The sequence below is a fragment of the Nonomuraea sp. NPDC005692 genome, from assembly GCF_040631115.1.
Taxonomy (GTDB): domain Bacteria; phylum Actinomycetota; class Actinomycetes; order Streptosporangiales; family Streptosporangiaceae; genus Nonomuraea.
In genome coordinates this window covers 1-56,813 of record NZ_JBEXYU010000009.1, presented here as the reverse complement: position 1 = coordinate 56,813, position 56,813 = coordinate 1, and the positions used below count along the sequence as shown (strand labels likewise).

The 56,813-nt window shown below is 73.1% G+C and carries 51 protein-coding genes; 29 read left to right on the top strand and 22 right to left on the bottom strand.

Annotated features, from left to right (window positions below; all coding sequences use genetic code 11):
• Positions 1–194: 194 nt before the first annotated feature.
• Entirely contained in the window at positions 195–689 is a 495-nt protein-coding gene (locus ABZ459_RS20655) for a hypothetical protein (RefSeq protein ID WP_357972210.1), read from the top strand.
• A 24-nt stretch (positions 690–713) separates the two neighbouring features.
• Here the strand turns inward: ABZ459_RS20655 and ABZ459_RS20650 are convergent, their stop codons facing one another.
• The 4 genes from ABZ459_RS20650 to ABZ459_RS20635 form a co-directional block, all read right to left on the bottom strand.
• The gene (locus ABZ459_RS20650; RefSeq protein ID WP_357972208.1) at positions 714–1,136 is read right to left on the bottom strand and encodes a hypothetical protein; all 423 of its coding nucleotides are present in this window, start codon (positions 1,134–1,136) and stop codon (positions 714–716) included.
• Between the two features lie 54 nt (positions 1,137–1,190).
• Entirely contained in the window at positions 1,191–2,456 is a 1,266-nt protein-coding gene (locus tag ABZ459_RS20645; RefSeq protein ID WP_357972206.1) for an alpha/beta hydrolase-fold protein, read from the bottom strand.
• Positions 2,457–2,575: 119 nt separating this feature from the next.
• Positions 2,576–4,141 carry a sulfatase gene (locus ABZ459_RS20640; protein WP_357972204.1) on the bottom strand — a complete coding sequence of 522 codons (1,566 nt, stop codon included), beginning with the start codon at positions 4,139–4,141 and terminating at the stop codon, positions 2,576–2,578.
• Between the two features lie 344 nt (positions 4,142–4,485).
• The gene (locus ABZ459_RS20635) at positions 4,486–5,058 is read right to left on the bottom strand and encodes a TetR/AcrR family transcriptional regulator (protein WP_357972202.1); all 573 of its coding nucleotides are present in this window, start codon (positions 5,056–5,058) and stop codon (positions 4,486–4,488) included.
• Positions 5,059–5,147: 89 nt separating this feature from the next.
• On the opposite strand from ABZ459_RS20635, the gene ABZ459_RS20630 reads away from it, so the two are divergent.
• From ABZ459_RS20630 to ABZ459_RS20580, 11 genes are all read left to right on the top strand, one after another.
• Positions 5,148–5,558, top strand: coding sequence for an organic hydroperoxide resistance protein (locus ABZ459_RS20630; protein ID WP_357972200.1), 411 nt, complete (start codon positions 5,148–5,150; stop codon positions 5,556–5,558).
• 70 nt (positions 5,559–5,628) lie between these two features.
• A complete protein-coding gene (locus ABZ459_RS20625; RefSeq protein WP_357972198.1) occupies positions 5,629–7,866 on the top strand; it encodes an immune inhibitor A domain-containing protein in 2,238 nt (745 codons plus the stop codon).
• 116 nt (positions 7,867–7,982) lie between these two features.
• Entirely contained in the window at positions 7,983–8,636 is a 654-nt protein-coding gene (locus ABZ459_RS20620; RefSeq protein WP_357972196.1) for a hypothetical protein, read from the top strand.
• A 66-nt stretch (positions 8,637–8,702) separates the two neighbouring features.
• Positions 8,703–9,233 (top strand): PadR family transcriptional regulator, encoded by a 531-nt coding sequence (locus tag ABZ459_RS20615; RefSeq protein WP_352355886.1) that lies wholly within the window; start codon positions 8,703–8,705, stop codon positions 9,231–9,233.
• A complete protein-coding gene (locus ABZ459_RS20610) occupies positions 9,230–9,910 on the top strand; it encodes an ABC transporter ATP-binding protein (protein ID WP_357972194.1) in 681 nt (226 codons plus the stop codon). The genes ABZ459_RS20615 and ABZ459_RS20610 overlap by 4 nt, the downstream gene beginning before the upstream one ends.
• Positions 9,907–12,126, top strand: coding sequence for an FtsX-like permease family protein (locus ABZ459_RS20605; protein WP_357972192.1), 2,220 nt, complete (start codon positions 9,907–9,909; stop codon positions 12,124–12,126). Before ABZ459_RS20610 ends, ABZ459_RS20605 begins: the two co-directional genes overlap by 4 nt.
• A 7-nt stretch (positions 12,127–12,133) precedes the next feature.
• On the top strand, positions 12,134–14,437 hold the full coding sequence (locus ABZ459_RS20600) for a penicillin acylase family protein (protein WP_357972190.1): 2,304 nt from the start codon (positions 12,134–12,136) through the stop codon (positions 14,435–14,437).
• Between the two features lie 54 nt (positions 14,438–14,491).
• Entirely contained in the window at positions 14,492–15,262 is a 771-nt protein-coding gene (locus tag ABZ459_RS20595; protein WP_357972188.1) for a hypothetical protein, read from the top strand.
• An 82-nt stretch (positions 15,263–15,344) separates the two neighbouring features.
• The gene (locus ABZ459_RS20590) at positions 15,345–16,682 is read left to right on the top strand and encodes a GAF domain-containing SpoIIE family protein phosphatase (protein ID WP_357972186.1); all 1,338 of its coding nucleotides are present in this window, start codon (positions 15,345–15,347) and stop codon (positions 16,680–16,682) included.
• An 81-nt stretch (positions 16,683–16,763) separates the two neighbouring features.
• Positions 16,764–17,747 (top strand): helix-turn-helix domain-containing protein, encoded by a 984-nt coding sequence (locus ABZ459_RS20585; protein ID WP_357972184.1) that lies wholly within the window; start codon positions 16,764–16,766, stop codon positions 17,745–17,747.
• Between the two features lie 69 nt (positions 17,748–17,816).
• A complete protein-coding gene (locus ABZ459_RS20580; protein ID WP_357972182.1) occupies positions 17,817–18,425 on the top strand; it encodes a cysteine hydrolase family protein in 609 nt (202 codons plus the stop codon).
• A gap of 54 nt (positions 18,426–18,479) precedes the next feature.
• Here the strand turns inward: ABZ459_RS20580 and ABZ459_RS20575 are convergent, their stop codons facing one another.
• A complete protein-coding gene (locus ABZ459_RS20575; RefSeq protein ID WP_357972180.1) occupies positions 18,480–18,917 on the bottom strand; it encodes a hypothetical protein in 438 nt (145 codons plus the stop codon).
• 235 nt (positions 18,918–19,152) lie between these two features.
• Between ABZ459_RS20575 and ABZ459_RS20570 the strand changes: the two genes are divergently transcribed.
• Entirely contained in the window at positions 19,153–19,539 is a 387-nt protein-coding gene (locus ABZ459_RS20570; RefSeq protein ID WP_357972178.1) for an STAS domain-containing protein, read from the top strand.
• A gap of 28 nt (positions 19,540–19,567) precedes the next feature.
• Here the strand turns inward: ABZ459_RS20570 and ABZ459_RS20565 are convergent, their stop codons facing one another.
• The 3 genes from ABZ459_RS20565 to ABZ459_RS20555 all read right to left on the bottom strand — a co-directional run bounded on the left by ABZ459_RS20565 (position 19,568) and on the right by ABZ459_RS20555 (position 24,921).
• Complete coding sequence (locus tag ABZ459_RS20565) at positions 19,568–19,930, bottom strand: cupin domain-containing protein (RefSeq protein WP_352360762.1); 363 nt, start codon at positions 19,928–19,930, stop codon at positions 19,568–19,570.
• A 126-nt stretch (positions 19,931–20,056) separates the two neighbouring features.
• Positions 20,057–21,595, bottom strand: coding sequence for an alpha/beta fold hydrolase (locus ABZ459_RS20560; protein WP_357972176.1), 1,539 nt, complete (start codon positions 21,593–21,595; stop codon positions 20,057–20,059).
• A gap of 188 nt (positions 21,596–21,783) precedes the next feature.
• Complete coding sequence (locus ABZ459_RS20555; RefSeq protein WP_357972174.1) at positions 21,784–24,921, bottom strand: S8 family serine peptidase; 3,138 nt, start codon at positions 24,919–24,921, stop codon at positions 21,784–21,786.
• Positions 24,922–25,016: 95 nt separating this feature from the next.
• On the opposite strand from ABZ459_RS20555, the gene ABZ459_RS20550 reads away from it, so the two are divergent.
• From ABZ459_RS20550 to ABZ459_RS20540, 3 genes are read left to right on the top strand one after another with little or no spacing between them, the layout of a single operon-like run.
• The gene (locus tag ABZ459_RS20550; RefSeq protein WP_357972172.1) at positions 25,017–25,601 is read left to right on the top strand and encodes an RNA polymerase sigma factor; all 585 of its coding nucleotides are present in this window, start codon (positions 25,017–25,019) and stop codon (positions 25,599–25,601) included.
• Complete coding sequence (locus ABZ459_RS20545) at positions 25,594–26,724, top strand: CU044_5270 family protein (RefSeq protein WP_357972170.1); 1,131 nt, start codon at positions 25,594–25,596, stop codon at positions 26,722–26,724. Before ABZ459_RS20550 ends, ABZ459_RS20545 begins: the two co-directional genes overlap by 8 nt.
• Positions 26,725–26,783: 59 nt before the next feature.
• On the top strand, positions 26,784–27,449 hold the full coding sequence (locus tag ABZ459_RS20540; protein WP_357972168.1) for a transglutaminase-like domain-containing protein: 666 nt from the start codon (positions 26,784–26,786) through the stop codon (positions 27,447–27,449).
• A gap of 28 nt (positions 27,450–27,477) precedes the next feature.
• On the opposite strand, the gene ABZ459_RS20535 is transcribed toward ABZ459_RS20540, so the two are convergent.
• The 3 genes from ABZ459_RS20535 to ABZ459_RS20525 form a co-directional block, all read right to left on the bottom strand.
• Positions 27,478–28,566, bottom strand: coding sequence for a serine hydrolase domain-containing protein (locus ABZ459_RS20535; protein WP_357972166.1), 1,089 nt, complete (start codon positions 28,564–28,566; stop codon positions 27,478–27,480).
• Positions 28,567–28,667: 101 nt separating this feature from the next.
• Positions 28,668–29,429, bottom strand: a complete 762-nt coding sequence (locus ABZ459_RS20530; protein WP_357972164.1) for a 3-keto-5-aminohexanoate cleavage protein — start codon at positions 29,427–29,429, stop codon at positions 28,668–28,670.
• A 65-nt stretch (positions 29,430–29,494) separates the two neighbouring features.
• Entirely contained in the window at positions 29,495–30,481 is a 987-nt protein-coding gene (locus ABZ459_RS20525; protein WP_357972162.1) for an aldo/keto reductase, read from the bottom strand.
• A gap of 132 nt (positions 30,482–30,613) precedes the next feature.
• Between ABZ459_RS20525 and ABZ459_RS20520 the strand changes: the two genes are divergently transcribed.
• The 6 genes from ABZ459_RS20520 to ABZ459_RS20495 all read left to right on the top strand — a co-directional run bounded on the left by ABZ459_RS20520 (position 30,614) and on the right by ABZ459_RS20495 (position 35,570).
• Complete coding sequence (locus ABZ459_RS20520; RefSeq protein ID WP_357972160.1) at positions 30,614–31,402, top strand: SDR family NAD(P)-dependent oxidoreductase; 789 nt, start codon at positions 30,614–30,616, stop codon at positions 31,400–31,402.
• Complete coding sequence (locus ABZ459_RS20515) at positions 31,399–31,977, top strand: TetR/AcrR family transcriptional regulator (RefSeq protein ID WP_357972158.1); 579 nt, start codon at positions 31,399–31,401, stop codon at positions 31,975–31,977. Before ABZ459_RS20520 ends, ABZ459_RS20515 begins: the two co-directional genes overlap by 4 nt.
• Before the next feature lie 202 nt (positions 31,978–32,179).
• Positions 32,180–32,821 (top strand): CrcB family protein, encoded by a 642-nt coding sequence (locus ABZ459_RS20510; protein ID WP_357972156.1) that lies wholly within the window; start codon positions 32,180–32,182, stop codon positions 32,819–32,821.
• Positions 32,818–33,183 carry a fluoride efflux transporter CrcB gene (crcB, locus tag ABZ459_RS20505; protein WP_357972154.1) on the top strand — a complete coding sequence of 122 codons (366 nt, stop codon included), beginning with the start codon at positions 32,818–32,820 and terminating at the stop codon, positions 33,181–33,183. Before ABZ459_RS20510 ends, crcB begins: the two co-directional genes overlap by 4 nt.
• Positions 33,184–33,289: 106 nt before the next feature.
• Entirely contained in the window at positions 33,290–33,745 is a 456-nt protein-coding gene (locus tag ABZ459_RS20500; protein WP_357972152.1) for an ATP-binding protein, read from the top strand.
• Between the two features lie 76 nt (positions 33,746–33,821).
• Positions 33,822–35,570: a SpoIIE family protein phosphatase gene (locus ABZ459_RS20495; protein WP_357972150.1), complete on the top strand. Its 1,749-nt coding sequence runs from the start codon at positions 33,822–33,824 to the stop codon at positions 35,568–35,570.
• Between the two features lie 19 nt (positions 35,571–35,589).
• Here the strand turns inward: ABZ459_RS20495 and ABZ459_RS20490 are convergent, their stop codons facing one another.
• The 7 genes from ABZ459_RS20490 to ABZ459_RS20460 form a co-directional block, all read right to left on the bottom strand.
• Positions 35,590–36,438: a phosphotransferase gene (locus tag ABZ459_RS20490; RefSeq protein ID WP_357972148.1), complete on the bottom strand. Its 849-nt coding sequence runs from the start codon at positions 36,436–36,438 to the stop codon at positions 35,590–35,592.
• A complete protein-coding gene (locus tag ABZ459_RS20485) occupies positions 36,435–38,327 on the bottom strand; it encodes an alpha/beta fold hydrolase (protein WP_357972146.1) in 1,893 nt (630 codons plus the stop codon). Before ABZ459_RS20485 ends, ABZ459_RS20490 begins: the two co-directional genes overlap by 4 nt.
• Before the next feature lie 56 nt (positions 38,328–38,383).
• Positions 38,384–38,959: a TetR/AcrR family transcriptional regulator gene (locus tag ABZ459_RS20480; RefSeq protein WP_357972144.1), complete on the bottom strand. Its 576-nt coding sequence runs from the start codon at positions 38,957–38,959 to the stop codon at positions 38,384–38,386.
• Positions 38,960–39,054: 95 nt separating this feature from the next.
• Positions 39,055–39,381 carry a TraR/DksA C4-type zinc finger protein gene (locus ABZ459_RS20475; protein WP_357972142.1) on the bottom strand — a complete coding sequence of 109 codons (327 nt, stop codon included), beginning with the start codon at positions 39,379–39,381 and terminating at the stop codon, positions 39,055–39,057.
• Positions 39,382–39,413: 32 nt separating this feature from the next.
• A complete protein-coding gene (locus tag ABZ459_RS20470; protein ID WP_357972140.1) occupies positions 39,414–40,220 on the bottom strand; it encodes a rod shape-determining protein in 807 nt (268 codons plus the stop codon).
• A gap of 237 nt (positions 40,221–40,457) precedes the next feature.
• Entirely contained in the window at positions 40,458–40,826 is a 369-nt protein-coding gene (locus ABZ459_RS20465; RefSeq protein WP_357972138.1) for a hypothetical protein, read from the bottom strand.
• 358 nt (positions 40,827–41,184) lie between these two features.
• A complete protein-coding gene (locus ABZ459_RS20460; RefSeq protein ID WP_357972136.1) occupies positions 41,185–41,607 on the bottom strand; it encodes a hypothetical protein in 423 nt (140 codons plus the stop codon).
• 360 nt (positions 41,608–41,967) lie between these two features.
• Here ABZ459_RS20460 and ABZ459_RS20455 point away from each other — a divergent pair, with 360 nt between their 5' ends.
• The 3 genes from ABZ459_RS20455 (at position 41,968) to ABZ459_RS20445 (ending at position 45,120) form a co-directional block, all read left to right on the top strand.
• Entirely contained in the window at positions 41,968–42,498 is a 531-nt protein-coding gene (locus ABZ459_RS20455) for a GNAT family N-acetyltransferase (RefSeq protein WP_357972134.1), read from the top strand.
• 281 nt (positions 42,499–42,779) lie between these two features.
• On the top strand, positions 42,780–43,205 hold the full coding sequence (locus ABZ459_RS20450) for a carboxymuconolactone decarboxylase family protein (RefSeq protein ID WP_357972132.1): 426 nt from the start codon (positions 42,780–42,782) through the stop codon (positions 43,203–43,205).
• A 151-nt stretch (positions 43,206–43,356) separates the two neighbouring features.
• A complete protein-coding gene (locus ABZ459_RS20445) occupies positions 43,357–45,120 on the top strand; it encodes a serine/threonine-protein kinase (RefSeq protein ID WP_357972130.1) in 1,764 nt (587 codons plus the stop codon).
• Positions 45,121–45,172: 52 nt separating this feature from the next.
• On the opposite strand, the gene ABZ459_RS20440 is transcribed toward ABZ459_RS20445, so the two are convergent.
• The 4 genes from ABZ459_RS20440 to ABZ459_RS20425 all read right to left on the bottom strand — a co-directional run bounded on the left by ABZ459_RS20440 (position 45,173) and on the right by ABZ459_RS20425 (position 50,161).
• Positions 45,173–46,051 carry a hypothetical protein gene (locus ABZ459_RS20440; RefSeq protein WP_357972128.1) on the bottom strand — a complete coding sequence of 293 codons (879 nt, stop codon included), beginning with the start codon at positions 46,049–46,051 and terminating at the stop codon, positions 45,173–45,175.
• A gap of 16 nt (positions 46,052–46,067) precedes the next feature.
• Positions 46,068–48,728 carry a hypothetical protein gene (locus tag ABZ459_RS20435; RefSeq protein ID WP_357972126.1) on the bottom strand — a complete coding sequence of 887 codons (2,661 nt, stop codon included), beginning with the start codon at positions 48,726–48,728 and terminating at the stop codon, positions 46,068–46,070.
• A 147-nt stretch (positions 48,729–48,875) separates the two neighbouring features.
• Complete coding sequence (locus tag ABZ459_RS20430; protein ID WP_357972124.1) at positions 48,876–49,592, bottom strand: hypothetical protein; 717 nt, start codon at positions 49,590–49,592, stop codon at positions 48,876–48,878.
• A 14-nt stretch (positions 49,593–49,606) separates the two neighbouring features.
• On the bottom strand, positions 49,607–50,161 hold the full coding sequence (locus ABZ459_RS20425; protein ID WP_357972122.1) for a papain-like cysteine protease family protein: 555 nt from the start codon (positions 50,159–50,161) through the stop codon (positions 49,607–49,609).
• Between the two features lie 161 nt (positions 50,162–50,322).
• Between ABZ459_RS20425 and ABZ459_RS20420 the strand changes: the two genes are divergently transcribed.
• From ABZ459_RS20420 to ABZ459_RS20405, 4 genes are all read left to right on the top strand, one after another.
• Positions 50,323–51,231 (top strand): hypothetical protein, encoded by a 909-nt coding sequence (locus tag ABZ459_RS20420; protein WP_357972120.1) that lies wholly within the window; start codon positions 50,323–50,325, stop codon positions 51,229–51,231.
• A gap of 78 nt (positions 51,232–51,309) precedes the next feature.
• Complete coding sequence (locus ABZ459_RS20415) at positions 51,310–52,218, top strand: NADP-dependent oxidoreductase (RefSeq protein ID WP_357972118.1); 909 nt, start codon at positions 51,310–51,312, stop codon at positions 52,216–52,218.
• A gap of 141 nt (positions 52,219–52,359) precedes the next feature.
• Entirely contained in the window at positions 52,360–52,512 is a 153-nt protein-coding gene (locus ABZ459_RS20410) for a hypothetical protein (protein WP_357972116.1), read from the top strand.
• A gap of 230 nt (positions 52,513–52,742) precedes the next feature.
• Positions 52,743–56,696: a metallophosphoesterase gene (locus ABZ459_RS20405; RefSeq protein ID WP_357972114.1), complete on the top strand. Its 3,954-nt coding sequence runs from the start codon at positions 52,743–52,745 to the stop codon at positions 56,694–56,696.
• Positions 56,697–56,813 lie beyond the last annotated feature (117 nt).

The following is a 56,813-nucleotide window of genomic DNA, read 5'->3' as shown; positions in this document are numbered from 1 at the left end:
ATTGACTCGGGGTGGTGCGGAATTCTAGAACGGTCATCGCCGGGAAGCGTTTCCGGCACGGCCGCTGATAACGCACGGTGGATGTGGATCGCGATATTACGCAGAAGCCGCGCGGGCAAATGGCTCGGCCGCGCGAAGAGGGCGTACGAGGAAGCACATGGCATTCCGGGCCCGCCGCTCACCGGTGGCGCGGCATGAGTGATCTCGTCGCCTCCGCCGCGGACGCCCTGCGCGCGCTCGACGAGGCGCTGCTCGGTCTGCTGAAGGCGCTCCCGCCCGAGGACCCCGGCGCGCGGACGGAGCTCCGGGCCGAACTCGAGCGGGCGGGCGTCACGGACGAGGTCGCCGGCCGCTGCCTGCGCATCCTGCGGACGGTGTTGTCCGGCGAGCACGCGCGCCCGAGCGACTGGATCGGGGTGACGGCGGTGTTCCAGTGCGGTTTCTGCGGCTCGGCGCCCGACCCCGCCGACCTCGTCGTCGGCAAGTCGGTCTCGATCTGCCTCGGGTGCGCGCTGCTGGCGACGGCCGGGGCCGTGCGGGGCGAGCGGGAGCCGGTGGAGCGGCCGTGCGCGTTCTGCGGCGCGCGGGCCGTCCCCGCCCACGTGGGAGCCGACGGGGACATGACGGTCTGCCGCGCCTGCGGCGAGCTGGTGCTCTACATCATCGCCAGCAAGAAGCGCGCCGATTGACGCCCGGGGACGGCGGGACGGGCGTCAGCCGCCCTGGGTGTAGATCGTCCGCCACCGCGAGCACCGGCCGACGGGCCGCGCGCCGTTGCCGCGGCACACCTGGGCCCGGATCTGCAGCGCGCCGCCGACGTTCTTGCGGAAGGAGCCGGTGCCCGGCAGGCAGTTGTAGACCCCGTGCGTGCGCCAGCGGCCGTTGCTCGCGCTCTGGTACCTGATCAGGACCCACGAGCAGCCCTTGCCGCGGTCGTCGTCGAGGGTGCCGGTCACGGCCAGGCCCGACTGGCCCGCCACGACCTTGCCCCGGGCGGTCGCCAGGCCGTCGGCCGAGTGCAGGGCGCCCCACCTCCAGCTCGCGGGGTCGGCGGCGGCCGCCGTGCTCAGCGCGATCAGCGTGAGGACGGCGGCGCCCAGGGCGGTCAGGACGCGGGTCGGAAGATGGTTCGTCACCGGTCCAGGACTACCGGCCGGTACTTGTGGCCGACTTGGAAGCGGGCTGAGGCGTCAGAGTGAGGGGCAGCGGGCGGGGGCGGTGCCGTAGGCGTACCGGAGGAAGTCGACCAGGTAGGCCGACCAGGCGTTCCAGTCGTGGCCGCCCCTGCTGTAGCAGTAGCGGTGGCCGACGCCGAGGCCGGTCAGCGTGGCGTCGAACTCGCTCGCGTACGCCCCGAGGATCGGCTCGCTGACGCCTGCGGCGTCGTCGCTCGCCCTGGTGTCGTAGCCGCACGCGGCGGGCGCGGGCCCGGTGCCGTCCGGGACGCGCGGGAGGCTCGCGCAGCCGCCGGCGTACAGGGCCAGCCGTCCGTCGTAGGCGGCGTACCTGCCCTGGGTGACCAGGTCGGCGGGGTTGGCGGCGGGCCAGTCGTCGACCGTGCGGCCGTGGAAGACCGTGGTGGTGTGCGGGCCGAACAGGGTGTCCAGGCGGTAGCGGCGCTGCACCTCCTGGTCGAGGACGGGCAGCGGGCCGCCGTTGTCGTACTTGTTGACGCGGAACTCGCCCAGGTCGGTCAGCTCGATCGCCGCGCCCGACTGCCACATGGAGTCGGAGATCGTGCGCTGGGCGGGCCTGGCGCGCAGGTCGATGCCGGGCGAGAAGGCGCCGATCACCGAGAAGACGCCGGGGTGCGCGGCCGCGTACCGCAGCGTGCCGTAGCCGCCCATGGACAGGCCCGCCAGGCCGCGTCCCGACCGGTCGGCGACGGTGTTGAAGTTGGCGTCGATCCACGGGATGAGCTGCTCGATGTGGTACGTCTCCCACTTCGGCGCGAAATATCCGTCCGTACGGCCGGCCCAGTCCGCGTACCAGCCGGTCATCCCGCCGGTCGGCATCACCACGATGCCGTCGAAGGAGCCCGCGGTCCGGACGAGGGAGACGAGGTCGGCCTTGGTGGTCCACGAGTCGTAGTCGTCGCCGCCGCCGTTGAGCAGGTAGAGCGCCCGGTAGGGGGTGGCGCGCGAGGGGTCGTAGTCCTTCGGCAGGTAGACGCGGACGGTGATCGGGCGCGACAGCGGGTCGATGACCGGGGTGCCGCCGGACGGCTGGAAGATCGCCGTCGAGGTCATCGTGACGTCCCGCAGCTCCGAGTCGTCGCTCTGCGGGCGACGTCGCACGTCGAGGCAGGTGATGCCGTGGCCGTCGGGCCGGGGCAGCACGGCCGCGCACCCGGCCGCTCCGGTGGCCGCCTGCGTGGGCGCCGCCTGGGCCACCCCCGTGCCTGCGAACGTGCCTGCGAACATCAGTAATCCGGCAAGGGCGGACGTGAACCGCATCGTTCTCCTTCGGTTCGGGCTCCCGACCGCCCCAACTTACGAGGGGACCGGCGGCCGGCGCGTCAACCGCCGGACCGAAGGAGGTCAACTTCTGCCGTACGCCTCAGCTGCCGTACGCCTCAGCGCAGATGCGCGGCCGTCCAGCAGTCGGGCGCGCCGGGCCTGCCGCACGCCGTCAGCCCGCGCAGGACCCCGGCCAGGTACGCCGTCCGGGCGTTGCCGGGGTCGTTGGACTCCTGGCGGGGGTCGGTGACGGTGTTGTAGTACTCGGGCTTCGGCTCGCCCTCGTACTCGGCGTACAGCTCTCCTGCGGTCCGTACGGCGTTGTAGGTGGGCGGCTGCGCGTTGCCCTGCTTCAGCCGGTCGGCGTCGGGGTCGGGCCTGCCGGGCGTCCGCGGGTCGGGCCTGACGTGCTCGACCAGCGCCGCCTGCCGCCAGTCGGCGACCTGCCGGCCCTGGATGAGGGGGAGCAGGCTGCGGCCGTCCCGGCTGTCGCGGATCGCCGGGGCGAGGCCGGCCATGTCGAGGAAGGTCGCGAACAGGTCCACGTTCTGGGCGATCGCGCCGGTCACCCGCCGGTCGTGCTCTCCGGTGACCGGCCGCCTGACCAGCAGCGGGACCCGTACGTCGTGGTCGTAGGGGGTGGACTTGCCGCGTACCAGGCGGTGCTGGCCGAGGTGGAAGCCGTTGTCGCTGGCGAACACGACGTAGGTGTTGCGGCGCTCCGGCTCGGTCAGCGTGGACAGCACCCGTCCCACCATGTCGTCGACCGACTGGACCATGCGGATCCGGTCACGGAAGTCCTCGCGCAGCTCCTCGGCGCGCTTCGCCTCGATCGGCGCCCGGCGGACCCAGGAGGGTTTGTCGGCGGTGTCCTCGTCGTAGGAGGGCAGGGTGGTCACGTCGATGCCGTCGCAGTCGGGGCCGCCGCAGTCGCCGTGCGGGAACTCGCCGGCCGGGAAGCGGTCCTTCGGGCGGTCGCGCGGCGCGGGCGGGAAGCGCGGTTCGGTGTCGCCGGGCTTGACGTCCACCCGGTTGTGCGGGGAGAAGGGCGAGACCTGGAGGAAGAACGGCCGGTCGGGGGCGTGCTCGCGGGAGCGCTCGATGAAGCCGGTCGCGCGCTGGGCCAGCTCGTCGACCAGGTAGTCGCCCCTGGAGGGGGCGATCGGGCGCCGGTCGCCCGACTCCTCCCTGACGTAGCGGGTGAGCTGGTACCTGAACTCGTTGTAGCCGCCGCCCGCGGAGACGTGCCACTCGTCCCAGCCGGTCGGCACCTGGTAGCCGGGGCGGGCGGGGTACTCGTTGATGTACTTGCCCAGGTAGCCCGTGCGGTAGCCGGCCTGGTGGAGGGAGGCGGCGTAGGTGCGGCTCTCGTGCCGGGCGAACGCCTCGTAGCCGCCGCGGTCGTAGCCCTGGTTGGTCCGTACGCCGGTGTTGTGCGGGAACTGGCCGGTGAACATCGAGGCCCGGGAGGGGCAGCAGAGCGAGTCGGACACGTAGTAGTCGGTGAACGTGGTGCCGCCCTCGGCGAGGCCGCGGACCGTGTCCATGTAGGGCAGCAGGTCGGCCGACAGGTCGTCGACGAGGAAGAAGATGATGTTGGGCCGGGCGGGGGTGTCGGCGGCCGCCGGAGGCGTGGGCGAGGCGATGAGCAGAGCGAGGACGACGGCCACCGCCGCAGCCACACTTCTCCTGATATTTCGGGACAACGACATGCCTGCCTCGTAAACGGTGCGAAAGGGAGCAACGGCGCTGCCCAGTAATACCAGACAAACTACCCACAAACCACCAAACCACCACCTCCCCCACTCCCATCCCCCCAGCTCAAGCGGCCTGCGGTGCGAAGGGCGAAGGGGGTGAAGGGCGCCAAAGGACGCGGAGGGCGCGCAGGGCCGGAATGGCGAGGGCACGCAGGGCGGAGGGTGCGAAGGGGGGAGGACGCGAAGGGCGGTGAGCGCGAAGGGCGTGGATGAGTGTGGAGGGCGGAGGGTGTGAGGCGCGCGGAGGTGTGTGGCGGGTGGGGGGTGGGTCAGGGGGTGAGGATGCGGGTCAGGGTTTCCTGGACCGTGGCGCGGACGGTGGCCGGGTCGTCCAGGTCGAAGCCCACTACCAGGCCGTCCCTGACCAGGAGGAGGATGTCGGCGGTGCGTTCGGCGTCGGTGTGGCCGTCGGCCGCCAGGAGGTCGCGGTACAGGTCGCGGTGCCAGCGCCGGTGCTCGGCGATGGCCTTCCGGACGGGATGCGCCGGATCCGGGTACTCGGCCGCCGTGTTGACGAACGGGCAGCCGCGGTAACCGGCGCCGGACCCGAACTCGCACATGAACGCGAAGACGGCCGCCAGCGTCTCCCGGGGTGAGCCCGCGCGCAGCGTGTCGACCAGGGCCCGCTGTGCCGCCCCCTGCTCGGCGATGTACGCCCGGACCAGCTCGTCCTTGCTCGGGAAGTGGTGGTAGAAGGTCGCCTTCGCGACGCCCGCCGCGGCGATGATCCGATCGATCCCCACCGAGTGCACGCCCTCGGCGTAGAACAGCCGCGCCGCCGTCTCCAGGACCCGGATGCGGGCCGGACTCGGGCGGGGGTCCTTCACCGTCTCTGCGCTCACCCCTTGACGCTACCAGACAGACCTGTCTAGTCTCAGGCCCAACGAACTAGACAGACAGGTCTGTCTAGCAAAACGAAGGGCAACCGGTCATGAGCATGTACACCGCCATCGCCACCTCGGCCGGCCGCGACGGGCGCGCGGTCACCTCCGACGGCAGGCTGGACGTCAAGCTGGCCCTGCAGAAGGAGCTGGGCGGCGACGGCGAGGGCACCAACCCCGAGCAGCTCTTCGCCGCCGGCTACGCCGCCTGTTTCGCCTCGGCCATGCGGCTGGTGGCCGGGCAGAAGCGGATCGACGTCTCCGACGCCTCCGTCACGGCGGAGATCGGCCTGTCGCCCAACGGCGCGGGCGGGTTCCAGCTCGACGCCACGCTCCGCGTCGAACTGCCCGACGACATCGCCCCCGAGGTCGCCCGCGAGCTGGTCGAGGCCACCCACCAGGTCTGCCCCTACTCCAACGCCACCCGCGGCAACATCCCGGTCAACCTGATCGTCGAGTGACGGGATCCGCCTCCCGGAAGATCGGCCGGAGGTAGAGACGAGAGACTTGAAGTGTGACATGTTACATGCCATGCGAATCACTCTCTCCGCGGCGGCCGCCCTGCTGGCGATCGCCGCGCTCGGCGTCCCTCCCGTCTCCGCCGCGGCGGCGGAAACCGCGGCGCCACCCGTGAAAAAGGTGAGCAGGGAGATCTCCCCGCTCAGCCCGCAGCAACGCGAGCAGGCGGCGCTGCACAGGCAGGCCGTCGAAGGGCTCTTATCCCCGGACGCGGCGGCGGCCAAGGCGCGGCCCGGCCGCTCGGTCAAGGTCGGCCACCGCTACGTCGAGCTCGCCCAGGAGCGCAAGGACCAGATCTTCGTCGTCCTGGCCGAGTTCGGCGACAAGGTGGACAACGAGACGAAGATCGACGGCCAGATCAAGTACGGCGGCCGGCCCGGCCCCCGCCACAACGCGATCCCCGACCCGCGCGGCACCGACGACAACCACACCCTCTGGCGCCCCGACTTCGACCGCGCCTCCTACGTGAAGTCCTACTTCGCGACCGGCGGCAACTCCCTGCGCGACTACTACCGCCTCCAGTCCTCCGGCCGCTACGACCTCGACGGCTACGTCAGCGACTGGGTACGCGTGCCGTACAACGAGGCCCGCTACGGCAGCGACCGGTGCGCCCCCGAGGAGGGCGGCATCTGCTGGAACAACTGGGACCTGGTACGCGACTCGGCCAACGCCTGGTACGAGGCCGAGAAGGCCAAGGGCAGGACGGTGGAGCAGATCCGCGCCGAACTGGCCGAGTACGACGTCTGGGACCGCTACGACTACGACAACGACGGCGACTTCGACGAGCCCGACGGCTACCTGGACCATTACCAGGTCGTGCACGCCGGCGTGGACGAGACCTGGGGCGGCGGCGCGCAGGGCGCGGACGCCGTCTGGGCCCACCGCTACTTCGCCTACTGGCCCGAGCGCGGCCAGGCCGGCCCCGAGGGCAACCGCAACGGCGGCACCCAGATCGGCGACACCGGCATCTGGGTCGGCGACTACCTGACGGCCGGGGAGAACAGCGGCGTCGGCCTGACCGCCCACGAGTTCGGCCACGACCTCGGCCTGCCGGACCTGTACGCGGGCGGCGGGGACAACTCGGTCAACTTCTGGTCGCTGATGTCGTCCGGCTCCTACCTGAGCTCGCGGACCGGCCCGCTCGGCGAGTACGCCGGCGACCTGGACGCCTGGAGCAAGCTCCAGCTCGGCTGGCTGGCCTACGACCGGGCGCGCGCGGCGACCCCCTCCACGCACACCCTCGGCGTCGGCTCCTACAACACCCGCGATCCGCAGGCGCTCGTGGTGGACCTGCCGGCGCGCGAGATCAGCACCCCGCTGGGCCGGCCGTACCAGGGGGAGTGGCAGTGGTGGAGCGGCAAGGGCGACAACCTTGAGCAGACGCTCACCCGGCAGATCGACCTCTCCCGGGCCACGGAGCCGACGCTCAAGGCGCACGCGGCGTACGCGATCGAGCAGGGCTACGACTACCTGTACGCCGAGGTCTCCCGCGACGGCGCGGCCTGGACGCCGGTCGGGCAGCCGCTCACCGGAAGCTCGGACTGGCGGGAGATCTCCTACGACCTGAGCCCGTACGCGGGCGGCAAGGTCTGGTTCCGCTTCCGCTACTCGACCGACTCCAACACCTCCGAGTCCGGCTTCCGGGTGGACGACATCCAGGTGCCCGGCGTGTTCGCCGACGACGTCGAGCAGGGCGAGGGCGAGTGGACGGCGGTGGGCTTCGCCCGCAGCGGCGAGGTGGGCGTGCAGCGCTTCTCCCGCGCCTACCTCGCCGAGAACCGGCGCTACACCGGCTACAACGCCTACCTGCGGACCGGGCCGTACAACTTCGGGTGGACCGGCAGCCAGCGGGTCGAGCACTACCCGTACCAGCAGGGCGTGCTCATCTGGCTCTGGGACGCCTGGTACGGCGACAACACCACCCGCGACCACCCCGGCGAGGGCATGATCCTGCCCGTCGACGCCCGGCCCGAGCCGCTGCGCTGGGCCAGTGGGGCGGCGGCCGGGGCGCGGCTCCAGGTGTTCGACGCGCCGTTCGGCAACGCGCGCACGGACCGGCTCCGGCTGCACTCGGCGGGCGTTCCCGCCGTGTTCCCGGCGCGTCCGGGCGTTCCCGTGTTCGACGACCACCGTGGCGTCTACTGGCACCCCGATCTGCCGCAGCTCGGGGTGAAGGTGCCCGACACCGGCACCCGGATCGCCGTCCTGCGTGACGGGGACCGCGCGCTGGTGCGCGTCTCGGCGTCCTAGCGGCTTCGGCGCGGCCCGCGTGCGGGGACGCGGGCCGCAGATTGATGGGCGTTTACGACCGTTTTAGGTGGTCAAGGGCAGGGTTGTGGTGATATATCCCGTAGAGAGGAAAGATCATGACCTCTGGGCCTGACGGATTCGGCAAGGCGGAGACCCTGGAGCACGAACCGCCCAGGCGCCGGTTCCCCCGCTCCGTGCTGCTCGCCGCGACCACCGCGGTCGTCCTGGCCACCGGCGCCGGCGTGGCCGCCGCCTCGGCGCTGTCGCCGGCGCCGTCGCCCACCGGCACGCCCCCGTCCGCGGGGAGCCCTTCGGCCGTCCCGTCGGGCTCGCCGTCCGACAAGGGGCGCGGCTGGGGGCGCGGGTTCGGCGGCCCGCCCGTCCACGGCGAGTTCGTCGTCCCCGACGGACAGGGCGCGTACGTGACGGTGGCCACCCAGTACGGCGAGGTCACCGCCGTCGGCCAGGACTCCGTCACGGTCAAGAGCGGGGACGGCTACACCAAGCAGTACGCCGTCAACGCCGACACCCGGGTCAACCGCGACCAGGGCATCGGCGCGATCAAGGCCGGCCAGAAGGTCATGGTCAGCGCCAAGGTCAGCGGCGGCACGGCCACCGCCGTCACCGTCCACGACGTGACCGCCCGCGACGGCCGCGGCCGGCACGGCGACGACCACTGGGGCGACAGGGGCGGCGAAAGGGACGGCGGCAAGGGCGGCCCCCGGCACGGCGACCACCAGCCCGCGCCGTCACCCAGCTCCACCTCCTGAGGCGACGCCGACCCATTTCTCGCGGTTATGCCCCCCGTATATACCCTCGGTATATAGTGCGGGGGCATGAGCGTTCCTCTTGCGCTGCTCGGCCTCCTTGAGCGGGAGCCGAGCCACGGCTACGACCTGAAGCGCGACTACGACACCTATTTCGGCCGCGGCAAGTCACTGCCCTTCGGCCAGGTGTACTCCACCCTCGGCCGGCTGGCCAGGGACGGCAAGGTCACCGCGGGGGAGAGCGAGCCGGGCGACGGCCCCGAGCGCAAGCGCTACGCGATCACCCCGATCGGCGCGCGCGAGGTCGAGGCGTGGCTGAGCGAGCCGGTCGCAGCCGAGCCGTACCTGCAGACCGTGCTGTTCACCAAGGTCGTGCTGGCGCTGATGCTGGGCCGCGACGCGGCGGCCTACCTCGACCTCCAGCGCGCCACGCACCTGCGGCGCATGCGCGAGTTCGCGCAGATCAAGCGGGGGGACTCGCTGGCCGACGCGCTGCTCGCCGACCACGGCATGTTCCACCTGGAAGCCGATCTGCGCTGGATCGACGTCACCCAGGCGCGGCTGGACGCGCTGGCCGAGCTGGTGCGGGGGTCGTCGTGATCCTGGAGGCCCGCGCGATCAGCCGCTCCTTCGGCCGCACGCCGGCGCTGCGGGAGGCCAGTCTGGAGGTGGCGGCCGGGGAGGTCGTGGCGGTCATGGGCCCCAGCGGCTCGGGCAAGTCGACGTTGCTGCACTGCCTGGCCGGGATCTTCACCCCCGACGGCGGCGAGGTGTGGTTCGACGGCCGCCGCCTGGACACCCTGAGCGACGACCGGCGCACCCGGCTGCGGCGCACCGCGTTCGGCTTCGTGTTCCAGTTCGGGCAGCTCGTGCCGGAGCTCACCGCGGCCGACAACGTCGCCCTGCCGCTGCTGCTCGCGCGTACCGGGCGCAAGGCGGCATATCGGCGGGCGGCGGGCTGGCTGGAGCGGCTGGAGCTGGCCGAGCTGGGCGAGCGGCGCATCGGCGAGCTGTCCGGCGGGCAGGCGCAGCGGGTGGCGATCGCCAGGGCGCTGGTGACCGGGCCGCGGGTGTTGTTCGCCGACGAGCCGACCGGCTCGCTCGACTCGCTGACCGGCGAGCACGTCATGGAACTGCTGGTCGGCCTGGCGCGAGAGGAGGGCACCACCGTGATCGTGGTGACCCACGACGCCCGCGTCGCCTCCTGCGCCGACCGGGAGGTCATCGTCCGCGACGGCCGGCTCACCGACCCCTTCGCCGGTCAGGTCGTACGGTGATCGCCCTCGGCCTGCGGCTGTCGCTGGCCGGAGGCAGGGAGGCGGCCGCCCGGCTCGCGCTGATCGTCGCGGGAGTGGCGGTCGGCGTGGCGGTGCTGCTCACCACGCTCTCCCTGTTCAACGCCTTCCAGACGGCCGGCGAGCGCACCTGCTGGGAGTGCACCCGCGGCACCGCCCCCAGCGGCTGGGCCCTCGACGCCACCGCCACCGGCGCCCTGTGGAACCACCACGAGGACTACTACGCCGGCCGCCCGATCAGGCGGCTCGACGCCGCCGCGCTCGGCGGCCAGGCTCCGGTCGTCCCCGGGCTGTCCCGCATGCCCGCGCCCGGCCAGTACTACGTCTCCCCGGCGCTGGCCCGGCTGCTGGACTCGGCGCCGCGCGCGCAGCTCGCCGACCGCTTCCCCGGCACGAGGGCCGGGACGATCGGCCGCGCCGCGCTCTCCGGCCCCGACGACCTGACCATCGTGATCGGCCGCACGCCCGAGCAGGTCGCCGCCCTGCTCGGCACCCGGCAGGTCGACACGACGGCCGACGAGCCCGCCGTCGACGCCAACGCCGACATCTACCACTTCGGGTTCGCGATCGCGGCCGTCGGGCTGCTGCTGCCGCTGCTCGTGCTGGTCAACACCGCCACCCGGCTGGCCGCCGCCCGCCGCGAGGCGCGCTTCGCCGCGATCCGGCTGGTGGGCGGCACGTCCCGGCAGGTCAACCTGTTCGCCGCGGTGGACTCGGCGCTCGGCGCGCTGACCGGCACGCTCGCCGGGATCGTGCTCTTCCTCCTGGTACGCCCGGCCATCGCCACCATCCGCGTCACCGGCTCCCGGTTCTTCCCCGACACGGTGACCCCGGCCGCCTGGCAGTACACGGCCGTGCTCGCCGGCGTCCCGCTGCTGGCCGGGGTGAGCGCGCTGTGGTCGCTGCGTCGCGTCCGGATCTCGCCGCTGGGCGCGCTCAGGAAGGGCGCCCCACGGCCGCCGCGCGCCTGGCGGGCGCTCCCGCTGCTGGCCGGGCTGGCGCTGTTCGCGGTGCCGATGTTCCAGACCGACGACCGCAAACCGAACGCCGGGACGGCCTCGGCGGGCCTGGCGCTGATCATGATCGGGCTGATCCTGGCCGGCCCCTGGCTGACGATGCTGGCCGCCCGCCTGGCCGCCCGGCTGACCGGCGGAGCGGCGACGCTGCTGGCCGCCCGGCGGCTGGCGGCCGACCCGAAGGCCGCCTTCAGGTCCGTGAGCGGGCTCGTCCTCGCGGTGTTCATCGGGACGGCGATCGCCGGGATCGTGCCCGCCGTGGTGGCCGGCCAGCGGGCGGTGGCCGGCGGGACGCTGTCCGGCGTGCTGCGCGCCCCGCTCGGCGACCTCGGCGGCGGCGGGTTGTCACCGCGGGCCGGGGCCGAGCTGGTGGCCCGGCTGCGCGCCTACCCGGGCGTCGGCGTGCTGCCGATCCACGCCGCGAAGGAGGAGGAGAACCGGGTGATCGACCCGGAGCGGCCGCCGCCGCCCCGGGCCGTCGTCGAGTGCGCCGACCTGGCCCGCTTCCCGGCGCTCGGGCAGTGCCCGCCGGGCGCGCGGGCGGTCGCCGGGCGGTTCGACCGGGTGGTGGAGGCCGACAACCCGCTCACCATCGACAAGCTGATCCCCCTCGCCGGGCCGGACAGCGAGCCCGTCTCCGCCGACGGGCTCAACCTGGCCTCCGTGCTGGTCACCATGGCCGACCCGGCGACCCTGGAGGAGATCCGCACCCTGCTGGCCGGGCAGAGCACCGGCCCGCCGATGACGTTCGACGAGGTCGCCCAGGTCCGGGCGGCGCTCTACACGCAGGCCGAGAACATCGCGCTGGCCATGGTCGCGCTGACCCTGCTCGCCGGCGGCTGCAGCCTGCTGGTGGCGGTCGGCGGCGGGCTGGTGGAGCGCCGGCAGCCGTTCACGCTGCTGCGGCTGGCCGGTACGCCCGGCCGCACCCTGGGCGCGGTCGTGCTGCTGGAGTCGGCGTTGCCGCTGGTCCTGGCGGCCGTCGTGGCGGCCGGGGCCGGGTTCGGGGTGGCGGCGCCGTTCATCGACGCCCTCGCCATGAAGGGGGCCTCCCTGGCGATGCCGGGGCCCGCCTACTTCGCCGGCGTCGGCGGCGGGCTGGTCGCCTCCCTGCTGGTGATCTCGACCGTCCTGCCGCTGCTGCGGCGCATGACCTCGCCCGACAACGCGCGTTTCGAATAGGAGCCACATGAAGCTGCGAACGTCCTGTGCGGCGATCGTGCTCGCTCTGGTCGCAGGCCTGCTCACGGGCCCGCCGTCCGCGGCCGCCGCCGGCCGCTGGTCGGCCGAGATCCGGCGCACCGAGTACGGCATCCCGCACGTGTCCGCCAAGAACCACGGCGGCCTGGGCTTCGGCTACGGGTACGCCTTCGCCCAGGACAACCTGTGCGTGCTGGCCTCGTGGGTGGTGACGTTGCGCGGCGAACGATCGCGCCACTTCGGCCCGCAGGCCCGGTCCGACGACCCGGTGCGCCCGGTCGCCAACCTCACCAGCGACCTCTACCACCGCAGCGTCGCCGACTCCGGCGTCGTCCGGCGGCTGCTGGCCAGGCCCGCCCCCATCGGCCCGAGCGCGGAGCTGCGCGAGCTGGTCGACGGGTACGTGGCCGGCTACAACCGCTACCTCGACGACACCGGCGTGGCCAACCTGCCCGACCCCACCTGCCGCGGCAAGTCCTGGGTCGGCCCGATCACCGCCGAGGACGTCTGGGCCAACCTCCTCGACCTGAGCCGCATGTCGGGCGGCTCGGCGCTCAAGGAGGCCATCGTCGGCGGCGGGGACGACGGGGACGAGGGCCCGCGCCGCGCCCCCGGCAGCAACGGCTGGGCGCTGGGCCGCGAGGCCACCCGCGACGGCCACGGCATGCTGCTGGCCGACCCGCACTTCCCGTGGAACGGCGTCCGCCGCTTCTACCAGGTGCAGCTCACCATCCCCGGCGTGCTGGACGTCGCCGGCGGCAGCCTGTACGGCACCCCCGTCGTGCAGATCGGCCACAACAAGACCGTCGCCTGGACCCACACCGTCTCCCACGCCCAGCGGTTCACCCTCTACCGGCTCGAACTGGCGCAGGGCGACCCCACCACCTACCTGGTCGACGGCCGGCCCGAGCCGATGGGCCGCCAGGAGGTCGTGGTGCCGCTCCAGGACGGCACCCTCGTCTCGCGCACCCTGTTCACCTCCCGCTACGGCCCGGTGCTGGCCGCCGGGCGCGGCGACGAGTACGCGTACGCGCTGGCCGACGTCAACGCCGCCAACCTGCGGGCGGCCGACGAGTGGCTGGCGATGGCCAAGGCCGGCGACCTGCGCGGACTGCGCGCCGCCCAGGACGCCCACCAGGGCCTGCCGTTCGTCTACACGCTGGCCACGGACGTCGGGGGGACGGCGTCCTTCGCCGACGCCTCCGTCGTCCCGCACGTCACCGACGCCCAGGCCGGCCGGTGCGCCAAGCCGTCGCCCGACCCGTCGATCGACGCCTTCGTCCTGGACGGCTCGACCTCGGCGTGCCTGTGGGGCAAGGACGCCGACGCGGTCGTGCCCGGCATCTTCGGCCCCGGCAACCGGCCCGGACTGACCCGCACCGACTACGTCGCCAACTCCAACAACAGCCCGTGGATGACGAACCCGGCCGCCCCGCTGACCGGCTATGACCAGGTCTGGGGCACCGTACGGACCGACGTGGAGCTGCGGCCCCGGGTGAGCCTGGACATGATCGACCGGCGGCTCAAGGGCACCGACGGGCTCGGCGCCCCCGGCTTCACCCTGGAGACGCTCCAGGCCACCGCGCGGAGCAAGCGCAACCACGGCTTCGAGCTCATGCGTCCGGACCTGGTGGCGTTGTGCCGGGGGCAGCGTGAGCTGCGGGCCTCCTCGGGGGAGCGGGTCGACGTACGGGACGCCTGCCGGACCCTGACCCGCTGGGACGGGCGCGCCACGCTGGACGGCGAGGGCGCCGTGCTGTGGCGGCGGTTCTTCGACGGGCTGCAGGTCCCCGTCAAGCCCGGGGAGCCGCCGCAGAGCTGGTGGCGGGTGCCGTTCGACCCCGCCCAGCCGCTCACCACGCCGCGCGGCCTGAAGCGGGACGACCCCGCCGTGCGGCGCGCCCTGGCCGACGCCGTGCTGTTCTTCCGGGACAACCGTCTGCCCCTGACCCTCACCACCGGCCAGGCCCAGCACTACGCGTCGGTCCCGATCCCCGGCTGCACCGAGGGGGAGGGCTGCTTCGACCGCGTCCGCAACTCAGGCCCGCTCGGCAAGGACGGGCGCTACCCCGACGTGAACACCGGCTCCAGCTTCATGATGGCCGTCGAGCTCACCCCGGACGGGCCGCGCACCCGCACCGTCCTCACCTACTCCCTGTCCGCCAACCCGAACTCGCCCCACCACACCGACCAGACCGCGCTGTTCTCCCGGGGAGGCTGGGTCACGGAACGGTTCACCGACGCCGAGATCCGCTCGGCCCCGCAACTGAACGTCACCGCTGTGAGCGGCTGACCGCCTTGTGGCGGCCGCGTTCTGGCCTTATTGTCACCCTTCGTGAAACCCCTCATGATCTTGACGATGGCGGGCGTGCTCACGGCCTCCCTGGCCGGCACGGCCGCCGCCGAGAGCGCGGCCTACCCGGTCAAGCATCCCAAGCTGATCGCCAACCCCCTCTACGAGGCGGGCCCGCTGCCCACGACCACCTGCGCCGAGCCGCGGGTCAAGCGCCACAACCTCAAGCAGGCCCGCGCCTACGTGGACGCGGTCGTCGCCTGTCTGGAGAGCACCTGGCAGCAGCACCTGACCGGGGCGGGGCTGCCGTACGAGCCGGTGAAGGTGCGGCACATGAACCGCATCCCCAAGAAGTACTGCGGCCTGGCCGTGAACGACGACGACTCGCAGACGTGGTACTGCGCGAAGACCCGCACGCTGGCCTTCCAGATCGGCAAGGACTGGACGGACGACCCGAGCGACCTGTGGCTGCTCCACACGACGGCCGGGATGTACGCATACCACGTGCAGAACCTCGTCGGGATCTCCGACGCCTACGACGTGATCCCGTACCCCACCAAGGCGGAAGGGCGTGAGCAGGACCGGCGTAAGAATCTCCAGACCGAGTGCCTGGGCGGCGCCTTCGTCAAGAGCGTCTGGCCCCTGGCGGGCAGGTCGAAGAAGGACTGGGACTATTTCCTCACCCTCCCCGTAGGGAACAAGCTGGGCAAGTACAGCTCGTACGGCAAGACCTCCACGCTTCGCTCGTGGATCAAGCGTGGCTTCGCCACCGGGGACCCGGGCTCCTGCAACACCTGGGCGGCCGCCTCCTCCAAGGTGCTCTGAGCCGCCTCCCGCGGTGCCCGCGACCAGGTGTCATGCCGGTGACCGGGGGCATGACCTGGGCAAGGGCATCTCGGGGGGTGGGGTGGGCGAACAGCGGCCGGAGGGCGGCACGTACGGCGGAGACCTGGGGCCGTTCGGCGCCGAGAAGCTCCGGCGGCTGCAGGCGAGCCTGACGCAGATCGAGGATCTGCACGGCCGGATGGCGCGCCTGCTGGAGGCGGTCCTCGCGATCAGTTCCGAGCTGGAGCTGAACGCCGCGCTGCGCACGATCGTGGAGGTCTCGGCCGACCTGGTGGACGCCCGGTACGGGGCCCTCGGCGTGCTCAACGACGAGGGCGAGTTCGCCGACCTGTTCACCTACGGGGTCTCCGAAGAGGTGTACGAGGCCATCGGCCGCCTGCCGACCAGCCACGGCCTGCTCCAGGAGCTGATGCTCCGGCCCAGGCCGCTGCGCGTGGACGACGTGCTCGCCCACCCCAGCTTCCGCGAATACCCCGCCGGCCATCCGGTGATGCGCACCCTGCTGGGCACGCCGATCCTGGTCCGCGGCACCGCGTACGGCAACCTGTACTTCGCCGACAAACGGTCGGGCCTGCCGTTCACCGGCGACGACGAGCGGATCGTCGCGGCGCTGGCCAGCGCGGCCGGCGTCGCCATCGAGAACGCCCGACTCTACGAGCGCATCCGCCGCAACACCGAGGAGTTCCAGCGCAGCCTGCTCCCGTCGCTGCCCGAGCTGAACGGCCTGTGGGCCTGCGCCCGCTACCTGCCCTCCAGCACGGTCCCGCGCATCGGCGGTGACTGGTACGACGCGATCGTCCTGCCCGACGGCGTGCCCTGCCTGATGGTCGGCGACGTGATGGGCCACGACCTGCGCTCGGCCACCGTCATGAGCCAGATCAGCAACATGCTGCGGGTGCTCGCCTACGAGCACTGCGAGCCGCCCTCCCACATCCTGCGCCGCCTCGACGAGATCCTGCACGCCCTGCACGGCGGCCCGATGGCGACGGTGCTGCTGGCCCGCCTGGAGGAGTACGGCGGCACCGACTGGCGGCTGAGGTGGGCCACCGCCGGGCACCTGCCCCCGCTGCTGCTCCCCGTCGACGGCCCCGCCCGCTACCTGCGGGCCGAGGGCGGCCACCCCCTCGGCGTCACCCCCGACCTGCCCCGGCCCGACCACGAGCAGGTCATCCCGGCCGGGTCCACGCTGCTGCTCTACACCGACGGGCTCGTCGAGGACCCCGCGCACGGCCTCGACCGGGGCATGGAGAGCCTGATCCGCACCGCCTCCCGGCTGCGCCACCTGCCCCTGGAGGAGATGTGCGAACTGCTGCTCGTCCACCGGGGCGACGGTTTCACCGACGACGTCGCCCTGCTGGCCCTGCGGCTCGGCGAACCGGCCGACCTGCACGCCGGCTGACCGGACCCGGCCCGCTCGATGGCCAGATGTGCCAGATAACTGTCGTTGCGGACATTCCGCCCGTTCAGTGAGAATCGGGGCATGCCCGCTGCTCACCGCGTCGTCATCGCGCTCTTCCCGGACGTCGACCTGCTCGACGTCACCGGCCCGGCCGAGGTGTTCGCCCTGGCCAACCGGGTCGCCGGTCGCGCCCTGTACGACGTGCGGCTGGCCGGGCCCCAGGGCGGCCAGGTCACCACGTCCGCCGGGGTGCGGCTGGTCGCCGATCTGACGTTCGACCAGGTCGGCGACCAGGTGGACACCCTGGTGGTGCCCGGCGCGGTGACCGTCACGCCCGACGGGCCACGCGCCCTGACGGACGCCGAGGTGGTCGCCTGGGTACGGCGGACCGCTCCGGACGCCCGCCGGGTGGCCTCGGTGTGCGTCGGCGCGCACATCCTGGCCGAGGCCGGCCTCCTGGACGGCCTGACCGCCACCACCCACTGGTCCACCGCCGGGCAACTGGCCGCCGACCACCCCCGGGTCACCGTCGATCCCGACCCGATCTTCCTGCGCTCCAGCGGCCGGATCTGGACGGGCGCGGGCATCAGCGCCTGCCTCGACCTGACCCTCGCGCTGGTGGCCGAGGACCACGGCGAGGAGACGGCCCTCGCGGTGGCCCGCGAACTGGTCGTCTACCTCAAGCGCCAGGGCGGCCAGAGCCAGTTCAGCGTCCCGCTGACCCGGGCCGCCTCGGGCCGCCGCGACATCGACGACCTGCGCCTGTGGATCGCCGAGCACCTGGCCGAGGAGCTGACCACGGTCGAGCTGGCGGCGCGGATGGGGCTGAGCCAGCGGCAGTTCACCCGGGTGTTCCGGCAGCAGACCGGCTTCACCCCGGCCGCGTACGTCGAGTCGGCGCGCGTGGAGGTGGCGCGCCGGCTGCTGGAGACCACCGACCTGCCGCTGCCCCGGGTGGCCGCCGACAGCGGGCTCGGCTCGGTGGAGACACTGCACCGCGCCTTCCGCCGCCGTCTGGGCACCGGCCCCGGCACCTACCGCCGCCGTTTCCGCACGGTGGCCTGATCCCCTCTCTCCCCGCGTACGCCGCCCGAGCCGGGTGGCGGCGCGAGCCTGCCCGAAAGGAACCCTGCCATGAGCAGCACCGTCTCGCCCACCCTGCGCCAGGTCGTCGGCCTGCCGGCCGAGCCCGCCCGGCTGGCCGACTCGACCCTCGTGCTGATCGACTACCAGAACACCTACAGCACCGGCGTCATGGCCCTGCCGGACGCCGAGCGGGCCCTCGCGGCCGGCGCCCGCCTGCTGGAGCGCGCCCGCGCCGCCGGGGCCCGCGTCGTGCACGTCGTCAACGACGGCGGCCCCGGCAGCCCGTACGACGTCCGCGCCGAGATCGGGGCGATCAGCGCGCCGGTCGCGCCGCGCGACGGGGAGCCGGTGGTGGTCAAGACGTTCCCCGACGCCTTCCACCAGACCGATCTCCAGGACGTCCTGGCGGGTATGGAGGCCGGGCCCGACCTGGTCCTGGCGGGGTTCATGACGCACATGTGCGTCACGTTCACCGCCCAGGGGGCCTTCCGGCTGGGGTACCGACCCACGGTCGTCGCCGACGCCTGCGCCACCCGTACGCCGGCCGGCCCCGGCGGCGCGCCGCTGCCCGCCGACGTGCTGCACGAGGCCGCTCTGACGACGATCGGCGACCTGTTCGGCCTGGTGGTGCCCACCACCGACGCGCTGCCCGCCTGATCCGTCCCGGGCCCGCGTGTCGGTGAGCTGAGCCCACCCGTCCGGGCCGCGGGGTCAGCCGGTGACCGGGCGGCGGCGGCCGGCGACCAGACGGTCGGCCGGCGTCCGGTGACGCGCGGCGGGGGCGGACTCGGGCTGCCGGTCGGCGGTGCGCCCGGTGGCCACGAGCCGGTCGGCGGGCTGGTTCGTCGTGGGGTGCCTGTCCTGGTCCGTGGCGGGCTGGTCGTCGGCCCGCTCGGCCAGCAGACGGCGCAGTTCGCGGCGGCGGGCCAGCCTGCGGCCCGTCCCGGCGGCGATCAGGAAGGCGCCGAAGATGAACGCGGCGGCGGTGGCCGCCCCCGCGGCGAACAACTCCAGGTCACCGACCCGGAAGGTGACGCCCATCAGTGTCAGTGCGGCGGTGGCGGTGGTCGTCGTCTGGGTGAACAGGACGACCACGGCGGCCGACCCGGCGACCATGAGCAGCAGGCCGAGCAGGACCATGGTTCTCACTCTCCTCGAACGTCGGCGATCACGTTCCATTGCCGCTGCCCAGCATTTCTTTACTTATGTATGGGCATGCGTCCGGCGTCGAAGAAATGGCCGCGCATTCGCACCGGGAATGGCGTCGCGGCGCACCGCTAATTGTCCTGCGAAAATATCCGCATTGAGCAGCGGCGCTGCGTCCGGCGGGCAGGTCGCGGGGTTTGTCGGCCGATGACCAGGGGAGAGCGGACCAAGGAGGGAAGTGATAGCAGTGAAAGTGGACACTTTCCGGCTCCTGGCGAACTCCGCGGGAGAAACGGTCGTGCTGCACCCGGCCGGGGACCTTGACCTGCACACCGCCGGCGCCATCGAGGATTGGGCGACCGGCTATCTCGACGGCACGCCGGCCGCCGTCACATTGATCGACCTGTCCGACGTCGGCTTCATGGATTCGGCCGGACTCGGCGCGCTGATCGGCGCGTGGAAACGCATCACCGCCACGGGACGGACGGTGATGGTCGCCGCGCCGACCCCGCAACCGGCCAGGCTGATGCGCATCACCGGTCTGGAAGGACGCCTCGGCGTACGCGCCACCGTCGCCGAGGCGCTGGAAGAGATCATTCCCAGACGGTCGCACGCGCCCGCCTAGGCGGCGTCCGTCCGGAGCGCGCGCGGCGTCAGCCGTTCCTCGCCTTGGCGTAGTCGGCGGCGCCGCCCGCGAAGTCGTACAGGACGACCTGTTCGTCCCCGACCACCCAGGCGTCGTGTCCCGGCGGGCAGACGAAGACCTCGCCCGGCCCCGCCTCGGCCTCGGTGCCGTCGTCCATGCGCAGGCGCATCCGGCCCGAGACCACGAAGCCGTTGTGGTGCACCTGGCAGGACGAGGTGCCGGCGATCGGCCTGACGGACTCCGACCAACGCCATCCCGGCTCGAACGTGGCGACCCCGAAGGTCAGGCCGCTCAGCTCGCAGATCTCCAGGTGGCCCTTCGGGAAGTCGCGCCGTTCGTCGGGCTTGTCGATGCTCTTGACCTCGATCATGGCTCATCCCCCCTCATCAGCTACCTTCTTACGCTGAATTGTCCATACCGAGGGGTTCGCCAGGGCAAATATCCCTTTGTGGGGATGGGTACGGCCCGCGATGGGGCCGTACCCATGACGTGCGGACTATCCGGCCCAGGGCAGCGAGTCGGACGGCCACGCCCGCTTCGTCTGCTTCTTGAGCGTCTCCTCAGGCGTGCCCACGGCGCAGCGGGTGCCCTGCGGCGGCACCTTCAGGCCGATGAGGTACTGGTCGATGATGTCGGTCTGGCACTTGTCCTTGCCGTAGATACGGTGACCCCAGCCCTCGTACGTGAGCAGCACGGCCTTCGGGCCGAGCTGGCGGGTGGCGTTGGCCGCCCAGATCCACGGCGTGGCCGGGTCGTGGATCGAGTTGCCGAGCAGCAGCGGGGCCTGGCCGGTGTAACGCAGCGAGTGCGGCGGGTTGACCGGGGCGCCCGAGTTGAGGCAGATGGGCAGGTCGTCGGTCGGGTACGGGTGGTACTTCGTGTCCGGCGCCAGGAGTCCGGCGGTACGCATGAGGTCGGCGTACTCGGCGTAGCTGTTCACCTTGAGGTTGTAGTCCTGGCAGAGGATCCGGGTCGGCAGTTCGGCGACGTCACCCTCCACCGGGCCCCGGCCGGGCAGCGGGGGCACCCATTCGGGGGCCGGGCCGCCGTTCAGCCAGTTGATCACTTCGCTCAGCGTGCGCCAGTCGGGCCCCTCGTTGCCCAGCGCGGCGTTGTAGATGACCTGCAGCTCGGTCATCCGCTGACCGGTGCTGGGGTAGACCAGCTCGCCGCGGCGGGCCTTGTCCAGCAGGCTCTTCCAGATCGCACGGATGTCGCGGCCGTTCAGCACGCAACTGGTGTCCTGCTCGCACCAGCCGACGAACTGGTCGAAGCCGTCCTCGACGGCCAGGGCCTCGGTGGCGAAGAAGCCCTTCACGCCGAGGCTGTGGTCCATGTTGCTGTCGAGGGCGAGCGCCCGGATGCGGCCGGGGAACAGCTCGGCGTACATCTGGCCGATCAGGGTGCCGTACGAGATGCCGTAGTAGGTGAGCTTCTCCTCGCCGAGGGCGGCGCGGAGGGCGTCCATGTCACGGGCCACGGAGACGGAGTCCACGTGGTCGTAGAGCGGGCCGGTACGGGCCCGGCAGTCCGGGTGCAGCTTCTTGGTGAAGGCGTTCCAGGCGTCGAAGTCGGCCTGGCTGCGCATGACGGTGGGCGGCATCTGGTTGTAGACCGACGCCGAGCAGATGACCGGGTGGCTGCGGCCCACGCCGCGCGGGTCGAAGCCGACGATGTCGAACCGCTGCTGCAGTTCCTCGGTGTAGGACCCGGGAGCGCCGTAGACGGCCTCCACGCCGGACCCGCCCGGACCGCCGGGGTTGATCACCAGCGAGCCGACCCTGGCGGCCGGGTCGGTGGCCTTGCGCCGGGCGACCGCGAGGTCGATCGACGGCCCGCTCGGCCTGGCCCAGTCGATGGGCACGGTCAGCTTGCCGCACTCGGCGCTGGGCTCCTCCTCGCAGGGCGCCCAGGTGATGGCGTTCGTCGTGGTGGTGGCGGGCTTCGCGGTCGTCGCCGCGTTCGCCGCCGGAACAGGGATCAACGCCGCCAGCGCCACGAAGGCGGTGGCGAACAGTGGGAGTCTTCTCCGCAAAATGGGGCTCCAATCAACGGTCGGTGCGCCCCCCGTGGGCATCCGGCCGAGCTTGATCATCGCGGTTTGTGGCTAGAAATGACGGCAAAATCGGAAATTTCCCTAAAGTCGCCCGTGCGGACGGGCCCCGCCCTCCGGCGACCGGCGCCACCGACGGCGGGCGTCGCGGCGTCACCGCCGGTCGGCGGTCACCCGATCCGGTAGGCGCGGATCACCGTCTGCTCCACGGTGGCGCCCCCGGTGTCGGCGGCGCGGGCGCGCAGGGAGACGAAGCCCGCCCCGGCCGGATGGCGCAGCCGTACGGCACCGCCCGCGACCTTCGCCGCCCGCCAGGTGCGGCCGTCGTCGTAGGAGACGTCCACGGCCAGCTCGCGCACCGCGCCCGCCTGCCCGCGCACGGACACCGGCACCGCGAACGCCCGCCCGGCGGGCGCGCCGCTCGCCGGGTCCATCGCGGGCGAGAAGGCGACGACCGGCAGCGGCAGCGCGCCGTCCCGGCCACCGGCCGAGCGGAACGTCCAGGCGACCGCCGTACGGGTGGAGAGCGGCTCCGGGCCGCGCTCGGCCGACATCTCCAGCCGGTAGGCCGCCTCCCCGGCCGGCACGCCGAACCGCGCCCCCGGACCGGGCTCCTCCGCGACCAGCTCGCCGTCCCGGTAGAGGGCGGTCCGCGCCCGGGACACGCTCGACGTCCCCGGATGGCCGGCCCCGTCGGCGTACAGCGAGGGGAACGCGGAGATCACGTCGGCCGTGCGGGAGAAGGCAGGCGTGTCCGCCACGGTGACCGGCGCGGGGCCGAAGACGCCGCGGTTCCAGGTCTCGTCGTAGGCGCGCCCCGCCTCGTACCTGAGGGCGGTCGAGGCCAGGTCGCCTCCCCAGGTCGGGCCGCTCTCCGTGTAGACGTTCTGCCAGCGGAGGCCGCCGCCGGTGTTGACGTACTCGGTGTGCGTGAAGGGAGGCCGGAAGTCGGTCACGAACATGATGCCGAAGAACCGTCCCTCCGCGGGCCAGGCGACGCTTGCGGCGCTCGCGTCCGTGCCGGCCGCCGGCGCGCCGTAGTCCCTGCGGACCGTGGCCAGGTCCGCGCGCCCGACCCGGCGGCTGAAGCCGGTCGGCACCTGGCCCTGGACGAACCACGCCAGCCGGTACGCCTGCGCGCTGCCCGCCAGGTCGCCGTCCGGGCCCGGCACCGCCCACTGGCCGGCGACCTTGGTCAGCAGGTCGTACCGGCCGGACCCGACCTGCGCGGTGCGGATGCCCGGCGCGGCGTCGAACATGGTGGCCTCGGCGCCCAGGTAGTAGGGGGAGCCGTCCCGGGTGCGGCCGCCGTAGGTCACCTCGGTCATCAGGTGCCTGGCCGCCGGGTCGGGCGGCGCGATGGACACCGGCCGCGCCTGAGCCGGGTCCAGCCGCAGGGACTGATCCCGGTCCAGGCGCAGGCCGGGATGGACGAGCATGGTCAGACCTTGGCCGTCGGTGGTCCGGCTGTCGACGACGTAGGTGCCCTTGGCCAGCCGCAGCGTGACCCTGCCGCCCGCCTGGACGGTGACCGGGTTCCAGTCCTTCCGGTCGACGTCGGTCCGGTAGAGGGTGGTCAGCGCGTCCGCGGCGCCCGGCCGGTCGAGGGTCAGGTCGTAGCTCTCGACCTCCTTGACCACGGCGAGCGGCGTGCTCACGGTCGTGCCGTCCTCGGCGGTGGCCTCCAGGTAGCCGCCGAGCGGCCCGTCGGCCACGTCGCCGCGGGTGTCGGCGGTGACGGTCGCCTCCGCCCGGCCGCCCGCGGGGACGGTCAGCGTGGCGGGCGACACCTCGAACACGTCCGCGCCGGCCCGCGCCGACAGGCGCAACGTCACCGGCTCCGGGCCGTCGTTGCGGTAGGCGAGCTTCCTGGTGACCGGCTCGTCGTCGTCGTGCGGCCAGGCGAGCACGCCGAAGCCGACCGACGCGGGGGAGGTGGTCACCCTCTGGCCGATCGCGCGGCCCACGTCGAGGCGGCCCGCGCCCTGGGCGTGGATCGCGGTGCCGGGCTGCGGCCGGGCGGTGGCCATGAGGGCGGCCTTGAGCTGCTCGGGCGTCCAGTCCGGGCGCAGCCCGGCCAGGATCGCGGCCGATCCGGCCACGTGCGGGGCCGCCATGGAGGTGCCCGACATCTCGACGTACGGGCCCTCGCCGGGGGAGTCCTTGCCGCGCGCGGCGCGGATGGCGACGCCGGGCGCGGTGATGTCGGGCTTCAATCCCGAGTCCCCCACGCGGGGACCGGTGCTGGAGAAGACGGCCAGGCGGTCGGCACGGTCCACCGCGCCGACCGACAGGGCCGCGTCCGCGGTGGAGGGCGAGGCGACGGTGCCCGGCTTGCCGTAGTTGCCGGCGGCCGCGACGAACAGCACGCCGTACCGCTCGGTCAGCGTCCGGACGGCCTCCTCCAGCGGGTCCAGGCCGGGGGCGTCCGGCGAGCCGAGGCTGAGGTTGGCCACCTTGGCCCCCTGCTCGGCGGCCCACTGCATGCCGGCCAGGATCGCCGACTCCGCGCACCAGCGGTCGGCGCACACCTTGGCGTCCAGGAGGGTGGCGCCCGGCGCGACGCCGCGGTAACGCTCGCCCGTCCCGGCGATGGTCGAGGCCACGTGGGTGCCGTGCCCGGTGAGGTCGGCCGCGGTGTCGGTGCCGGTGAAGTTCCGGCGGGCCGCCACCTTGCCGGCCAGGTCGGGGTGGGTGTCGTCGATGCCGGAGTCCAGGACGGCGACCTTCACCCCGGCGCCCGTGTAGCCCTTCTCCCAGGCGGCGGGGGCGCCGATCTGCTTGACGCTGGCGTCCAGCGACAGGGTCGCCCGGCCGTCGAGCCAGATCTTCCCGGTGCCGGTGGAGAGCGAGGCCCTGAGGCCGGGCCAGGAGCCGGCGGCGGTGTCGAAGCGTACGGCGGCGCCGTTCACGGCGGGCAGGGCGCGGGTCACCGCCATGCCGTGGGCGGCCAGGCCCGGCCGGCGGGCGGCGTCCGGGCCCGTGACGATGAGGGGCAGGGCGCCGGGGGCGTACTCCAGCAGGGTCGTCACGTCGAACAGGCGGGGGTCGAGCCGGCCGGCGGCCAGCAGGGGGACGGCGTCGCCGGGGACGACGCGGAGCCGGTCACCGATCTTCTCCGTGCTGAAGACGACGCCCGTACGGCCCTTGCCCGGCGCGACGCGCACGCCGTCGGCGACGAGGCTCACCCGGTCTCCCGTGATCAGCGTCACGGTACGGGCGGGGCCGCCCGGCGGGGCCGGCAGGCCGGACGGGACGGCTCCGAGGAGCGCGATGGTCAGCGAGACCGCTGTCGTTCTGAGGATCACATGTCTTCTTGGCGGAATGCCCGCCCCCTCTTCACGGGCTGAGAGGGCGTGAAGAAGGACGGGCGCTCCCACCAAGTAGGGGTGTGACACAATCCATGACGGTCGAGGACGAGCAGGCGATCGCCGAGTCCCTGCGCCGCCCCGAGAGGTTCGGGGTGCTCTACGACCGCTACTTTCCCGAGATCCACCGGTACGTCGCCGGCCGCCTCGGCACCCAGGCCGCCGACGACCTCACCGCGGAGATCTTCCTGGCCGCCTTCCACGGCCGGGCCGGCTTCGACTCCGGCCGCGGCGTGGTCCGCGGCTGGCTGTACGGCATCGCCACCAACGTCGTCGCCCAGCACCGCAGGAGCGAGCTGCGCCGGTTGCAGGCGATGCAACGGGCGCCGGAAGGGACGCTCACCGGCGAACAGGCCGAGGATGGGCACGAGGACCTGGTCGCCGGACGGCTGGCGGCGGCGGGCGTCAAAGACGACCTGGTGGCGGCGCTGCAGGCGATGCCGGACGCCGACCGCGACGTCCTGCTGCTCCTGGCCCTGGCCGACCTGAGCTACCAGGAGATCGGCCAGGCCCTCGACATCCCCTCAGGAACGGTCGGTTCCCGGCTGAACCGCATCAGAAGGAAGCTTCGCGCCGCCCTGGGCGGCGTCAACCCCTTGCTTGGAGACTCCCGTGGCTGACCTGAACCAGGACCTGACCCTGATCCGCGACCTTTACGCGGCCCCGCCGCCCACCCCCGAGGTGCTGGCCGACGGCCGCGCCCGCCTCGCCGACGCCTACGCCTCCCCCATGGACGCCGGCGTCCGCCGGGAGGAGCGGCGGCCGGCGCCGCGGGCGCTGCCGGACGGCGGAAGGAGCCGGCGGCGCCGGCCGCTCGTGGGGGCGAGCCTGGCCGGGGCGGCCGCCGTCACCGTGGCCGCCACCTTCCTCGCCGCACCCTCGTCGCCGTCGGCACCCTCGGCACCCTCGGCATCCGCGGCGCCCGCCCGGCTCTCGGCCGGTGAGATCCTGCTGGCCGCCGCCGACTCGGTCACCCCCGCCACGGGCGACGGCGCGTACTGGAGGCGCGACGGCGTCGTCGGCCGGTACGAACGCGCGCCCGGCGGCCACTACACCCTCAGGACCAGCCGCTCGGTCGAGCTCTGGCTCCCCAAGGCGGCCGGCCGCCCCACCTGGGTGATCCGCCAGGATCTCGGCGCCGAGCCGGCGACGCCCGAGGACGAGACGGCCTGGCGCGCCGCCGGCTCCCCCCGGACCTGGACCCTGAGCGGGGGGACGCCCCCGGTGAAGCTGCAGGCCGGCCCCGGCGAGCGCGACGCCGTACGCGACGACAGCGGCAAGACGCTCACCCTGCTGGGCACGCCCATGACGCCCGCCACCCTGAACGCCCTGCCGACCACTCCGGAAGGGCTGCGCGACACCCTCGAACGCGTCGTGTCCAAGGGGTACGGCAAGGAGCGGGTGGACATGAACGCCCAGCTCTTCGAGACCGGCGTGCGGCTCGTCATGAACTTCCCGACCTCGCCGGAGGTTCGGGCGGCGACGTACCGGATGCTGGCCGCGCTCCCGGGGGCGAGCGCGGAGAGCGAGGCCACCGACCCGCTCGGCCGCAAGGGCCAGGCGGTCAGCCGGCCGGGCGGGCCGGGTGAGCGGTACCGGTTCGTCGTGGACACCGCCACCGGCCTGCCGCTGGCCCTGGAGTCGACGGTCGGCCAGGACCGCTCGTACGAGGCGATCAGGACGGCCGCCTGGACCGACGAGGAGCCCCGGCTCCCGGCCCTGCGCCGCGACATGAACCGCTGACCCACCCCGCGACGGGGGCGGCGGCACGTCCCGGAAAGGGGCGGGTTACCGTGGCGGGCATGAGCGAAGGTGGATCATCAGGGCCCGGCACCGCCGCCACGGCCATCCTCGACTGGCGTCACCCCCGCGTCACCGCCCTGGCCGCCCGACTCCCCGGCGCGGCGACGCCGCCGCGCGCCCTGGTACGCGCCGCGCACACCCTGGTCAGTCAGACCATCCGCCCGGTGTACGCGATGAACGACGAGCAGCCGGTCTCCGTGACCGTCGCTCGCGGCCGGGGCTCGTGCAGCCAGCGCATGGCCGTGCTGGAGGCGCTGGCCCGCGGCCGGGGGATCGCCACCCGGGTCAGGGGCCGGGTGGTCGACGGCGCGTTCTGGCACTCGCGTTTCCCGCGGATGCGGCCGCTGGTGCCCGCCGACGTCATCCTGGCGTGGCCGGAGTTCCTGCTCGAAGAGGGCTGGGTGCCGATCTCCGAGCTGTTCGACGGCCTGTGCGCCACCTCCGGCTTCGGCAACGACGGCCCCGAGACCCTCTTCGACGCCGTCACCCGGACGGTCGTGGACTGGGACGGCACGTCCTCACCCAAGTGCGACCTGTCCGCCCGGGTCCGCGCGGACCTGGGGTACTTCGGCTCCAGGGACGAGCTGTTCCGGGAGCACGGCCAGACGTTGTGCCCGGTGGCCCGGCTGGTCGCCGACCCCGTGCTGAGCCGGCGGTCCGCCTAGCGGGCGCGCCGGGCCGCCGGAACCCCGGTCAGCGGGTGCACAGGGCGGTGTCGAAGGCGGCGATCAGGAGGTCGCGGGCCTTGCCGCCGTTGGCCGAGCCCGTGGTGTACACGGTGACCGTGCGGCCCGCGCGGTCGCGGCCGCTGAAGGTGGACACGCCCGGGACGTCGCCGCCGTGCCCCCACAACTTCCCGCCGCAGCTCAGCGGGATCTCCATGACGCCGTAGCCGTAACGGGCGCCCTTGGGCCAGCCGGGCCGGTCGACGTCGACGTACGAACCGGACCTGACGGACTGCGCCCGCCAGAACGTGTTCAGGTCGCGCGGCGTCGAGACCAGCCCGCCGCTGGCGCCGAACGCGTGGCCGGGCAGCCGGGTCAGGTCGACGACGCCGTCCTTGGGGCGCAGCGGGTGCACGCCGTAGGTGTGCGCGTGCGGGCCGCGGATGCCGGTCTCGCCCTTGGCCGGCCAGTACGTGTCCCGCATGCCCAGCGGCTTCAGCACCAGGTCGCGGCTGACCGCGCGGAAGTCGCGCCCGGTCACCGCCTGGGCGACCAGGCCGAGGACCATGTAGTTGGTGTTGGAGTAGGCGAACCGGCCGCGGGGCGTCGGTTCGAGGGAGAGGGCCAGCTCGAGCAGGTCCTGCTTGCCGATCTTCGACCAGTCGGCGGCGGGGGTGAAGTCCGGCAGGCCGCTGGTCTGCTGCAGGAGCATCTTCACGGTGATGTCGCGCCCGTCGATGCCCTTGCCGCGGATGACCCCCGGCAGGTACGTCTCGACCGGCTCGTCCAGGTTGACCTTGCCCTGGTCGGCCAGCTTCAGCACGGTGGCCGCGATGATCGACTTGCTCACGCTGGCGATCCTGAACCGGCCGTCGGCGCCGGGCATGGTCTGCTTCGTGCCGCGCCGCGCGGTGCCGGAGACGACCGTCGTGGTCCTGCCGTCCGGGTGGCGGATGTAGGCCACGGCGCCGGGCACGTCGGGGGAGGCGGTGAGGGCGTCCAGCCGCGACTGCAACGACGGCGCCCGGTCGGCGGCGAACGCCGGAGCCATCGGTGCGAGCGCCAGCGGGACGATCACGAGCAGGGCGAGTGCGCGCCGGGCGGCGGAGGAAGGCATCGGGACTCCTTGTTCGCGTCGATCAAGCTATGTCCCGACTCTGGCGAATTGACGGCTCTGCCACAGTCATGGCACCACCCACCCTCATGCGGGGGCTGTCCCTACCGCCCGGCGCGCGCCGTTCTCCATCCGCCGGGGCGGGCGATGGCCAGGGCGTGGCGGACGAGGGCGGCGTTGTCCTCGGCCGGGCCGCCGTCCGGATCGAGCAGCGTGTCCTCCAGGCCGATCCGGGTGGCCAGGCCCCGCCGTACGGCCTCCGCGACGAGCGGCCACGTCGCCGGCCCCTCACCGTGCAGCAGGCGGGGGGCCGGCGACCCGTCCAGGCGGTCGAGAACGGCCGCCGCCCGGGGGACCGCCTCCTCCGGCGGCGCGTCGATCACCTCGACGAGGATGCGCGTCATCCGTCCGGCCAGCCCCGAGGCGGTCAGCGTCGCGGCGTCGGCCGGCGTCCACACCCCCGCCTCGACCCCGATCCCGGCCGCCAGCAACATCCGCGCCAGCTCGCCGAACCCCGGCTCCGACAGGTTCACCGAGGCGAAGTCCGGACGGGCGCCGGCCGGCAGCTCCGCCCAGGCGGTCACCGCGTCCAGGCGGGCCGCGGCGTCGCCGCCCGTGATCCACAGGCCGGTGGACACGCCCACGGGCAGCCCCGGCGCCGCCGTCCTGACGGCCGACGTCGCCGCCCCGACGTCGGCGGCGGCCAGCGACTCGCGCCCCGCCGCGTCACGCGGATGGACGTGCACCGCCCCAGCCCCCGCCCGCCGCACGGCCACGGCGTCGGCGGCCAGCTCGGCGGGCGTCAGGGGCAGCCGGGGGTGCTCGCCCGCCGCCCGGCTTCCGTTCAGACACGCTTTGATGAACATGCGTCCCATCCTTACCCCCGCGAACCGGGCTCAGGCGCGGCGTCGCTTCCCGGCGGCGGGCGGTCTCAGTGGGCGGCGTCCAGACGGGCGCGCTGGTCGTCGGTCAGCTCCAGGTCCACGGCGGCCAGGCTCTCCTCCAGCTGGGCCACCGACGACGCCCCGACCAGCGGGATCACCGGGAACGCCGAGCCGATCTGCCAGGCCAGCACCACCTGGTTCAGGCTCGCCCCGCACTCCTTCGCGACCTCGCGCAGCACCGCCAGGCGGGCCGGGGTGCCGGGGTGGTCGTAGTCCGGCGGCACCTGCTTGTCCTGCCGGGTGTAGGCCCCGCCGAGCAGCGGCGAGTAGGCGACCAGGGTGAGGGCGGGCTCGGCGCGCAGGTAGCTCAGCAGCTCGGCCCCGGCGTGGCCGAGGCTGCCGTCCTGGAAGATCGACTCCGGCACGTCGAAGCGCGGGCGCAGCAGGCTGTGCTGGTACTGCAGCACCTCGTACCCGGCCACCCCGGCCGCGGCGGCCAGGGCGCGGGCCCGCTCCACCCGCCAGATCGCGTGGTTGCTCGCCCCGAGCAGGCCGACCGTGCCCTCGGCCACCAGGGCGCCGAAGCCCTCGACGGTCTCGGCCACCTCCACGGTGCGGTCCTCGATGTGGGCGTAGAGCAGGTCGATGCGGTCCACGCCGAGGCGTTCGCGGCTGCGCTCGGCCGACTCCCTGATGACCTTGGCGGACAGGCCCTCGGCGTTGTCGACGTAGCTGGTGCCCGGCGCGAGCGGCCGCGCGCCCAGCTTGGTGGCGATCACGATCTCGTCGCCGGCGCCGCTGCTGCGCCGCCAGCGGCCGAGCAGCTCCTCGCTCTGCCCGCCCTGGCCGCCGTCCACCCAGAAGGCGTAGTTGTCGGACGTGTCGATGAACGTCCCTCCGGCCTCGGCGTAGCGGTCGAGGATGGCGAACGACGTCTTCTCGTCGGTCACCGAGCCGAACAACATCGCCCCGAGGGCGAGTGCGCTCACCTCGCGGCGAGTGTCCGGGTTCGTGCCGATCGTCCGGTACTTCATGCTGTCTCCCCAGTTCGTCACGTTCTGTACGAGGCCCCGGAACGGGAGTCTGGGGGCTGGAGCGAACTCCAGGTCAAGCCGGACCGGCCATCTTCTTGAAATTAGATCATTTCTCTAGAAAAATGCTCTGACATGTCCATCATGGTGGTGACCGGCGGCAACCGGGGCATCGGATACGCGGTGTGCGAACGGCTGGCCGGCGAAGGGCACCAGGTGCTGCTGGTCGCGCGGGACGCGGAGCAGGGCCGGCAGGCCGCCGCGCGGATCGGCGGCGACGTCCAGGCCGTGACGGGCGACCTCACCACGGCCGAGTCGGTCCGGCGGCTGGCCGGCGACCTGCGGGACCGCTGCCCGCGCATCGACGTGCTCGTGCACAACGCCGGCCTGTGGCCCGCCCGCCGCGTCCTGACCGGGGACGGGCTGGAGGAGTCGTTCGCGGTCAACCACCTGGCGCCGTTCCTGCTCAACCACCTGCTGGAGGACCGGCTCGGACGCGTGGTGCAGGTCACCGCCGGCCTGTACGTCAAGGGCCGGGCCGAACCCGGACGCACGGCCATGGGCGCCGCCTTCTCGCCGATGCGCACGTACGCCGACACCAAGCTGTGCAACCTGCTCACCGTGCCCCTGTTCGCCGAACGCTGGCGGACGGCCGGGATCACGATCGACGCCGTGCACCCCGGCGTCATCCGCACCGGGCTCGGCGATCGCCGCGGCCCGCTCGGCTGGCTGCTCAAGGCCGCCAAGCGCAGCTGGGCCGCGCCCGAGGAAGGCGCGCGGCACGTCGTCTCCCTGGCCGGGGCTCCCGGCACCGGCCGGTACTTCGACCAGGACCGCCAGGTCCCGTTGCAGGGCCCGGCGCTGGACGCCGACCTGGCCAGGCACGTCTGGGACGAGGCCGAGGCGCTGGCCGCGGTGCGATGACCCGGCACCGGCGCAGCGAGGAGACCGTGCGCAGGCTCCTGGACACCGCCCTGGAGGTCTACCCGGCCGACTTCACCCTCCGGGCGGTGACCACGCGCAGCGGCGTCAGCATGGGCAGCGTCTACCACCACTTCGGCAGCCTGGAAGGGCTGGCCGCCGCGCTGTACGGCCGGTGCATGGACGAGCTGCTTGACACGCTGGTCGCCGTCACCGAGGAGACCGCCGACGCCCGTGACGGCGTGCGCCGCGCCGTGACGGCCTACCTCGGCTTCACCGCTTCGCACCCGGACAAGGCCCGCTTCATCCACGCGGCGCCGTACGCGCTGGACCTCGGCCCGTACGCCGAGCGCATCGCGGCGGCCAAGGCGTCCCGGCTGGCCAGGCTGAACGCCTGGATCGGCGCGCGCATGGCGGAGGGGGCGGTCGCGCGGCTGCCGGCGGCGCAGGTGGAGATGCTGCTGATCGGGCCGGTGGCCGAGGTGAGCAGGCGGTGGCTGGCGGGCGCGCCGGACATCGACCTGGACGAGGCGGCCCGCGTCCTGCCCGACCGCGTCTGGTTGTCGCTCAGCGGTTGACGACGGGGGCCGGTTCCCTGCGGGGGAGACTCCTCGGAGGTGGGTGTGGGGTGGTCGCCGGTATGATGGGGGCGGCTTCCCGTGCCGGGAGCCGCGGCGGTGGGGCCCGCCGCCTCCCGCCCGTCCGGGGGTAACCGCGGTGTCGCCGCCAACGGTCCCTGCCAGAGATGTGCCACGCTCATGTGCTGGTAGGAGATGCCTCATGACCCAAGCCCGTCCCCCTGAGCCTGAACCCGAGCTCGGTGGCGCGCACGTCGCCGGGGGTGCCGGCGGCATCGGGGGTGCGCAGGTCGATCCGCGGGCCGCGGTCGATCCCGACGTTGACCTGCATGTGCCCGCCCAGCGCGGCGAGCTGGCCCGTGCCCCGGTCGCCACGCTGGCCGTCATCGCGGCCGGCGGCGTGCTGGGCGCGCTCGCCCGCTACGCCGTCCTGACCGCCTTCCCGGTGCCGCCCGGCGGGTTCGCCTGGCCGACGCTGGCCGTCAACGTCACCGGCTGCCTGCTGATCGGGCTGCTGATGGTGGCCATCACCGAGGTCTGGCGGGCCCATCCGCTGACCCGGCCGTTCCTGGGGGTGGGGGTGCTGGGCGGGTTCACCACGTTCTCCACCTCCATCGCCGACGCCCACGGGGCGCTGGCCGCGGGCGAGCCACGCACGGCCCTCGCCTACCTGGCGGTCACGCTGGTCACGGCACTGGCCGCGGTCTTCCTGGGGCAGGTGCTCGGGCGCGGGCTGTTCGGCCGGTTCGCCACTGCCGCCGAGACCGTTCCCGCCGAGACCGCCCCCGACATGGGCGCCCCCGACCAGACCGCCCGGGCTCCGCGCGGTGGGAGGCGTCCGTGACGGCGCTGCTGCTGGTGGTGCTGGGCGCCGCCGTGGGGGCGCCCGCCCGCTACCTGATCGACCGCGCCGTCCAGGCCCGGCACGACAGCCTGTTCCCGTGGGGCACCTTCACCGTCAATGTGGCCGGGTCCGCGCTGCTCGGCTTCCTGCTGGCGCTGCCCGCCACCGGCGGGGCGCAGGCCCTCCTCGGCACGGGCCTGTGCGGGGCGCTGACCACGTACTCCACCTTCGGGTACGAGACCCTGCGACTGCTGCAGAACGGCGCCCGCACCTACGCCGCGCTCAACGCCGCGGCCAGCATCGCGGCCGGGCTCGGAGCGGCCTGGTGCGGCATGGCCCTCGCCCAGGCCGTCATCTCGTAGTGCTCGGATCCGGCCCGTGAGCGGTCGGCGCGTTTGACGATCGCTCGACGGGAAAGCTGGAAGGGGCCGGCGTACCCCTTCCCGACGTCCGATAGACGAGACGATCATGCTTGTGGAGTTCGAGCTGCGCTGTCCCATCAGCGCCGATCTGGCGTTCATCCGCGACCTGGTGCGCATCCACGGCCACCACAGCGGATTGTCCGGCGAGCGGCTGGAGGACCTGGTGCTCGCGGTGAACGAGGCCGTCACCAACGTCCTCGACCATGGCGGCTCGGCCGGCCTGGTCACCGCGACCCGGGACCCGATCGGCGTCTGCGTGGAGATCCTGGACACCGCGGGCCGCCTGACCCCCGACCACCTCGACGCCGCCGACGTCGACCCGACCGCGTCCCACGGATTCGGCCTGTGGGTGATCCAGCAACTGTGCGACTCGGTCGCGCTGGAGCAGACCGGCCTCGGCTCGCGGCTGCGGCTGCGCATGCTGGTGCCCTCGGAAGCCCCCGGCGCCGCCGATCGCCGCCTCATCAGCACCATGGCCGGCGGCGCCTTCCCCTGGTCCTAGCCCGGCTGGTCCCGGCCCGGCACGTTCCCGGGTACACGAAGTCGGCATGTCAGTAATCATCCGATAACGTAGTGTGATGATGGCTGATCGGGGTGACGCCGGACACCGGCCGGACGGCTCCGGTTCCGGCGCCCAGCCCGCGGAGTGGCTGCTGCGGGCGGCCTTCGACGGCACGGGCATGGGCATCTACCTCACCGATCTCGCCGGCCGCATCACGTGGGTCAACCCCGGGGCGGTCGCCCTGCTCGGCTTTCCCGCCGACGAGCTGCGCGGCGCCGACGCGCACCAGACGCTGCACCGCCGCCTCGACGGCAGCCTCCCGCCCCGCTCCGCCTGCGAGCTGGTCACGGTGTGCCGGCAGGACCGGCCCGTACGCAGCGAGTTCGCCACCTTCGCCACCGCCGGCGGCCGGCTGCTCCCGGTCGCCTGGCTGGCCTCGCCCATCCACCACGACGGCGAGCCGGCCGGCGTCGTCGTGATCTTCATCGACGTCGTCGAACGCCTTGACGCGGCCGGCCGGCAGGCCGAAGAGCTCGTCCGCGCCCAGAAGCTGACCGAGCAGTTCCGCCTGTTGACCGAGATCAGCACTGTCCTCACCCAGACGCTGGACGTGCGCGAGGCGATGACGCGGCTCGGCCGCCTGCTGGTGCCGCGCCTGGCCGACTGGGCGGCGGTGGACATGTTCCTCGGGCCGCGCGAGCTGCGCCGACTGGCCATGGCCTGCGCCGGGGCCGCGCCGGTGGACCCCTCGTGGTTCGCCGAGCTGCCGTCGTTGCCGAAGGGCCCCTCGCGGTCGGCGCTGGTCCGGGTGCTGCGCGGGGAGCAGGCGCTGCTGCTGGGGCCCGAGCAGATCGCCGCGCCGCCCGACGGGCCGCTGGCCGCCGCGCACGACTCCCTGTTCAACGTGCTGGGCGGCTCGTCGGCGATCGTGGCGCCGCTGCGTACGCCGCGCCGCGTGCTGGGCGCTCTGACGGTGGCGCGCACCGACCCGGCGCGGCCGTACACCGAGGCCGACGTGGAGCTGGTGGCCGACATCGCCCGCACCGCGGCCCTGGCCGCCGACAACGCCTGCCTGTTCGGCCAGCAGCGCGACATCGTCGACACCATGCAGCGCCACCTGCTGACCGCGCTGCCCCAGGTCGATCACCTGCAGCTCGCCGCCCGCTACCTGGCGGCCCCGGCCGGCTCCCAGGTGGGCGGCGACTGGTACGACGCGTTCGTGCTCCCCGACGGCGTCACCGCGCTGGCCATCGGCGACGTCGCCGGCCACGACCTGGAGGCCGCCGGGCAGATGGCCCAGCTCCGCAACATGCTGCGCGCCCTGGCCTGCGACCACAAGGAGTCGCCCAGCCTGATCCTCGACCGGCTCAACAAGGTCATGGCCGTCGCCAGCGACGCCCCCACGGCCTCGGCCATCCTGGCCCGGATCGAACCGCCCCAGCCGGAGGGCGATCCGGACACGCGGATCCTGCGCTGGACCAGCGCCGGCCACCTGCCGCCGCTGCTGGTCACCGCGCACGGGCAGGCCCGCTACCTGGAGGAGGGCCAGTCGCTGCTGCTGGGCGTGCATCTCGACGACGTGACCCGCCACGACGCCCTGGCGCCGCTGCCGCCGGGCAGCACGCTGCTGCTCTACACCGACGGGCTGGTCGAGGTGCCCGGCGTCAACCTGGACACCAGCCTCGCCCGGCTGCGCCGGCACGCCGCGACGCTGGCCCGGCGTCCGCTCCAGGACTTCTGCGAGCAGGTGCTCGCGCTCGCGCCGTCGCCGCGTACCGATGACATCGCGCTGCTCGCCCTGCGGCTGCCGCCGCCCGGCCAGTAGGGCGGACGCCTCCGAGCGGTCACGGGGCGGTGAGCGCGGCCTCGATCGCCGGGCCGTGGCGCTCCAGCCACGCCTCGCGCCGCTTGATCAGGTCGCCGACGCCCTCCTCCCACATCCGGGCCCAGCCGCCGCCGCGTTCCTCGGCGATCTGCCGCATCGAGAACCACGACCGCCGGGTACGCAGCACGGCCACCTCGACCAGGCGCGACCGGTCGACGCCGGACATCCCGTACGCGTCGGCGAGCAGCCGGCAGCGGCGCGGCACGTCCAGCCCGCGCAGGGGCGGGTCGGCGTCGGCCGGGTCGGCCAGCGGCGCCCAGTACAACATCGCGCTCATCAGCTCCTCCACCCGGGTGGCCGGCCTGGCGATGTCGAAGTCGATCAGCCCGGCCGCCACGCCGTCGCGGAACACGATGTTGTCCGGCGTGTAGTCCAGGTGCCCCACCAGCTCCGGCGGGTACGGCGGCGCGGGCGGCATGCCCGGCGGCTCGGTGAACCCGAAGTCCGCCCGAACGCCGTCGGGCGGGACGAACCCCGCCACTGCCTCGTGGTAGGCCCGGATCAGCCGGCCCACGGAGGCCAGCCGCTCCTCGTCGGCCAGCCACGCGGGCCGCGGCCGTCCGGCGACCTCACCGGGGACGAAGGTCAGCACCTCGCGGCCGGCGGCGTCGATGCCGAGGAAACGCGGCGCGCCCGCGAACCCGGCCTCCTCCAGGTGCCCCAGCAGGGCGTGGACCAGCGGGGAGTTGGGCCCGACGGGACGGCGTACGGTGTCGCCGACGCGTACGACGCCTTCGGTGACGTCGCCGCCGGCGAGTGGGATCTCGGGCTGGGGATCGGTGGGCTCGGTGTAGGTGACGGAGCTCATGGTTCCCTGGGGTGGCGAGGAAGTGGGCCGGTCATGATCTCAGGCATGGGCGGCGGAGGGCAATCGTCCACGGCGTGCTTGAGAAGGACCTGCCGCACGATCTCCGCGACGGCGGCCGGGTGGGTGAGGTGCGGGTGGTGCCCGGCTCCCGGGATGACCGTGGCGGGGGCGGCGTCGGGGGTCAGCGGGTCCAGCTCGCCGGCCACGAGGTGCACGGGGACGGGGCCGCCGAGCAGTGTGCGGAGGGCGGCGCGTTCGGCGGGGCGCTGCGCGGCGCGCAGCACGCGGGCGGTGCGCCGGGCGACCCCGGGACGGCGGAGCCCGGCCGCGGCGCTGGCGACCGCCCGCCGCGCCTCCTCGGACGGGGACGCCGGGCCGAGGAGGGCGGCCGTGAGCCGGTCGGGGCCCATCCTCCCGAGGAGAGGGGCCGCGAGGAGCAGGGTGAGAGCGGACGGCCGGCGCTGGAGGAAATACGGGGACAGCAGGATGAGGGCGGCGATCCGGCCGGGATGTGCGGCGGCGTACCGCAGCGCCGGCGCGGCGGCGGCCGAGTGCGCGACGATCACCGGACGGGTGCGCACGGGCCCCAGCAACTCGGCCAGCCAGTCCGACGCCGCGCCCCCGGCGGATGAGGAACGCCCCAGCCCCGGCAGATCGGCGACAAGCGCAGGAAACCGGTGCGAACCGGTTCCGGGACGGGCCGGGGGAGGGGTGCTGTCCAGTTCGTCGAGCACGCCGTGCCAGGAGTCGCCGTCGAGCGGAAGCCCGTGCAGCAGGACCAGCCGCGGCGCCGTACGCTCACCCGCCACGTACGTACGCGACCCCGCCACGCTGTGGAAACCACCGGGACGTGCGGCCGGAGCGTCCCCGAACCGGTCGGCGACCAGCCGGTCGGCCCAGCGGCGCAACGCGTCCCCCACGGGTGGCCGGCGGAGCCCCGCGGACCCGGCGACCCGGTCGGCCGAGCCCGTGTCGTACCGGTCCTCGGTCAGGAAGCCCAGCGTCTCGGGCTGGGCGCCGGTCAGCGCGGACGGCAGGCGGCGGATCACGCCCACCGGCACGCGCATGCGCGGCGCGCGTACGCCGAGGTGCTCCGCGAGCAGCCGGATCAGGTCGGGCAGGTCGGGCGTGGCGGGATCGAGCAGCCAGTGCAGGCCGCCGGGCTCGGGGTCGTGCTCGGGCACGGCGGCCATGAACCGGGCGAAATGGTCCACCGTCACCACCGGGACGAACGTGCGGGCGCCGCCCGGCAGCGCGGGCAGCCGGCCCGCCCACAGGTCACGGACCAGCGAGGCCAGTCCGAGGTACTGGCCGGCCTCACCGGTCAGCGAATGGCCGATGACGCTGCTCGGGTTCACCACGGTCAGCGGCACACCGAGCCGCGCCGCGGCGACCCGTACGGCGGCGTCCCCCTCGGTCTTGGAACCCTCGTACGCCCCTTTGTCCCGGTACAGGGCCGCCAGCTCGGCCTCCGGGAGCGGATGGCGCGGCCGCGGATCCAGGCCGACGCGGTAGCCCGACACGTGCACCAGCCGGCGCAACCCGGGACGGGCGGCGGCCCAGTTCAGCACGTTGAGCGCGCCTTCGACGTTGACCGCCCTGGCCTCCTCGCGTCCCATGCCGAAGCGGTAGACGCCGGCGGCGTTGAACACGTCCCGCACGCCCGCCGCTTCGCCGGCAGCGCCCAGTCCCAGGCCGGGCCCGGCCGTGACGTCGCCCTCGACGACCGTGAGCCGTGTGGCGGGCACGCCGCGCTCACGCAGCCAGCGGGCCGGCCCGTCGTCCGCGTGGCGGACGACGGCCGTCACGGCACGGCCCTGTTCCAGCAGGTGCAGGACCGTCCATCTGCCGATGAAGCCGGTCGCACCGAACACCACCGCGTCTTCCATGTCCAATCCCTCTCTAGACCGATCTGCATATTCTGTGGGCAGGAAAAACCGCCGGCTCAGGCCAGCAGCCTGACGACCTGGCGGCGGACCCGTTCGACCGGCAGCCGGGAACGGCTCGCGCGGGCCAGCACCAGCGCGCCCTCGATCAGCGCGAGCACGGTCGCCGCCAGGTCGTCGGCCGCGTCGTCGGCCGCGGCGTGCCCGTCGGCGCGCAGGGCGTCGGCCAGCCTGCGCTGCCAGCCTTCGTAGATGCCGGCGCAGACGCGCTGCAGCTGCTCGTTGGAGGAGGCGATCTCCAGGGCCACGGTCGCCACCGGGCAGCCCTTGGCGTACCCGGCCGCCACCATCCTGTCGGCCAGCGCGTCGAGGACGGCCGGCACGAGGTCGCGGGCCCTGGGCAGCGCGCCGGCCAGGTCGTCGATCATGGCGTCGACCTCCCGTCCGGCGGCGGCGAGCGCCTCGCCCACCAGCTGGTCCTTGCCGCCGGGGAAGTGGTGGTAGAGCGACCCGCGCGGCGCGCCGGCCACGGCCAGCACCTCGTTGAGGCCGGTGCCGTGGCTGCCCTGGGCCTCCACCAGCGTCCGGGCCGCGGCGATGATGCGCGCCCGTGTCTCGTCCCCCTTGACCGCCATGCGGGACACACTAGACCGGTCTGCATATTCCTGTCCATCCGGCCGCCGGCGGTGGACCGGCCGCCCGACGTCGCGCGGGGCGGCCGGTCCCGGGCTCAGGCGGCTTCGTACCGGCGCTGGCAGTTGATGCAGAACCGGGCCAGCGGCCGGATCTTGAGCCGTTCGAACGGGATGCCAGCCTCGCAGTGCGAGCAGCGGCCGTACGAGCCGGCCGTCAGCCGGTCGCGGGCCTGGGTGAGCTCGGCGATGGCCCGGTCGGCGGTGGCGAGGGAGGCCAGCAGCTCCTGCCAGGTGTCGTCCGCGCCGTTGCCGTCCTGGGCCGCGGCCTGCAGACCGAGCAGGTGGCGGCTGCGCCGCTCCAGCTGCTCGTCGATGTCCTGGCGCAGGGACTGGAGCTGCACGGTGCTGAGGTGGTCGGTCATGGTGATTTCCTTTCCGCGCGGTTTGCGGGGGTTCAGAGTGCGATGACGGGTGCCGCGGGGCGCAGGCACAGGCGCAGCAGGCCGCGGACGGTGGCGTGCTGCGGCTCCGCCGCGGCGTTGATCCGCGTGCGAAGGGCGGTGTGCAGGCGGTCCAGCAGTCGCGTCTGGAGCGCGCCCCCGCCCGTGACGGTCAGGCCGTTGTCCCGGACGGCCGGGCGGAGGTGGGCCGGCTGGCGGCGCAGCAGGGCGGCGGTCATCTCCACGACGCCGTCCAGCGCGTCCGGCAGCAGTCCCGTGCTGGTCGTGGCGCTGAGCTGGAGCGCCGCCGCGTCGCTGACCGCGCCGCCGCTGACGACGACGGCCTCGACGATGCCCGCCCCCACGTCCAGCAGCAGGTACGGCCCCGGCCCCGCGACGTCCAGACCGGCGCCGGCGGCGGCCGCCAGCGGCGCCTCGACCAGCGTCACCTGGCAGCCGGCCGCCTCGGCGACGGCCGCGCGCACCGCCTGGCGGTCGCTGCCCGTCGCGGCCTTGGGCACCGCGGCCATCACGTGCTCCAGCGGCCGGCCGCCGGCCAGCCAGGCGTCCTGCAGCACGAGATGCACGAGCCGCAGGCAGGCGCCCGGGTCGACGACCATGCCCCGGCGGATCGGACGGACCGGGATCCCGGCCGCGCTCTCCGGCGACGGGACGACGACCGCCGAGGGACGGTCGGCGATGGCGAACCCGTCCAGGGACAGCGAACGGGTGCGTGAGGTGCCCAGGTCGAGCACCACGTGGGCGCGGTGCACCGCGGATGTTCGCGGTGAGTGTTCGTGGACTGATCCGGCGTCGGACATGACGATGATCGGCTCCTTGCTCTGACGCGGAGGACTCGTACGCGAAAGACGAGAGAAAAGGGCGCATCCCGCACGCGGGGACGCCACGACGGCGACCTCCGGCCGTACGGGACGCGCGGGAACCCGCGGGCGGCCGGGCAACGCGTGGCCCCGGCGGTGCGAAAGGCCGGGCGCGACGACCGGCCCCGCGGCGCGCTGGGCGGGCCGGGAGGCGGCGACTCGTGAAGAGGGAGGGAGCTAGATCAGCGGCGGGCTGCGCGAGCCCGCGGTGCGGTGCCCGACCTGCTGCGGGTCGCGGATCGCGGCCGCGTCGGAACCGGGCGCCGGGAGCAGCGGGAGGTGGGCGGCCTCGGCATGCCGGGCGCCGCGCAGCGGCGGCCACAACGACAGCACGTGGTGCTCACGGCCGCTGGACGCCTGGGGCGGCAGGCTCGGCATCCGGTCGCCGCCCTTGTCCGGGGTCCATTCGTGACCGGCGGACAGGGGGCGCGGGGCAGTCTGGTCGTCGGCGTAGGAAGGGCCGGCGACCAGCAGGGACAGCAGGACCAGGCCCACCACGCAGCACAGCGCGATGGGGCCTCGTGGCGCTCTGCACGGTCCCGTCATAAGGCCGACCATAGCCCAGCCGGTGAGAAAAGGCATTACCGTCCGTTTTCCCGTCCGGCGGTACGGCGCGGTCGACGGGGAGTCGCGGGGGCGGGGGCCTCGGGAGGGGCTTCCGGTGCTGGTGGGGGCAGGAAACTGCCGGGGAGGCGTGCGGGGCGGGGCATGCAGCGGCGGGGGTGCGCAGAGGCGGGGGCGTACGGGGCCGGGGGCTGCAGGGCGGGGTTCGCCGGGACATGGGCGCGTGGCCGGTCACCGGACCGGGAGCCGGTCTTCGTCCGGACGGCCGGTGTGCGCATGTCGCCGGGAACCCCGCCGTTCAGCGTGTTGCTGTGTCAGCGGGAACCTCGCCCAGGGCTATTTAGAACCCGTCGAAGTTCTCGCCCCACTCGCCCCAGTCGTCGTCCTCGTTGTGGTCGTCGTGGCCACGGTCGTCGTGGTCGTCGTGGTCGTGGTCGTGGTGGTCCGGCTTGTGGACGGCCGGGGGACCCTGCGGGCCACGCGGGCCCTGGGGACCACGCGGGCCTACACGGTGGTGGTGGTCGTGGTCGTGGTCGTGGTGGTGACCGCCGCCCCACCAGCCGCCCCAACGCGGGCCCCACCAGCGAGGACCGCAGTGACGCCAGCCGCAGCCGCCCCGGAGGACCGGCTTCTCATCGGCTGGGCTCTGATACGACGCCGTGCCGGCCGTGCTGGCCTGGGCTGCCGGCATCTGGCCGCCACCCAGCAGCAGGCACGCGCTCGTGGCGAGCACGGCCGCCGGCTTCTTCATCATTGATTTCATCGCGCTTTCCGTTCAGAAGTTTCCAGAACCGCCGCGGGACTTCTCGACTGCCGTCGGTCTCCGGCATGAGCAGTCTTACCCGCGCATTGAGTTCGGAGTTCTGACAAGACAGGCATGAGCTGCTAAAGCTTGACCAGATTTACCAGGCCCTTACAGCCGACTTGTCCAGGTTTATTGCGACAAGGAGTGGTGGTGTCGCTTTACTGTGACTCGATCATTCCCTAGCACTGTCGCCCCGAAAATGCGGCGCTGCCGGGAACATGCGCTCCGGGCGTCCGGCGTCGCGGGCGCGGGGGTGCCGGTTTGGCCGGACGTCCGCTATCGTCACTGTCGTACTACGACTAGACAGTGAGGTAAAGCATGACGGAACGTACGGACGTGCGGCTGGAACTGTTGACCGGCGAGCAGGCGCTCGCGCGCCGGGCGGAGCTGATCGATCTCTATCGCGAGGTGTTCACCGGGCCGCCGTGGAACGAGGGGGAGGGTGAGGTCGCCGAGTTCGGCGTCCGGTTCGCCGCCGATGCGGCCCGGCCCGGGTTCCGCGTGGTGCTGGCCGTCGAGGGCGCGCGTCCGTGCGGGTTCGGGACGGCCTGGCCGACGGCGACCCCGCTGCCGCACACCCGCAGCTACGGCAAGGTGCTCGCGGCGCTCGGCCCGGACGGGGTGTCCCGGATACTGGCCGGCGCGCTCCAGGTGGACGAGCTGGCGGTCGCTCCGCGCGCCCGCGGCCGAGGTCTGGCGGGGCGCATTCTGGACCTTCTGTGCGGCGAAAGCCGGAGCTGGCTGCTGACCTCCGTGAACGCCCCCGACGCCATTCGCCTGTACGAGCGTCTGGGCTGGCGACGGGCGGGCGAGAACGACGGAATTGTGGTATTCCTCAACCCCGAATAACCACGAAGTTTCACACAATCCCTGGACTAGTGTGAATATCCAGACCCAAACCACACCGACATTGAATAACTCGGACATCACACCCCGAGAAAAGCAACCAAACCCCCCAAACTGACAACATAACCCCCCCAACCACCCCACCGTACTGCGCCCCACCGCGCTCGCCGGGTAGCCCGCTGCGCTGGGCGCCCGCGTTCCCGGCGTCGCATCTGCCGTGGCCCTCGCCGTCGCTGCGAGGGCAATTTGCGTTTGAGTGCGCTCGAAGTTCTACGGTTCCGGGCATGACGAACATTGCAGAAGGAACCAGCCGTGAACAGCGCTACGAGCACGGTCTGGAGGTGCTTCGGAAGATCGACGGCGAGGCCGGGCAGCGGGTCGTGGACGCCCTTGCCGACGTCTCGCCCGAAATGGCCCACCAGGTGGTCGCCTGGGCCTTCGGCGAGATCTACGACCGCCCCGGCCTGGCTCCCCGCGACCGCCAGTTGGTGACCCTGGGCGCGCTCACCGCGCTCGGCGGCTGCGAACCTCAACTCGACGTGCACGTCAACGCCGCCCTGAACGTCGGCCTGACGCCCGATGAGATCATTGAGTCCCTGTTGCACTCGGCCGTCTACTGCGGCATGCCACGCGCGCTCAACGCGACGTTCGCCGCCAAGAAGGTGTTCGCCGAACGCGGCCTGCTCCCCGTGCCGGACGGCACGGCCTGACCCCGGGCCCCGCCCGCTCGATCCAGCCCGATCCGGCCGGATCCCCCCGCGCCCGGGCTCAGGCCCGATCCGGCCCGGCTTCGGATCCGGTTGGAGTCGGACGTGACAGGGGGCTGCCTCCCGAGCGCCTGGTCTGTCATGATCGACTGGGATGAGCGTGCAGGCGTTACAGGCGACGGACCCACCTGAGATCGGCGGCCATCGGCTGCTCGGGCGCCTCGGCGCGGGCGGCATGGGCGTGGTGTACCTGGCCAGGAGCCGCCGACTGGGCCTGGTGGCCATCAAGGTCATCAAGCACGACCCGGCCGATGCCGAGGCCATGGAACGTTTCCGCCGCGAGGCGGCCACCCTGCGCGGCCTGCGCAGCCCGTACGTGGCGCCGCTGGTGGACGCACGGGTGACGGCGCCGCCGTACTGGCTGGCGACGGCGTACGTGCGGGGGCCGACGCTGTTGCGGGCGGTCGCCGAGCGGGGGCCGTTGCCGGCGGGGCTGTGCCGGCGGCTGCTCGCCGGGCTGGCCGCCGCCCTGGCCGACGTGCACCGGCACGGCGTGCAGCACCGCGACCTCAAGCCGCACAACGTCATCCTGTCGCCGCAGGGCCCGCGGCTGATCGACTTCGGCATCGCGCGGGCCCCCGGACAGAGCACGATCACGACGTCGGGAGAGATCGTCGGCACCCCCGGCTACATCGCTCCCGAGGCCGTACGTCAGGAGCCGGTCACGGCGGCGGCGGACGTCTTCGCGCTGGCCGGCACGATCGCCTACGCCGCCACCGGCCGTCCGCCGTTCGGGCGCGGCGAGCCGATGGCGGTGCTCTACAGCAGTCTGAACGCCGACATCGACGTGGACGGCGTCGAGCCCGCGCTCGCCGAGCTGATCCGCTCGTGCGCCGCACGCGACCCGGCGGAGCGGATCACGTCCGAGCGGGCGGCGGCACTCGCCGGAAGCGCCACGGACCCGCACTCCTGGCCCTCGGACGCGGAGTACCAGGCGCTCATCGGCGAAACCGGCCCCACCGAGGACGACCCGAGCAAGGACGACCCGAGCAAGGACGACCCGAGCAAGGACGACCCGAGCAAGGACGACCCCGCCGAGGACGACTCCAGCGGCGACGACTCCAGCAGGGACGGCCCCAGCGGGGACGGCACCGCCGAGGACGGCACCGCCGGGACGACGCGCCCCGCGAGGACGCCTTGGCCGGGGCGGGCGCTGGCGGCGGGAGCCGTCCTGCTGGCCCTGGGCGCGACGGCCGCCGTCCTGTTCCCCCGGCTCGCCACGCCCACGACGGGCCCCACCCCCGCGCCCACCACCACCGCCACGACGGGCGGCCCGGCGACGGTCCGGGCGACGGCGGCGGACGATCCCGGAACCGTGTCAGATCCGGGAACCATGCTGGATCCCAACACCGTGGTGGTCACCCAGCCGCCGCCCGGCCCCACCCCCACAGGCCCAGTCCGGTGGCAGGCCGTGCACGGCCCCCGGTGCGCCGCGGAGTGGTTCTACGCCGACCCCGCCTGGCGTCCCGTCACCGGCGGGTGGAAGGGCGACGGCTGCGTGGGCACGGCGCTGGCGCTGCGCGTCGGGAACGAGCCGGCCCACTTCAACCAGGCGGTCAACTGGTACTTCGACACCCGCGGCGGCGCGCGCTGCACGATCGACGTGCACATCCCCGACGACCCCCGCTCGACCGGCCTGGCCTTCTACTACCTGGACGACAACGACACCGACCCGCCGCACCTCGGCCCGCCGGTGACCGTGGACCAGCGCGCCCACCGGGGGCGCTGGGCCCCGATCGGCACCTGGCGGATGCCCGCCGCGGGCCGGCTCACCGTCCTGGTCGGCAACCAGCCCGTCGGGGCCGACGACACCCACGAGGTGACGGTCTCCGCCGCCCGCGCGCGTTGCCGCTGGTGACCCCGCGCCGCCGCCACCGCCGCGGTGTTCCGCGACGGTGCGGGCCGAGGGGTCAGCGCAGGGTCCTGCCCAGGGTGCCCTGCTCGGGGTAGGAGTACCGGACGCGCAGCACGAGCTTGGCCTTGCGTTGCTGGCTGCCGGCGTAGGCCAGCAGGCCCGAGAAGAAGTCGAGGCCGTCGGCGTTCGTCCCGACCTCGACGCAGCCGTGGCTGTACCCCTTGTGCGAGTTGTGCAGGTAGAAGCCGCCGCGCCCGTACATGTTCCCCTGGGTCGGGGTGAGCCGGACGCGGAAGGTGCCCCAGTCGGGGAAGACCGGGCCGTTGCCGCCCACGGGCAGGAACTGGATGCCCTCCCCGGGGTTGGAGACGGCCTTGTCGCCCCGCTGGTTCGCCGCCTCGACGGAGTTCTGCCGGGGATCGACGTGGGTGAAGAACGTGTACAGGCCCTCCGGCAGCGGGCCGTGGTCCTTGCTGTTCTGCATGGTGCCGATCTGGTGTCCCACCAGGCCGGACGTGGCCGCGTACAGCAGTGTGCCCGAGCCCTGGAGGGAGGCCGGCATGGACTTGCGCCAGTACAGGAACTTGCCGGTGTAGACCAGGTCGGCCTGGTCGTCGGTGGCGTCGCGGACGTCGAGGTCGAACCGGCCGAGCGTGCGCAGGGCGCCCGTCCGGGGCACTTCGATGGCCTCGAACCGGCCCGATCCGGGCGTCCTGCCGGTCAGCGCGAACACCCGGTAGGAGCCCTGCGGGTCGTAGGAGGCCCGGGTCTCCTCCAGGAACACCAGCCCGGAGGTGTGGTGGAAGAGCACGGCGTGCACGTTGTCGTCGGGCTTCTCGCCCTTCCACATCATCGGCTGGGTCTCCTCGCCGACGGTGAGGGAGATCCGGGAGACCCGGTCGTTCTGGCTTCTCTGGAAGCAGAAGTACGTCATCGGGCCGTCCGCCGCCCTACGAGATCGTCGCGAGGTTGGACGTGAGCGCGATGTCGGTGCCGGACGACGGCGTGTACTCGTGCCACTCGGCGATGAGCGCCCCCTTCTCACCCGGTTGCAGGATCGGCACGGGAGCCTGCGTGCCGCGGTGGGCGAAGCTCAGGCGCTCGACCGTGAGGTGGGTGGCGTCCGGGATGGCGACGACGAGCTGGGCCTCCTGGACGCGGCGGTCGTCCTCGGCGTCCAGCACGACCGGCAGCCCGACGACGAACGCCGAGCTGTTGCCGACCTTGATGTTCACCGGGTTCGGGCTCGGCGCGAGGTCCGAGGAGGACGTGGTGAAGGCGGCGTCCTGGAGCCGGGCGGCCGCCCGTTCGGGGTTGGCGGGCGGGATGCCGGGATAGTTGCGGTCGTCGTAGGCCGCGATCTCCTGCGCGATCGTCAGGTACGGCGCCGGGATCGGCGCGCCGACCGCGCCCCCCTCGGCGAAGCGCATCCACTCCTCCTCCCAGCCCTTGCGCACGGTGAGGACGATCCGCGCGCTGCCGGCCCGCAGGAACGCCTGCCTGGTCGGGTCCGGGTGCCGCAACTGCCGGATGAACGGCCAGCTCGGCGGGACGTCCCAGAAGTAGGAGTAGAGGAACGTCACCACGTTCTCCCACTCGATCGCCTGGTTGATGAAACGCACCAGGTCCTCGTGCCGCCGCAGCAGCGTCCACTGCTCGGCGCTGAGCCCGAGGCTCGGCCCGTCGAAGCCGATGCCGTGCTGGAGGTCCACGTGCGCGGCCAGGAAGGCGGCCAGGACGTCGGCGGGCATGAAGTCGAAGTCGCTGCCGAGGATGAACCGCAGGACGCACTTCATGATCTCGTCGCTCTCCTCCCGCCGCAGCGTCAGGGTGTCGACGTTGGCCAGCTTGTCCTCGATGGCCGCGATGCGCGCGGCGATGTCCTCCTGCTCGGCGAAGTACCTGGTCTGGGCGGCGTTGTAGAGGGTGTTCCAGACGTCGGTGCGCCACTGCTCGACGGCCTCGTCCGTGAGGTCGAGCCGCACGCCGAGCCCGACGAACACCCGCTCGGAGTGGTGGAAGAAGAACGTGATCTTGTGGCGGCCGGTGAAACCGCGCATGTAGGGCGTGGCGCCGTCGAAGGACATGATCCGGTGGTCGCGGATGATGAGCGCGTCCGACAGGTTGCGCCACGTCGGCTCCGAACGGGCCCCGATGACGTCGAAGTTCATCTTGTCGTCGGAGTCGTCCTTGCCGACCTGCGCGTCCAGCATGATCTCCCGGATGTGCGTGCCGCCCGGCACGTCGAACTCCAGGTCCAGGAACCACCAGTTCCCGTCGGTGTTGACGTGCGAGCTGACGGTCAGCGGCGTCGGCGCCTCGGGATGCGGCCGGACGGTCACGCCGTGCCGGTCGGCCAGCCACTGGTACTTCGGGACGCCGGTCGGGGACGGGTGACCGTCCTGGTCGACCAGCTCCGTGGTGATGTCGCCGTGCCTGACCGGGAACTCGAAGGGGCCCTGCTGCGAGCGCAGCAGCTCGAGCTCCGCGTACGCCCGCCGCATCGACGCCCCCGGCTCGGGGACCGCGATGTCGTACGTCAGGCGCAGCCCGTACCGGTAGAGCCTGACCCGCCACTTGCGCATGAGGCTGAAGTAGTCGATCCGGACGGGGTCGTTGCCGGTGTTCTTCAGCACCCGGGTCGAGGTCTCCTCCGACCCCGTCACGGTGGTGGTGGAGATGGTCACCTTGTGCTCGCGGCGGGAGCGCGAGGACGCCTTCTGCGTGGTGGCGCGGGCGTGCTTGATGCTCTCGGCGGCCGAGGCCGACTCCGAGCCCTGCGCGGTGAACCCGGTGGTGCTCGAACCGGAGATGATCGGGATGCCGCCCTGGACCGTGCCGGTGATGTTGAACTGGTTCGAGTGCTGGCTCTGCGACGACGTCGACTGCGACAGGTCGGTGTTGTCGGTCACGCCCGTCTCGCTGACCTCCTCCAGCGAGTCGGTGACGATGGTGGTGAACTCCTTCGAGGTGACCGACCACTCCTTGTGCGTGACCGCGGTCACCTCGCCGGGCGCGAGCGGGATGGTCGAGACGAGCTCGCCGCGCTGGATCCCGATCGGCACCATCTCGATGCGTTCCAGGTTGAGCATGCCGATGGGCGGCGCGGCGGTGTTGACCGCCAGGCCGCGCAGGGCCACCGCGGCGGTGTTGAGCGCCTGCGCGGCCCGGCCGGCCGCCTCCCGGGCGCCGGTGCTCTCCGCCTCGCGCAGGCGCTCGGCGCGCAGCTCGACGAGCGTCCCGGCGAACAGCGCCAGCTCGGCGGCCGGCACCCGCGCCAGCGCGGCGGGATCGGGGCGCAGCGCCGCGACGGGCTGCTCCTCGAAGCTCCTGAGCAGGTCGAACGCCTCGCCGGAGACGCCTCCAGGGGCGTTCTCGGCCCGGAGGCGGTCACGGACCGCGTCGGTGTCGCCGGGGGCCAGCGCGAGCTGCCGGACCGCCCCCAGCTTGACGATGCCGCCGCCCGCGCCGTCATGTGCGTCGTCGTGCGCGGTGGGCACCCGCAGCGGAACGAGCGTGCCCTTCAGCACCTCCCGCGCCGAGTTGTCCAGCACCGGCGCGGCCGGCGGGGACGGCGGCCCCGCGGCCGCCGCGCTGTGGATGTCTGCCATGGTCGTCCCCCCTCGTGGATGAGCAGCTGTGCCGCCATGGTGAGGGCGAGGGGCGGGGGAGGGCATGAGTAGGGGCTACTCAGAAAAAGGCGGCCCGCGCCTCCGCCGAGATGGCCGTCGGAGGCGCGGGCCGTGCACCGGATCTTGTCAGGTGCGGCGCCCGCGCAGCAGGCGAATGGTGATCGCCGCGCCGAGCAGGACCACGGCGCCCACGACCCAGGGCAAGGGGGTGCTCCCCGGGCCGGGGACGCCGTAGCCGCCCGCGTAGCCGTCCCTGGCATAGGCGCTGCCGGGGAGCTTGGCGGCGTAGCGCTGGTGCGCCAGCCGCCGGTAGTCGGCCACGGGGACGCCCGCCCGGCCCACCGACTGCGCAGCCTCGTCGTTGAGCGGCACGACCGTGCCGTCGCGCAGGGCGTACCAGGCGTTGAGCTGCGGCTCGCGGAACACGGTGCCGGTCTGGCCCGCGTACCGCTGTTCGTCGCCGCCGCTGGCGATGTTGCTGACCACCCACGTTCCGCGGCGGTCGCGGGTGGTCCAGACGGAGGCGGTCTGCCCGTCCGGCGCGGTGGCGCCGGTGGCGAGGAAGGCGAAGCGGGCGATCTCCGCCGACCGTCCGGCCACGAAGTCCGGGTTGAGGTCGTTGACGGCGACCGTGGGGCCGTCGACCCGCGCGGCCACCGGCGCCAGGCTGGTCTGCCTGCCCTGGCCGGCGAAGAAGCGGCCGACCGTGTCGCCGGCGCCCGCGGCGGCGGCCCTGGCGGCGTCGACGTCGGCCTGGGTGGGCGCGCCGGGGTCGGCCAGCGCGGGGCTCGGGACCCACAGGAACAGCGCGGTCAGGGCCGCGACCGCTGCGATGAGCTTCATGTCGATGGCCTCCTTCACGCGCCGATGTAGTCGAGCGAGTGGGTCCAGAAGAACGAGGAGTTCGAGACGTAGTAGTTGTAGGTGGACCAGTTGTAGCGGGTGCTGGACGGCCACGGGTTGCTCCAGTACACGTACGACGAGGTCTTGTCGTAGCCGTAGATGACCTCCATGTGGCCGCCGCCGCTGGTCCACTGGATGCGGGCCATGATCGGGCGGTCGGCGTCGATCTCCCTGACGATGGCGGCGTAGGTCAGGTAGTCGTAGACGTACACGCCGGGGTTGATGCCGATCTGGCGGAAGGCGGTCTGGTCGTTGCCGAGGGTGGCCTGGTTGTTCGGGCAGCTGGTGTTGACGCCGCGGTTGAAGGCCAGGTTGCAGAACTGGTTCTGGCTGTAGGAGTACCCGTAGTAGGCGGCGACGGAGTTGCCCGTCGCGGCCCAGCACCAGTTGGAGTATTGCTGCGACTGCTGGGTGAAGTTCAGCTTGTACCAGGTCGCGGCCTCGGCCGGGGGGCTGCTCGCGATCCAGGTGGCCGCCGCTAGGGCGAGGGCCACGGCCAGGCGGAACATAGGCGCTCCTTCTGCTGGGGGGTGCTGCGAAGGATGTTCGACCTGCGGAGATGGCCGTACAAGGGGGAGCGGATTTCCCTGACAGATCACTGTGGAAGGTGACATTTCATGACGTTCATGAAGTGATGACGAATCTGTGGAAATCTGTGAACATTCACAACGTGGCGGATGAGCTCCAGGCCGCGCTGCGCGCCGGCCCCTTTCACGTCGCCCTGCGAGCCGCGGTCGGAGCGCGGGGGTTGACCCTCGAACGGCTGCGCCACCGGCTGGCGCAGCGCGGCCTCCACGTCGGGGTGAGCACGCTGAGCTACTGGCAGCAGGGCCTGCGCCGGCCGGAGCGCGAGGAGTCGCTGCGGGCCGTGGGAGCCCTGGAGGAGATCCTCGACCTGCCGCCGCGCTCGCTGATCGGGCTGCTCGGGCCGCCGAAGCCGCGCGGCCGCGCGCCCGGGGTGGCGTACTCGACCCTGTTCCGGCCCGCCCAGGTGGTCTCGGCCATGCTGGACGAGCTGGACGCGGTGGCCGACGACCGCCGCCTGCACATCGCCGTGATGTACGAGTCGCTGCGCATCGGCCCCGACCGCAGCCTCACCGCCCGCGAGACCACGCAGGTGGTGCAGGCCCACGAGGAGGGCGCCGACCGCTACATCATGATCTACCGCGGCGACGTCGGCTGCGACGTGGACCGGGTCACCGTCGCCGCCCTGGAGGACTGCCGCGTCGGCCGCGTCACCAGGGACGGCGAGACCGCCACTGTGGTCGCCGAGCTGCTGTTCGACCGGTCGCTGCGGGTCGGCGACACCCACGTGCTGCGGTACGAGATCGCCGACCTCAGCGGCGCCGAGTCCTGCTTCTACGAGCGCGGCTTCCGCTTCCCGGCCGGCCAGTACGTGCTGCGCGTCGCCTTCGACCCGGTCGAGCTGCCGGTGCGCATCCACCGCTTCGCCCGCCGCGGTCCGGGCGGCGGCGAGCTGACCGCCTCCGAGCTGACGCTGAACGCCCAGCACGCCGTCCACCTGATGGCCGCCGCCCTCCAGCCGGGCCTGGTCGGCATCCGGTGGTCCTGGCCCTGACCGGCGCGTCGCTGTCACACTCCGGGTCGCTGTCCCGTCCTGTCGCCGACAATGACGATGAACGGAGAGGCGATGACCATGAGAGCGATACGCGTTCACCGGCCCGGCGGTGACCTGGCCCTGGAGGACGTGCCGGTGCCGCGCCCGGCCACCGGCGACGTGGTGGTGCGTGTGCACGCGGCCGGTTTCGTCCCTGACGAGCTGGAGTGGCCGGGCACCTGGACCGACCGGGCCGGGCGGGAGCGCGCGCCGTCCGTCCCCGCGCACGAGGTGGCCGGCGTGGTGTCCGAGGTCGCCTACGGCACCACCGGCCTGTCGGTGGGCGACCGCGTCTTCGGCCTGACCGACTGGCACCGCGACGGCGGCGCGGCGGAGTACGTCGCGGTCGAGGCGCGCAACCTGGCCCCGATCCCCGCCAACGTCACCTTCACCGAGGCGGCCGCGCTGCCCCTCGCCGGGCTGACCGCCTGGCAGGGCCTGTTCACGCACGGCGGCCTGGCGGCGGGCCGGACGGTCGTCGTGCACGGCGCGGGCGGTGGCACGGGCACGCTCGCCGTCCAGCTCGCCCGCCGGGCCGGCGCGCACGTCATCGCCACCGGACGGGGGCGCGTCGCGGGCCTGGCGGTGGAGCTGGGGGCGCACGAGTTCGTCGACCTGGAGCGGCAGTCGTTCGAGGAGGCGGTCGAGCCGGTGGATCTGATCTTCGACACGATCGGCGGCGACCTGCTCGCCCGCTCGGCGGCGAAGGTCAGGCCGGGGGGCGCGCTGGTCTCGATCACCGCGCCGCCGCCGGTCGTGCCCAAGGCCGGGCGGGCGGTGTTCTTCATCGTCGAGCCCGACCGCGGCCAGCTCGCCGAGCTCGCCGCGCGGGCCGGGGCGGGGCTGCTGCGCGCCCACGTCGGCGCGGTGTATCCGCTGGCCGAGACCGGGCGGGCGTTCCGCGACAAGCGCGGCAGCGTGCCGGGGAAGGTGGTGATCGAGATCTGACGACCGGCGGCAAATGTATGGATATTTCGGCCTATTGAGGAAACCTTGACCGGCCTGCCGTATGACCGTCCGGGCCACGGGCACGCGCAGTTACGGAGCCAAGCGACCCGCTGACTCCGCGTACCGAAGGAAGGAACCGTCATGCCGCAGAGCAAGGCCCGCAAGACGAAGACGGGCGACAAGGACAAGGACAAGAGCCGGAGCTCCTCGACCCAGAGCCGCACCGGCGCCGACAAGAAGTCCTCCGGCAACAAGTCCCAGGAGAACAAGAACCTCCCGGGGCACCAGAGCTGAGCCTGAGCGGTACGACGGCGTGACACCCGGCCCGCGGGCCGCGGGTCACGCCGTCTCTCTTGTCGGGGTTGTTCCCGTCTGTGGGCAGATGACCAGAATGAGGAGACAGTTCCCCGCCCCTTCAGTCTCTCCATGCACAACGTTCACCCGTGCGCTCCAACGTGTCCGCTCGAAGGGCACGCCGCCTCATCGGCTGCCCGTGAACGTCATGGAAGGACCCGATGCAGCCGATGGCAGCACGACAGTTATCAGGCGGTTCGAGGAGCAGGGGACGGCTCGCCGTCACCACCGCGCTCGCGGCGGTGCTGGTGGGCGGCCTCGTGACGGCGGCGTACGCCGACCCGGTGGAGCAGGGCCGCGGCCGGCCGACCCCCACCCCGACGAGCACCCCCGCCCCGCCCGCGCTCACCCCCGCCACCGGCTCCTACCTCGAGGGCACCGCGAAGGTCGCCGCCGTCCCGGTCACGGCCGGTGACAGCGTCACGAAGCTCGACATCGACGGCACCCCCGTCACCGCCACCGCGACGGTGGGCGTCTCCAAGCTGGCCTTCGACGTCGGCTCGAACTCCACCGAGGCGCAGTACCACAGCTACGTGCAGGTCAATGGCGCGTACAAGGCCGAGATCGGCAACTTCGCCAACCAGCGGGCCACCATCGAGATCCCGAACGAACACCTGGTCAAGGGCGAGAACACGGTCGAGATCGTGGTCGGCACGATCCAGTCGTCCTGCGGGCAGAACTACGACGACTTCGTGCTCTCGGACGTGGGCCTCCAACTGCTCGGCGAGGTGGCCGACGGCGAGGACAACCCCTACACGCTCAACTTCGGCGACGGCAACTGCGGCAGCAACACCACGCTGCTCAAGCGCGCCACCCTCAAGTTCTTCACCCAGTCCGACCCGCGCGGCACGACCGGCCTCGCCGCCGACCTGGACACCACCGGGCTGGCCAACGGCGAGCACGTACTCAGCGCCGCCACCGCGGCGGGCGCGACCGTCCGGAACACCGTGACGGTGAACAACGCCCCGGCCGGCGCGCCGCGGCTGCTGCCCACCGACGGCACCCTCGTGGCCGGCACCAAGACGGTGTACGCGACCGTCCCGGCGGCCGGCGCGGGCGGCGTCGAGTCGCTGACCGTGGACGGCGGCAAGCCGGTCACCAGGGCCACGCTCGGCAACGGCGCCGCCATGCTCGCCTTCGACGTGGGCGCGGACTCGATCGACGACAAGTACGACGACTTCCTGCTGGTCAACGGCAAGCGCATCGACCTGGGCGGCACCTGGGCGAGCCGGCGCGTGACCGTGGCCGTCCCGGCCAGGTTCCTGACGCCGGGCGAGAACACGATCAAGGTCGTCACCGGCGACTACAAGGACTCCTGCGGCGTCAACCGCGACGACTTCACGATCGCCGGCCTCGCCCTGACCCTCGACGGCGCCACGGTGACCGGGAAGGACGTCAAGCCCTCGTACGCGCTGGGCGACGGCGACTGCGGCAGCGACCAGGCCCTCCCGCGCGAGGCCGAGCTGCGCTACACGATCGACGCCCCCGCCGTGCACGTCACCGAGACGCTCGGCGCGGGCCAGGCGATGCTCGGCTTCACCGTGGGCAGCAACTCGATCGAGGCCCGCTACCAGAACTTCGTGCTGGTCAACGGCCAGAAGGTGGTGCTCGACGGCGACTTCGTGAGCCGCCGGGTGGACCTGCCGATCCCGAACGAGTACCTCGTGCCCGGCTGGAACACGATCGACTTCGTGGCCGGCACGTACCCCACGTCCTGCGGCGCCAACCGGGACGACTTCGCGATCTCGAACATCGTCCTCACCCCGGCGCAGGGCACCGCCGCCGGTCAGATGATCAAGCCGTCCTACGGCATGGGTGACGGCAACTGCGGCGACACGGCGAACCCGCTGACCGAGATCGACCTGGAGTTCCTGGTGGACGCCCCGGCTCGCGGCCTGCGCGCCGACCTCGACACCACCGCGATCAAGGACGGCCGGCACACCCTGGCGGCCAGGTCCACCTCCGGCCAGACCGCCGACCGCGTCCTGATCACCGACAACTCCGCGCCGAAGGTCGCGAGGAGCGTCCCCGCCGCGGACGAGAGGATCACCGCGACGGTCGTCCTGGACGTCAAACTCGAAGACGCCTCCGGCGTCGTGTCCGGGCCGGACGTCAAGCTCGACGGCCAGGCCGTGGAGCTGGGCGCCCGGATCGGCCCCGGGCTGAAGGCGGGCCGGCACACGCTGTCGGTCACCGGCGCCGACGGGCTCGGCAACACCGCGGCCCGGGAGATCGTCTTCGAGTCGGCCGGCATCCCGGACGCCCCCGCCGAGCTCACCCCGGCCTCGGGGACGGCCGACGTCACCGACCCCGTCACGCTGTCGGCCAAGGTCGGCGAGCCCGGCGGCGGCCAGGTGACGGCCACCTTCTCCGAGGCCAGAATTCTCACCCCGGACCAGGCGTACCAGGGCACGGCCACGACACTGCCCACGACGCTGAAGGTGCCGGGCGAGCAGCGGATCAGGGCCGACGGGCTGGAACCCGGCGACGGCCGGACGCTCGACGCCCCCGCCGGCCGCGACCTCGTCTACCAGCGGTTCGACGTCAAGGTGCAGGGCCACGTGGACGCGCCCGTGCTGCGCTGGGAGGGCGTCGTCGACCCCGAGCGCCTGGCCTCGCTGCGGGCCTGGAACACCGAGGCCAAGGCGTGGGACCTGCTGACCAGCGCCCGCGGCGGGGCCGACGGCAGGACCGTCCTGACCGCCGTCGTCGGCCCCGAGTACGTGGACCGGCAGCAGGTGCACGTCATGGTGACCGGCGAGGACCCGTTCGCCGACGACATCGACCCCGGCGACCCGAACGGCTTCGCCGACCCCGCCACGTACGACTTCTCGATCGTGCACTTCACCGACACCCAGTACATCTCCGAGGGCGCGGTGGAGCAGGAGACCGCGCAGGAGCGCGCGGTGTGGGAGTCGGCCTACGCCGGCATCGTCAACTGGATCACCGCCAACAAGGACCAGCGCAAGATCTCCTACGTCGCCCACACCGGCGACATCATCGAGAACAACATCCGCAAGCCCGCCGACGAGGCCATGCAGCGCGAGGTCGTCGGCGAGTTCGAGGTGTCGTCGAAGCAGCAGCGCGTGCTCGACCAGGCGAACATCCCGAACGGCGTCATCGCCGGCAACCACGACAACCAGTCGGGCACCGAGAACGGCCCCGAGGCGATCTACAACAAGTACTACGGCCCGTCCCGCTACCAGGACGCCTCCCAGGGCTGGCGGCACGCCAAGTACGGCGGCCCGTGGAAGGAGGACGACAACCAGAACCACTACGACCTGTTCTCCGCGGGCGGCCTGGACTTCGTGGTCGTCGGCCTGTCGTACGGCGTGACCAGGGAGGAGGCCGAGTGGGCCGACTCGGTCTTCAAGAAGTTCCCCGGCCGCAACGGCATCCTGCTCTCGCACGACTACCTCGTGCCGAGCGGCAACGCCGACGGCCGCGGCGCCGCCTTCTCCGCCCCCGACGGCTCGATGCTCTACAAGACGGTGGTCGAGAAGAACCCGAACGTCTTCCTCATCCTGGCCGGTCACGAGCACGGCGTGGGCACCAACGTGAAGCCGAAGGTCGGCCAGGTCGGCAACGGCGTGGTCGAGCTGCTGGCCGACTACCAGTTCTACACGGTCTCGGCCGACCGGCTCGGGCTCACCGAGATCGGCGGCTACCAGCCGGAGGACCAGCTCCAGTTCGGGGCCAGCTACTTCCGGCTGCTGCAGTTCGACGTCAAGCGGGCCGAGCTGAGCGTGGACACCTACTCCCCGCTGCTCGGCGACTTCGGCGCCGGCGAGTTCGACCCGCTGCGCCGCTACGACGGGCGCGAGGACAACATGGTCCTGCCCGTCGACCTCACCACGCGGACGACGAGCTTCAGGACCGACTCCCTGGCGCTCTACAAGCCGACGAAGATCATCGGCAGGAGCGCCGCCGCCTCGGGCCAGGTCGCCTCGGTGACGTGGAAGCACCTCAAGGACGACACGGCCTACGCCTGGTTCGTCACGGCCCGTTCCGCGGGCGGCGGCGTCACCGCCTCCGAGCCCAGCGTCTTCGTCACCAAGGACGAGCACGGCCGTCCCGGCAAGTGGGACAAGGACTCGCCCATGTACCGCTGGTTCACCCGCTGATCCGCCCCCTCGCCGCCCCGGGCCCGCGCCCGGGGGGGGGGGGGCGCCCCCGCCCGCGGGGGGGGGGGGTGGGGGGGGGGGGGGGGGGGGGGGTGGGCGGGGGGGGGGGGGCTGGGC

Bases quoted from the DNA above. Each gene is read 5' to 3' on its own strand.
- ABZ459_RS20655 (WP_357972210.1), top strand. From the start codon at position 195: ATGAGTGATCTCGTCGCCTCCGCCGCGGACGCCCTGCGCGCGCTCGAC.
- ABZ459_RS20645 (WP_357972206.1), bottom strand. From the start codon at position 2,456: ATGCGGTTCACGTCCGCCCTTGCCGGATTACTGATGTTCGCAGGCACG.
- ABZ459_RS20630 (WP_357972200.1), top strand. From the start codon at position 5,148: ATGAGCATGTACACCGCCATCGCCACCTCGGCCGGCCGCGACGGGCGC.
- ABZ459_RS20625 (WP_357972198.1), top strand. From the start codon at position 5,629: ATGCGAATCACTCTCTCCGCGGCGGCCGCCCTGCTGGCGATCGCCGCG.
- ABZ459_RS20620 (WP_357972196.1), top strand. From the start codon at position 7,983: ATGACCTCTGGGCCTGACGGATTCGGCAAGGCGGAGACCCTGGAGCAC.
- ABZ459_RS20615 (WP_352355886.1), top strand. From the start codon at position 8,703: ATGAGCGTTCCTCTTGCGCTGCTCGGCCTCCTTGAGCGGGAGCCGAGC.
- ABZ459_RS20600 (WP_357972190.1), top strand. From the start codon at position 12,134: ATGAAGCTGCGAACGTCCTGTGCGGCGATCGTGCTCGCTCTGGTCGCA.
- ABZ459_RS20595 (WP_357972188.1), top strand. From the start codon at position 14,492: ATGATCTTGACGATGGCGGGCGTGCTCACGGCCTCCCTGGCCGGCACG.
- ABZ459_RS20585 (WP_357972184.1), top strand. From the start codon at position 16,764: ATGCCCGCTGCTCACCGCGTCGTCATCGCGCTCTTCCCGGACGTCGAC.
- ABZ459_RS20580 (WP_357972182.1), top strand. From the start codon at position 17,817: ATGAGCAGCACCGTCTCGCCCACCCTGCGCCAGGTCGTCGGCCTGCCG.
- ABZ459_RS20565 (WP_352360762.1), bottom strand. From the start codon at position 19,930: ATGATCGAGGTCAAGAGCATCGACAAGCCCGACGAACGGCGCGACTTC.
- ABZ459_RS20550 (WP_357972172.1), top strand. From the start codon at position 25,017: ATGACGGTCGAGGACGAGCAGGCGATCGCCGAGTCCCTGCGCCGCCCC.
- ABZ459_RS20540 (WP_357972168.1), top strand. From the start codon at position 26,784: ATGAGCGAAGGTGGATCATCAGGGCCCGGCACCGCCGCCACGGCCATC.
- ABZ459_RS20535 (WP_357972166.1), bottom strand. From the start codon at position 28,566: ATGCCTTCCTCCGCCGCCCGGCGCGCACTCGCCCTGCTCGTGATCGTC.
- ABZ459_RS20530 (WP_357972164.1), bottom strand. From the start codon at position 29,429: ATGTTCATCAAAGCGTGTCTGAACGGAAGCCGGGCGGCGGGCGAGCAC.
- ABZ459_RS20525 (WP_357972162.1), bottom strand. From the start codon at position 30,481: ATGAAGTACCGGACGATCGGCACGAACCCGGACACTCGCCGCGAGGTG.
- ABZ459_RS20520 (WP_357972160.1), top strand. From the start codon at position 30,614: ATGTCCATCATGGTGGTGACCGGCGGCAACCGGGGCATCGGATACGCG.
- ABZ459_RS20515 (WP_357972158.1), top strand. From the start codon at position 31,399: ATGACCCGGCACCGGCGCAGCGAGGAGACCGTGCGCAGGCTCCTGGAC.
- ABZ459_RS20510 (WP_357972156.1), top strand. From the start codon at position 32,180: ATGACCCAAGCCCGTCCCCCTGAGCCTGAACCCGAGCTCGGTGGCGCG.
- ABZ459_RS20500 (WP_357972152.1), top strand. From the start codon at position 33,290: ATGCTTGTGGAGTTCGAGCTGCGCTGTCCCATCAGCGCCGATCTGGCG.
- ABZ459_RS20495 (WP_357972150.1), top strand. From the start codon at position 33,822: ATGATGGCTGATCGGGGTGACGCCGGACACCGGCCGGACGGCTCCGGT.
- ABZ459_RS20490 (WP_357972148.1), bottom strand. From the start codon at position 36,438: ATGAGCTCCGTCACCTACACCGAGCCCACCGATCCCCAGCCCGAGATC.
- ABZ459_RS20485 (WP_357972146.1), bottom strand. From the start codon at position 38,327: ATGGAAGACGCGGTGGTGTTCGGTGCGACCGGCTTCATCGGCAGATGG.
- ABZ459_RS20480 (WP_357972144.1), bottom strand. From the start codon at position 38,959: ATGGCGGTCAAGGGGGACGAGACACGGGCGCGCATCATCGCCGCGGCC.
- ABZ459_RS20475 (WP_357972142.1), bottom strand. From the start codon at position 39,381: ATGACCGACCACCTCAGCACCGTGCAGCTCCAGTCCCTGCGCCAGGAC.
- ABZ459_RS20470 (WP_357972140.1), bottom strand. From the start codon at position 40,220: ATGTCCGACGCCGGATCAGTCCACGAACACTCACCGCGAACATCCGCG.
- ABZ459_RS20465 (WP_357972138.1), bottom strand. From the start codon at position 40,826: ATGACGGGACCGTGCAGAGCGCCACGAGGCCCCATCGCGCTGTGCTGC.
- ABZ459_RS20460 (WP_357972136.1), bottom strand. From the start codon at position 41,607: ATGAAATCAATGATGAAGAAGCCGGCGGCCGTGCTCGCCACGAGCGCG.
- ABZ459_RS20455 (WP_357972134.1), top strand. From the start codon at position 41,968: ATGACGGAACGTACGGACGTGCGGCTGGAACTGTTGACCGGCGAGCAG.
- ABZ459_RS20450 (WP_357972132.1), top strand. From the start codon at position 42,780: ATGACGAACATTGCAGAAGGAACCAGCCGTGAACAGCGCTACGAGCAC.
- ABZ459_RS20445 (WP_357972130.1), top strand. From the start codon at position 43,357: ATGAGCGTGCAGGCGTTACAGGCGACGGACCCACCTGAGATCGGCGGC.
- ABZ459_RS20440 (WP_357972128.1), bottom strand. From the start codon at position 46,051: ATGACGTACTTCTGCTTCCAGAGAAGCCAGAACGACCGGGTCTCCCGG.
- ABZ459_RS20435 (WP_357972126.1), bottom strand. From the start codon at position 48,728: ATGGCAGACATCCACAGCGCGGCGGCCGCGGGGCCGCCGTCCCCGCCG.
- ABZ459_RS20430 (WP_357972124.1), bottom strand. From the start codon at position 49,592: ATGAAGCTCATCGCAGCGGTCGCGGCCCTGACCGCGCTGTTCCTGTGG.
- ABZ459_RS20425 (WP_357972122.1), bottom strand. From the start codon at position 50,161: ATGTTCCGCCTGGCCGTGGCCCTCGCCCTAGCGGCGGCCACCTGGATC.
- ABZ459_RS20415 (WP_357972118.1), top strand. From the start codon at position 51,310: ATGAGAGCGATACGCGTTCACCGGCCCGGCGGTGACCTGGCCCTGGAG.
- ABZ459_RS20410 (WP_357972116.1), top strand. From the start codon at position 52,360: ATGCCGCAGAGCAAGGCCCGCAAGACGAAGACGGGCGACAAGGACAAG.
- ABZ459_RS20405 (WP_357972114.1), top strand. From the start codon at position 52,743: ATGGCAGCACGACAGTTATCAGGCGGTTCGAGGAGCAGGGGACGGCTC.